The organism is Litorimonas haliclonae, assembly GCF_965138505.1.
In the GTDB taxonomy this organism is placed as follows: Bacteria; Pseudomonadota; Alphaproteobacteria; order Caulobacterales; family Maricaulaceae; genus Litorimonas; species Litorimonas haliclonae.
The window spans coordinates 1-57,204 of record NZ_CBCSCO010000005.1; the positions used below are offsets into that span (position 1 = coordinate 1).

Here is a 57,204-nt window from a genome sequence, read left to right on the forward strand (position 1 = left end):
CCCTCCGCCGCCGCCGGAAAATCCACCCCCACCGCCCGAACTAGACGTGCTGACCGGCCGAGCGGACTGCACCCCGGTGGAAAGACTTTTAACCATAGAGCGATTGAGCGCGTTCAAAGAGTTTCCTCCAAATCCGCCTTTCAGAGCATTTCCATGCGCGTAACTTGGTTGATAGTCTTTAGCGATATCCGGCAAAGTCTTTTCAAAATATTTTGTCCAAGGTTTTTCCACGTTCAATGCAACTGCATAAGGTAAGAACATCTCATAGCGCTCTTTCGTCATGGGCGGCGCTTGACCAGATCCGACTTCCACGGCGTTTAGGCGGCCTTTTTCTGCCGTTTCCATATAAAGTTTGAAGCCCTCTATCTCTGCCCGGACCGATTGGCCTAGCTTTGTCGGCGCCGGCAAGAGAATGAGAAAAACAACATTCATCACAACAATTACCAGAATGGCCAGAACTACATAAGACGACGCGGTGTTAAGCTGGGTTAAGGTCATCACAATTCCGATGACACTCAGAAGGATACCCAAAATGATCCACCCGGCATTCACGCGGTGATAATCTTTGGAATAACATTCGTTCAGGTGCTTTTCGAATTTCGAGCGCATAGAGTCGAAATGAGTGTTAGGGGACTTGTCCAACTTCAAATAATCTTTCCCGGGTTTGAACAGATTGTCGAAAACCACCTTCTCGTCCTCCATCAGGGGGGCTTTGGGTTTCGCTCCGCCGGCTTTTGTAAAGGTCGTGGACTTTTTATTTATTTTCATTTCTATCCAGCCCTTCACCGACAAGTTTATCAAAGTCGCGATCAGGGCCGTATTGCCAGACAATCCTCGTCTTAGAATACGATGTGACGCAGCTGCGGAGTAGTTTTTTCCGCGGTGGCTTGGAGGTTCATATCGGGCAAAGACGGGTTGCTTTGCCGGATCGCGGCCAACCCTGTCCCATTGCCAGAAATAAAACGCGAAGATTCCGAGCGAAAAGAGCGTAATAATCAATAAGGCTCCGTTTTTAAGCCACCAATAGCGTCTCAAGTCACTGCCCGTCAGGCCGTCTATCTGTCCCTTTGGAACTGTCACTGATACGGTGAGACCTTCGCCGGCAGATAAAGGGCGGCGGGTTTCAAAAATTAACTCTCCCTCCGCGCGTCGGGATGTAAAGTTATTTCCATCGGCCCCAATACGCCCTGTATTCGCAGTATAATTTAGCACATCCGCTTCAGCCGGAACTTTGACACGGACTCGAGCCTTTGCGACCGGATAATTCCAGTAATTGCCGGTAACGTTCCAGAGCAACTCATCAAAATCTTCGCGGTATCGAATCTCATTTTCGACCGTATAGACAAGTTGATAAGTGTGTTGGCCGTTCGGGAGATAAATGTCCGCATCCCCTATACGCCATTGCCAAGCATTATTTATTTTATTTTCCTCGAAGGGCTCCGCTTCCCCGTCTCGGGAAATCGATTTCATATCGTATTGAACTTTATCGAGAACGTCATATTCGGCAACATATTTAGTTGCCGGTAGTTCCCGAAATATACCTCGTCGATTTTGTCCGGGCGCGTCTTGAATCGTGATGTTTTCCGTCACTTTGACATCACCAGATGTCAGTAACTCCAGTTGAACATCAAACTCACTTATATGCTCGCCGCTTAGATTTACCTGTTGGGCGTGACCGCTAACGCCCCAAAAGAGAGCAATAAGAAAAGAGAGTAAAAACTGTCTCATAGCTTAACCTCGGGCACGGCATAATCCGTTTCGTCAATTTCAAAATAATCACGCTTAGAAAACCCAAAAGGCTTTGCCACGAAATTGCTCGGAACAGATTCGACTTTGGTGTTCAGCCCGCGAACAGCTCCATTATAAAACCGCCGCGCCATCTCAATTTTGTCTTCCGTTTCTGAAAGCTCATTTTGTAAATCGAGGAAATTATCAGAGGCTTTTAAGTCAGGATAATCTTCGGCCAAGGCGATGAGGCGTCCAACAGGCCGCTGCAGAGCGCTTTCGGCCGAGGCGCGGGCCGTAGGTTTATCCCCCGCCGCCAGAGCAGCGTTGCGTTTTTCGATCACATCCGAAAATAATTTTCTCTCGTGTGCGGCATATCCTTTTACGGTTTCGACCAGCCGCGGAATAAGGTCTGCCCGCCGTTTAAGCTGCACCTCGATATCAGACCAACCATTATCAACAAGCTGCCGACTTTGAACTAGTTGGTTATATATAATAATAACCCCGATAAGGATAAGAGTAATGATCCCTAAAATTACCCAAAACATACTCGTCTCCTGTTTTAGAAAAGATACGGCTCCCGGTCCAATTGCTCAAGGGCGATTATTTCGTCGGGTTTTGTTTCTTGAATGGGAGCCACAAACTCCATCCCAAACGTTGAGTCGCGTTTGTCTGCGCGTCTTCTAACCCCAAAGTCATGCCCGTCTGGCCCTGGCTCGGACTAGACTGATACGTTCGAAACAGCCGATCCCAAAAGGAAAAATTAAAACCGTAATTCATTTGGCTTTCCCGCATAATAACCGAATGGTGAACGCGGTGCATGTCGGGCGTCACAATAATTTTACGCAAAGCCCTATCTAAGGAAAGCGGAAGTTTTAAGTTGGCGTGGCTGAAAATTGCTGTGGCGTTCAAAGCTATTTCAAAAATGAGAACGGCCACAACCATTGGCCCGAGCCAGAGAACCATTACACATTTGAAAAGCATGGACAGAAATATCTCAATAGGGTGAAACCGGACGCCCGAACTCGCGTCGAGATCACGATCCGCATGATGAACTTTATGAAGCCGCCAAAGGACCGGTATCTTATGCGTGGCCACATGTTGGAGCCATATGATAAAATCCAGCACGAGGAAGGCGAGGCCAAATTCCATCCAGGCAGGCCAGTCAACCAAATTCAATAACCCCCACCCATTCTGAGACGCCAAAGCGGCGACGCCAACCGCGATAAGCGGGCCTAAAACCATAAGACTCAGAGAGCCGGAAATCACCAGGGATAAATTAGTGAGCCAACGACGCAGTCGCCCCTGCACGCGGTTACGCCGCGGAAAGAGGGCTTCTAAAATCGAAAAAAGAAGCAGGGCACTGGCAAAAATGCCTAACCGAATAAGAGCCGTCTCATCCATCTTACAATGCCTAACGCTCTATTTACATTTTTTAGCCCGATACGCCGCCCGAACGGCGCGCGCTTCGTCATCATTTTTGGCAGATGCCGCTAACGTTTCCGTTTCAAGACCACTACGGTCTCCGACAAGACTTGCTTGTGGGTCCGGCCCGACCTGTTGAGAGGCAAAGGGGTCAATCGGTCTTGCCCTGTCTGACATCGCGCGTAATTGTTCACAATCAAACCCCATATAGGGTTCCGGGTCCGCCGTTGTGCCGCAAGCAGACAGTATCAAAAGCCCTGCCAGGCCAACTAAATATTTCAACATGAAAACGCTCCGCCCTTGAAAGTCTCGGCGTATAAGCTAACAGCTTAAGCGCATATTACCACTTACAAAACCGTGACCTCTATGACTCGTCCTACCATTCTAATTACTGGCGCTTCCGCAGGGTTGGGCGCCGCGCTCGCGCGTGAATATGCCTCTCGCGGATGGGACCTGATTCTCTGCGCGCGGCGCGTCGAGCCGATGAAAGCTCTGGCAGAGGAATTAAAGCAAAGCTTTGATGCTAAAAGCCATGTTTTCGAGACGGACCTCTTCGAAGAAAGCGCGGTGGATAAACTCCTCGCCGCCATAGATAAAAAGTCTCTCCGAATTGACGGCCTTATCAATAATGCGGGCTATGGCCATCCAGGACAGTATCTGGAAAGCGAGTGGGGCGCCCATAATAATTTCATCCAACTCATGGCAACAGCGCCTTGTGAGCTTGCCCGAAAACTCGCCCCGGCCATGGTCGAGCGCGGCTTTGGCCGTATTATGAATGTTGCGTCTCTGGCCGGACACATGCCGGGATCAAAGGGGCATACACTATACGCGGCCGTGAAAGCGTTTCTGATTAAATTCTCCGAAAGCCTGAATTCCGAGCTGGACGGGACTGGCGTTCATGTCAGTGCGCTCTGCCCGGGCTTCACTCTGACGGAGTTTCATGACGTCAATGGCACGCGGGAGGCCATAAATAACTTGCCCGATTATATGATAATGGACGCGGGGGAGTGCGCGGAGTTGGCCTATGAAGCGCTTGAGAAAAACCGGGCTGTTTTCATTTCCGGACGGGTCAATAAATTCATCGCTCTTCTTGCGCGGGTTCTGCCGGCGACCGTCACGCAAAAGTTAATGGCCAAGAATTCACAAAAATTCCGGAAGGTCTGACATGCTACACGCTGATCCCAGATTATATGTCGCTCTCGATTTGCCAAGCGTTTCCGAAGCGGAAAGCTTGGTGGAGACCCTGGGGGACACTGTTTCCAGCTATAAAATCGGGCTGCAATTATTGCCCATCGGCGGGGTTGAATTTGGCCAGCGTCTGAAAGCTCAGGGCAAGCAAGTATTCTATGATTTCAAACTCCATGATATCGGGGCAACGGTTGAAAAGGCCACGCGCTCCATTGCAGGATTAGGCGCGGACTTGCTGACCGTTCACGCGCGTCCTGATGTGATGCAGAGCGCCGTGAAAGGGCGAGGCGATAGCCCGCTTAAACTGCTCGGCGTCACTGTTCTGACCTCTCTCGATAAAAGTGCTCTCGAAGCGATTGGCTATGATGACGACGCCAAAACTCTGGTGATGCGCCGTGTGGAGCAAGCGGTTGAGGCGGGAATGGACGGCGTTGTGTCGTCCCCGCTCGAGGCCGCAGCCATTCGGGCGGTTGTCCCAAAAGATTTTCTCATCGTCACACCTGGCGTTCGTATGCCGGGCGGCGAAGCAGGTGATCAAAAACGGATAGCGACCCCAGGCGACGCGCTGAAAAACGGAGCGTCGCACCTCGTGGTTGGACGCCCGATTTCCGCGGAGGAAGACCCCCGCCAAGCTGCGTTGAATATCCTTCAAAACATGAGAGCCTAATTAGAAAGCCCTTCAGCGAAAAACTGAAGGGCATATATTTTCTTACCAGGCAGACCCGTAACGGCTTGCCCCGACATGGACGGGCATGCAACCGCTATAACAGGGCGGCGGGGGCGGCGGCGCGACGCAGCACGGCTTTGGAGCTGGAGGCGGCGGAGGCGGCGGCGCAAATGGCGCGCAGCAAACCGGATAGCGCACATAAATTATCGGGCGCACGATACGGTAATAAGTTGTCTTCGGAACGGGTTTGACCACATTGTAACACCCTAAAACGCGGCCCCCCTCAGGCTTATAAACGGCCGTCGGGCAGTTTGTTGCCTGAAGGCTTTCGTTTTGGCCGAGACCGGGTAAGGTTCCTGAAAACCCATAAGTCTGAACGTTACCGTCAGTGTAAGCCTCGCTGATAGAGCCGGAGCCGTAACGGGCGCTGGCCTCATATTGAGACATCTCGCCGCCATAGGTGGACTGGCTATAAGAAGACATTCCATAGGAAGAGTGACCATAACTCGACGAACCGTAGGATTGGCCGTAATGACCTGCATTAGCCGCCGTCGACAGTGCGAAGCCGGCGGCGCTCAAAACAGCATTTTTAAAAATTCGGGACATGATATCCACCTCTCATTTTACGTCATAGAAAGGGCTCAGGCTGAAATCTTTGCAGCCGGGTCGGCGTCCTGCCGAGCTCTCATTTTTGACTTGTAATTATCGCGCCAGCTTTAGCGCCGCGCAATTTGATTCTCTTTTTGCGGGTATCAGAGCCGGTTTTCCGGCTCTTCCCCCTGCCGAATTAATAGGTCCACCCAGGATATTGGGGTTGAGCCGGGACATGCCCTTGATGCGGGGCATGGGGTTGCGACGTCTGGCACGTCGGAACCGGAACGCCGACCACAGGATTGACGACTTGGGTTTCCACTTTGCGCTTGCAGATAACCTGCGTCGCTAATGTGTCGCCAAAAAAGGTCGGGCCAGATGTTTTCTCCCAATAGGTTCCGTCTGCGCCCACAGTCGAGCCGTAAGTTCCGTTGCTCTGCAGAACCGGGGCGCCGGCCAGTTGCGACGCGCCAAAGGCATAGGTTTCAGGAATGCCAACTTGTTGTAAATAAGCTGGGGCGGGCGCTTGAACGCCGCCCATAAAGCCCGAACTGCGCGCGCCATATGTGGTCGGGATAGAAACCTGACCTGTATATTCGCGGTTTTGCCTCGTCATCGAAGGGCGAGGCGCAACGCCGCCGCTGACATGCGGCTGCGGAATTGTCCGGCCTGAATTGAGAACACGGTCTGCATTTTCTGGGCTACGGTCGACCCTTGACGTTGGAATATGGGCAATTCCCGGCACGAATCCGGCGTCGCCATATTGGCGAGATTGAAACAAAGAATGATCCACGGTTTGCGAGCTATATGTTGTCGGGATTGAAACCTGGCCCGTGTAAGCAGGCGGCGGCGCAGGCGCAAAAAGCTCCACATTTACGGGAACGCCTGCGTCCTGGCGGCAATATTGCGTCGATTCCGGATGACATCCGCCTGTAAACGCGACGGGCGCATCTGAGAGACCGGGCCCGGCTTCCAGGCTGTGGACGCGCATAATCGAAATATGCGGCGCACGTTGGAAATTGACAGACCGTAAATATCCCATCGGGCGATTATTCTGAACCGTGACAGGGCCGAACTGAGCTGGCGGTCCCGGAATATAGCTAACGCCCAAACGGCAGTCCGGACCCGCGCAATTTCCGGCATTGGCAACGCCGGAAAGACTTAACAGACCGAGCACACTCACAGCGCCCATGATAGATTTAATTGGCATTTGCCACTCCCATTTCATTTCACCTGCGAATGGAAGGTCTCCTGCCTGCTCACCCGCTCTTTAATTCGTGCGGGGAGTGCAAACCTCTGACTTAAAAGTCATAGGCTATGCCCCCTCGTTCCCAATCGCCGTAGCGCGTGGGCTCCACACCTTTCGGGCCGGATGTCTCTTTTGGACGGTCTGTCTCCTCACGCGCTTTGCGGCGCGCTTCGGCTTCGGCCAGAGCCCGCTTTGCAGCAGGGCTCAGAACCTTTTTCTCCGGCTTAGGGTCTGGCGTCGTCTCGGGGGAAATATCTGTCATACCCGATATTACGCAAAAGCCGTACAGTCCGTCAAACCGAGAATACCGATCCAACTTGTAACGTCTCTACACAAAGAGCGATAAAATTTAATTAAACGCGTATTGGGGAGTTATTAAGCATAAGCTTTAGGATTTCGTTTTTAGGAACATACGTCTTGTCTTCTCATCCATTCTCTCTTTTCATTTCGCTATCTCTTTGATTTCAGTCTATTTGGAGAAGGTGGGCGTCCGTGTGGTACTTGGGCTACAGGGGGAAACCTGGGTTGCAATAAATGTAGTTTTCGTAGCCTAGCGGCCACACGGCAACATGTTTCTCCGCTGAGGGCCGAACCAGATAGTCGAGACGTGATCAGCTCTCCTCAGGCCAGCCGGACCACTCAAGGCGCGTTACCGCCTCAAGCCTCACTGACGCATGTCATCCTCTCTCCTAAACCAACGTACGCTTAAGCCCGTGAGAGCGGAACTTATCGCCGACCTGTTCAGCGGGGCCTTTAAGTCCGCCGTTCAAATCAACGATTATGAAATTAGCATGGAAAAGCAAGGTGAGGATCTATCTCTCATTTAATCTGTAAGGCATTGAAAGGGGTGAAGTTTCAAATCCGATAAATGTGGATCTTTTATTATTTAGACAGGGCGGCGACCCTAGATCGCTTTTTATTTGAAACGTCTAATCACCGCCTAACAATTACAACCAGTGTGAATAAGGTCTGAAATGAAACGAAGCCTACAAGACAGGTGAATTTATCTTGATAGAAGAGTGGGACAGGGAAATTCCCGGCAACGCACCGTAACCGCTCTTCCCGCATTTTCACATTCCCCTTTCGTCCTCCCTCTGCTAGGCGCTGTCAGGATGAGCGAACGTGATAAAAACTCCCGCCCTTCGGGCGACAAAAAACCTTTCAAAAATGGAGGCAAGCCGCGTTTCAAAAAAGGCGGTCGCCCCGATGGACGCCGAGACACGCGGCCACGAGATGCGCGGCCAATGGACTCGCGCCCGCGCGACTCTCGGCCTGGAAAAGATATTCCTCTGACCTCGGCGCAAATGACGCGCCAGCTCGCTGCCTCTGCCGTTCGAAATGTACGAATAGATGGATTGCCTTTGGAAACGGTTTTGTCGGCCCTGCCCGGCTATAATGAGCTTGATCCCAGAGACCGGGCTTTTGTTCGCCTGATCGCCGCGACGACATTCCGGCGCGACGGTCAATTAAAAGCCGTGTTCAAACCGCTCATCCGGAAAGAGCCTCCGGCCTTTATTCGCGCCGCACTGGAAACCGCCGCCGCGCAAATCCTGTTTTTAGGCACCCCGCCTCACGCCGCTGTGGGCGAAACTGTCGGTATGTTGAAATCGACCAAGGCGACCCGCGGCTTTGCCAATCTGGCCAATGCCGTGCTTCGGAAAGTGGTCGAAGAGGGTTCGAAACTGGCCGGGATGGAAGCCCCGCGCGCCAATATTCCCGGATGGATACGCGGCGCCTGGGAGCGGAGTTATGGCCGCGCTGCCGTGCGGAAATCCTCGCTTCAGTTGATTAAAGATCCGCCTCTGGATTTGACTTTAAAAGACAGCACAGACGACAACACAAAAAAGTGGGCCGAAACGCTCGGGGCCGCTGTCATTATGCCCGGTACGGTTCGCCTGTCTTCTATCGGGAATGTCGCCGAGTTGGAGGGTTACACCGCAGGAGATTGGTGGGCACAGGACGTGGCAGCAACGCTCCCTGTCAGGGCATTGGAAACGGCTCTGGGCGATCTGGCCGGGAAAACGGCGCTGGATCTCTGCGCAGCGCCGGGCGGAAAAACCATGCAATTGGCCGCCCAAGGCGCAAAGGTCACGGCCGTCGATAAATCCGAAAGCCGCCTTGCCCGCGTTCACGAAAATATGGCCCGCGTGAAACTTGACGCTGAAATCATTTGTGCGGATGCACTGGAATGGGAAACCGATAAGACGTTTGATGTTGTTTTACTCGACGCGCCTTGTACCGCAACCGGGACCTTCCGGCGGCATCCGGATGTGCTCCATAACCGAACACCCAAAACTTTGTCGCAGCTTGTGAAACTGCAGGACAAGCTCCTCCCGAAAGCCGCAAGCCTTGTGGCGCCGGGCGGGTATTTGGTCTTCGCGACCTGCTCCCTCCAGCCCGAAGAGGGGGAGCCGCGCATCGCCAAGTTTTTGGAAAATGCGCCCGAATTCCGCCGCATTCCGGGATTAGCGCTACCTGGTCTGGACGCGCCAGATATCGTCAATGAAAACGGAAGTCTGCGAACTCTGCCGTATTATCTGGAAGAGGAAGGCGGAATGGATGGTTTCTTTATTTCGGTGATGCAGAGAAAAGAGAAGGAATAACTACGGCACAATATGATTTTAAGGGGCGTTTATCGCCCGTTAACGTAAATTGGTCTACTCTTTGCAAGTAATTGACACAATGTTTCATAATGGGAGGCTCAGATGAGCACGCATTTATATCTCCGCGCATCGGCCATTGCCGCAATCAGCGTGGTTACTTTTGCCGCGACAGCCGCGTCAGCCAATCCGCAAAGCAGCCGTTACGGCGATATCTATGACTATGAAAGTGGTCATAATTGCGGTCAATCTTGCGCGGCGCCTGCGCCGACCCAAGTCCTCCGCGCTCCGGCTTATGTCCCGCCTCAGCCTGTTTCCGGCCCGCCAATCTATGTGGATTGCTCGGTTATGGGTAGCTGCGCGCCGCAGCCAACCACAGTTTATACAGCTCCACAAACCACGCATTCTAATACGTATTCCCAAGGCACGAGCTATTCTCAGGGCACGACTTACAGCTCTGCGCCTCTTAACTGCCCGGCTGGTACAACAGCTCAAGCCGACGGCACGTGCCTGCAAGGGTCAAGCTATAGCCACTCTATGAGCACCACAACGCACACGGAAACAACGCCTTATCAGGGCACTATGTCTTATAGCGACCCTGTGAACTGCCCCGGCGGCACGATGGCTCAGCCTGACGGCACTTGCTTGCAAATGTCTGATTATTCCGTCGAAATTTATCAGGGTGATGCCCAGACTAATTATGGCTATCAGTCCAGCGGCGCATCGACAGATTACCGTCCTATCCGGAAATAACGGTTCTGTTTTACACTGGTTATAACAGCTATCAAAACCCGCTTTTACAGCGGGTTTTTTCTTGCCTATTTATCCCTCCGAGACTCGGCTCTAACGCGCCCTGCGCCTTGCGCGGTTTTCCTGTGACTGATAGAAGACAGTCCAATTAGAAAAAGAGCCGTCCCCATGCCTGCTTTAATCTCGCCTTCCATACTGTCTGCTGACTTTGCCGCCCTTGGCCCGGCCGTGCGCGATATCGACAAAGCTGGGGCCGATATGATCCATATCGATGTCATGGACGGGCATTATGTGCCCAACCTGACCATCGGACCGATGGTGGTGAAAGCGCTTCGCCCGCACAGCGACAAGCCTTTCGACGTGCATTTGATGATCTCTCCGGCGGATCCGTATATTCCGGCTTTCATTGATGCAGGCGCTGATATTATTTCCATCCACCCAGATGCCGGCCCGCATCTGCACCGTTCTTTGCAAAGCATTAAAGATGCAGGCGTAAAAGCGGGTATCGTTCTCAACCCCGGGACGCCGGTGGAAGTTGTCGATCCTGTTATCGACCTGCTCGACATGATTTTGGTCATGAGCGTCAATCCCGGATATGGCGGGCAAAGTTTCATTCCGTCGCAACTCGATAAGATCAAACTCTTGAGAGAAAAAATAGACGCAACAGGCCGCGATATTATCTTGGAAGTTGATGGCGGCGTAAATCCTGAAACCGCTAAAGACTGCCTCGCCGCCGGGGCAACTTCTTTGGTCGCGGGCAGCGCGGTCTTTAACGGCGCAGGGGATTACGCGGAAAATATTGCGGCGCTGAGAGGCGGCGCCTCTTCCGCCCCTGCAGCTAAGGTCGCTTAGGGCCTCCGGTCCCGAAGTCCCCATGTCCTCCGCGCGTCTTTCCACCTCTTCCCTTCTGCTGGCGGCGTTGTCCGCCAAGGGCAGCGCTGTCGCCGACAGTCTGGGTGAACCCTTTCGGATGATGCGCCTGCGCGCCGGACGGCCGGGACCTTTTCATCCTGCGAGTCCCGCCTATCACATCGGCGATAAAGACAAGGGGCAAGACCTCCTTTCGGGCAAATTTACCTATGGCGGACAATCCGTCGATGTCGGACTGCAAGGTGATCCTTGGACAATTACTGTGCCCTCCACCCGCTACGCAGCATGGCTGCATAGCTTTGAGTGGATGAATGACCTGCTTGCCGTGGGGCCGAAAGCCAAAGGCAAAGTTGAGGAAAAGGCAGCTGCCTTACGCGCGCGGTCACTCGTGGACAATTGGATCACCCATTACGGCGTGTGGAATCATTTCAACTGGGAGCCGGAGATTTTAACGTCGCGCCTCTGGCATTGGCTCATTCACTGGACGCCGGTTCTCTCCTCCGACGGAGCAGGCCCAAAAGCGGCCCAGCGCCGGGGATCTGTCATGCGGCAGATGAAATACCTCCGCCGCCAATATAAGTCCATTCCCCCTTCTGTTCTTCGTCTTCAGGCGGCGGCCGTGCTGACGCTAGGCGGAGCGCGCCTGACGGAAAAGTCAGAGGGATATTTTGCCCGCGGTCTGGACTGGCTGGACGATGAAATTGACGCGCAAATTCTTCCGGACGGGGGCCATATTTCGCGCAGCCCCGAAGACACTCTCAATTGCCTGGACATTCTGCTGTCCTTGGACACCTGCTTGGCCGATCGCGGCGTAGAAGGCTCGCGCACGCTGAGCCGGGCGATAGACCGTATGGTGCCTATGGTTGCGTTTTTCCTGCATAGCGACGGGCGGCTTGGCAGTTTCAATGGCGGCGGACCGAGCGATGCAGCAAATATCAGAACAATTCTGGACGCTGCGCCCGGAGAGGCTCGTCCTTTCGCCTATTGCCCGCACACACAATATCAACGCCTCGCCGCTGGCGAGTCCGTCCTGTTGATTGACACAGGCGAAACGCCGCCGCGCCCCTTCGATTTAAACGCCCATTTGGCGCCGCTCGCCTTCGAGCTGTCCACGGATTTGGGACGCCTGGTTGTTAATTGCGGGTGGAATGACGCTCAACCTCCGGGATGGCGCCGTCCCATGCGGTCGTCCGCCGCTCATTCGACCTTGAGCCTCGGCGCGGAGTCTCCCGGCGAGCTCCTACCAAAGGGCTGGAAAACGCGAATTGCCGGAGAGGCCGTGTTAGAAAATGCTGGCCCAACCAAGGGAACACGCAAAGAACAAGAAGGCGGCATGTGGCTGGAATCAAACCATCAAGGCTATCTGTCCCGCACCGGTCTAGGACATAGACGTCGCCTATTCATGTCGACGGACGGTGTGGATATTCGCGGCGAAGATAGTCTTTACGTTCCCCTAGGCCGCTCTCCGCAATCGCGCGAGGAACGTCCGTTCGAAATCAGATTTCATTTCCACCCTGATGTCAGGGTAAGCCTCTCCCAGGATCAGGCCAGCGCCCTACTAGTTCAGCGCGGACAAGCAGGATGGCGTTTCCGCACAGATGGCGGGCCATTGCGTCTGGAAGATTCTGTTTATTTGGCAGAAGGCGTAAAACCTGTCCGCTGCCAGCAATTGGTCATTCCGGGTCGCGCCCTGTCTGATAATGACGGCGAAGGCCGAACCAACCGTGTGCGGTGGTCATTCCGCAAACTTGAAAGCCGCCGCAGAGATGGATGACTCCCACATAGAGGTTGAAACAGACTTGGCGCGAGACAGTGAAAGCCAGGTCGACGTAACGCCTTCAAAACATCGCCGGCTGCGCCGGCTCCCAAGCCCGCTCAGCCTGCTTATCCGGCTTTTGATGATTGCCTTTGACGCCTTTTTAGGCGGCGTCGCCATGCTATTTGTTATTCGCTGGCGCTATGATTTTTTAAATAAGCCTATCCCGACGGAAATCGACTGGCAGGCATCGATTGTGATGATGTTTAGCGTGGTCATCATCTGGGCGGCAATGCGCCAGGACAGGGCCATTTGGCGGTTCACGTCACTCAAGGACTTTCAGAGGCTTTTCATTGGCGTTGTTTTGGCCTGCGCCGCGGTACCATTAGTCTTGTTTTTCTTCGTAGGTCGCGGGGAACATTTCCCGCGCTCGGCCCCGGTTTTGAGCGGATTGTTCTTTTTTGGCATGCTACTTCTGAGCCGGCTCTTGTCGATGATCGTTCAAAATGGGGACATACGGGCTTTATTCCGCCGGCAGTCTCAATTTGCAAATGATGCCATTTTAATTGGGCCGAGCTCAAAGCTTTATACTTATCTCAGGGATATGTCCCGGCGCGATCACGTCGGGGCTGTTAATCCGGTGGGCTTAATTGAAACTTCGGGCGTGAATGTCGGGCGCTCCATTCGGAGCATTCCAGTGCTGGGCGGCGTCGAGGACCTTTCGCAAATTTATGCGAGGCTGGCGTCCCGGCGAGATAAACCCTTGCAGCTAATATCGATTGACCCACTTCTCTCCAGACCAGACACGGAAATTCTGGTCAAGTCTGCGGCGGAACTCGGAGCGCCGCTTGCCCGGTTGCAATCTGACGGGGTGAATACAGGGCTCACGACGTTCGAAGCCGCCGATTTGATTGGACGGGATGTCAGAGCACTTGACCTTGCGCCCGTGCGCCGCCTGATTAAAAATCGACGCGTTCTTGTCACCGGGGCAGGCGGGTCCATTGGCTCTGAAATTTCCGCCCAGCTTGCGGCTCTTAATCCCGCCAGCCTCGCTTTGTATGATTGCTCTGAATATAACCTTTATAAACTGGAAAAACGACTTCTTCCGTTTCGTCCGTTATCGCGTGATCCGGATTGGACAACGTATATTGGCGATGTGTGGGACGCCGGACGGCTGAACGAAGTTTTTGAATGGGAAAGACCTGAAATTGTGATCCATGCGGCGGCATTGAAACATGTGCCGCTTGGCGAGACCAATCCGATAGAGACTCTTCGTACGAACGTCATGGGAACAAAAAAGGTTATTGAGACCTGCATCCATCACAGCACAGAAAATTTCATCCTGATCTCTACCGACAAGGCCGTCAATCCGATCAACATTATGGGCGCCAGCAAACGCATTGTTGAAATGCTAATGGTCGCAATGGCCTCTAAAGAGCCGAAACTCAATAGCTCCGCCGTGCGGTTCGGGAATGTGCTGGCTTCAACCGGGTCTGTCGTGCCCTTATTTGAGGATCAAATTGCGGCGGGAGGGCCCGTCACCGTGACCCACAAAGAAGTCTGCCGATATTTCATGACGACCTCCGAAGCCGCCGCGCTGGTCCTTCAAGCCGCCGCGCTGGAAGACCCTAGCGAGAGGAAAAAAGCCGAGTCCCAAGCAGATATTTATGTGCTCGAAATGGGCGACCCGGTTAATATTTCCCAACTCGCCAAACAACTTATTCGACTTCGCGGTAAGGTGCCGGGAAAGGATATTGAAATTCAATATACGGGTTTACGTCCCGGAGAGAAACTGTCCGAGCTTTTAACCGGCTCCTCCGAAAATTTAGAGCCGACCACCGTTGACGGGATCCAGCGGTTTACTGGAGAGGTTGCCGACGTCGAAGACATTATGGTCCAGATCGACAAATTGCTCCGCGCTATAAATAAGAGAGACCGGAAAGCCATTATGCGCGTGTTGAAAACATTGCTCCCCGAATTTGAACCTAATGGCGCCCTGGTCGCCAAAACCCGGCCGACCAATTAACCCCAACCCTAGCAAACCCGTCACTTCCCATAGTCTGGAGCCCGTGATAAAGGCAGGACCGAAAAATGACTTCTCCCTTATTTAGGTTTGACTATGCCCGCTCCCAATCCCGACCTTCCGGCTTTTGATCCTGCCCGCTTGGCACCTGTTAAACGCGCGCTTATTTCAGTTTCAGATAAGTCCAGATTAATAGATCAAGCGACGGCGTTGCATGAGCGCGGCGTTAAACTGGTCTCTACGGGCGGCACCCACCGCGCCATTGCCGCCGCCGGTATTCCGGTCAAAGACGTGGCAGAGCTGACGCATTTTCCGGAAATGATGGATGGCCGGGTCAAGACGCTCCACCCTATGGTCCATGGCGGACTTTTGGGCGACCGCGATCTCGCCTCTCACAAAGACGCCATGCACACCCACGGCATTCTCTCTATCGACTTGTTGATTGTGAATCTTTATCCGTTTGAGAATGCCGTAGCCTCCGGCGGATCTTACGAAATGTGTGTCGAGAATATTGACATTGGAGGTCCGGCCATGATCCGCGCTGCTGCCAAGAACCATGCCCATGTCGCCGTTTGTACTGATTCTGATGATGTTGACGCAGTCCTCGCCGATATGGACGCGCATGATAGGCAAACGACAGGAACATTGCGCCAAAAGCTCGCGGCAAAAACCTACGCCAGATCCGCGACCTATGACGCGGCGATTGCCAATTGGTTTGCGGCGCAGCTGGACGAGACGCCGAAATATCGCTCGCAAGGCGGTACGTTGAAACAAGAGCTTCGCTACGGGGAAAATCCGCATCAGACCGCCGCGTTTTATTCTGACGGATCGAACCGACCGGGCGTATCCACCGCCGAGCAATTACAAGGCAAGGCCCTGTCCTATAATAATATCAACGACACGGACGCCGCTTATGAACTTGTGGCCGAATTTGGCGCGGTGGCTGACGGAGCGAAACCTGCCGTCGCTATTATCAAACACGCCAATCCCTGCGGCGTAGCCGTGGCCGATGATTTTATCACAGCGTATAAAAACGCCCGGGCCTGTGACCCTGTTTCAGCCTTTGGCGGCATTGTCGCGCTGAACGGAAATTTGGACGCAAAGACGGCCAAAGAGATAGTCAAAGTCTTTACCGAAGTCGTGATTGCGCCGAGCGCTGATGAAGACGCCGTTGAGGTTTTTGCCAAGAAGAAAAATTTACGTCTTTTGATCGCAGGCGGCCTGCCCGATGTGAACGCGCCGTCCCTGACCCAGCGCAATGTTGCCGGAGGCGTGCTTGTGCAAGACCGCGACAACGGCGCTGTCGCCGAAGACGATTTAAAAGTCGTGACCAAGCGCAAACCAACGGACGCGGAAATGGCTGACCTTCGTATGGCGTGGAAAGTGGCTAAACACGTTAAATCCAACGCAATTATCTATGTTAAGGACGGATCAACCGCCGGGATCGGCGCGGGCCAAATGAGCCGCATCGATTCTGCACGTATTGCGGCCCGTAAAGCCGAAGACGCCCAAGAGGCGGCCGGTTGGGACGCGCCGAGAACGCAAGGCTGCGCCTGCGCCTCTGACGCCTTTTTCCCTTTCGCTGACGGAATGCTTGCCGCCGCCAGCGCCGGCGCAACCGCCATTATCCAGCCAGGCGGCTCAATTCGCGACGAAGAAGTCATCGCCGCCGCCGACGAGAAAGATATTGCGATGGTGTTTACAGGAATGCGGCACTTTAGGCACTAACCATCGCCGTGACCCGGTAGGGTCTGCCTCGCAAAGCGAGGAACGCGGCGATGCTCGTGAATTCCTACCCGACATCGGATGGCTGGGTGTGACTGCACCCCCATCCGCCTTTCCGCGTCGCCGCTCGCAGTACTAAATAAAGCACCAGTCCCACCGGTCCCGCCATTAAGGTCAAAAGCAAACACGGCACCAACATCCAGTGGCTAAAACCGCGTTTTTGCGCGTCTCGCGCTTCCCAGGCTCCGACGAACAGATCAAAGACCAGATAATGTGCCCAGCCAATGATGATGCCGACATCGGAGGAGAATAATTCTCTGATACCTTCTATCGACGTGAAACTGCCGCCTGCGCCCTGCCCACTTAGCGCCAAAGCGAAACAGACGATATAAATTCCGCCTAAGAAGAGGGGGTATAGCGCGGAGTGAACAATGAATTTAGTCCCTTTCCATCGCGGTAAGAATATCAATAGCGCCCAGGCCGGAAGGACGCTCAAGTTAATTATGCTGAAGAGAAGCGGGTAGGTCATAAGCCCTCTTACCGCCCTCGGCCTCCCGCGGCTATGGGATTCTGAGCGACTCGCCGTCGTCAAACCTCTCTAAATTGTTAACGATTATTAAGCTTTCGTAAACATGCGGAACGATTGCGCTTGGCCGGAATTATTTATGTGTAATTCTCAGGAAAGGGGATCAATTATGGCTAAGTTTAAAACAATGACAGGAATCGCTGTTACGGCGCTACTTTTCGCAGGCTCCAACGCCTTTGCTGGGGACGAAATCAAGTCCAATGAAGTTAAGTCTGAAACGGTGGTTGAAACCACGACTGACACCGAAGCCCGCGAAGAAACCACGTCCGCAGTTGTGACCTTTACCAAAACAGAAGAAGACCCCCGCGTCATGGGCGCAATTGCCCGCGGCGACATGGTCCGCGTTCAAAATAATAATGGAAATATCTATTTGAACCGTTTTGTGCCCATCACTGAACTTCCCGATCCGGAACTCGACGTCGATACGGTCGAAACTTACAGTTATGAGTATAATGGTCGGACCTACACGAACAAGGTCGTAAACGAGAAATAGCTCTCTATTGCCTTTGCTTGAGAAAAAGCTTGGCCCCGTAAAATTACGGAAAACTCATCTCTCATTCAGGAACCCGACAGGTTACCACGCGTAAAGCTGGCCATGGTTGGGATTGAATTTAACAGGTTCCACACGGAATAAAGAAGGAAGAAGACAATGAAGTATTTAACAACGACAATCGCCACAGTCTCTATACTTGGCCTCGCCGCTTGTACAACAACAGGTAATGTTGAGAAAAACGCAGCGCTCGGCGCAGCCGGCGGCGCTCTTGCGGGTGCTGTTATCGGTAACAATGTCGGGTCGGGCGATGCCAAAACTGGCGCCGCTATCGGCGCGGTAGTTGGCGGCGCAGGCGGCGCTTATGCTGGTAATCAGAAAGACAAAGCTATTGGCGAAGGCACACGTGTCCGTCAACGCGCCAACGGCCAGCCGCTCTATTATGATCAATCAGCAGGGCGTTATTACTATTTCGACGAAGCGCGTGGTCGCACCTATTTTGAAAATGGTGAGCTTCGCGGCTAAGCCGAACGCGTATATATTTGAAAAGGCGGTTTTTCGAAGCCGCCTTTTTTATTGTCTGGAATTAGCCTATAAACCCTTATGACCGATTTTCCTTTCGAACGCACCGCCACCGTTTATCCCGCCGGAACCATTTTGCAGGTAAAAGCCTTTGGCTTTGTCACGCATTACGGAATCTCTACGGGCTACGGCACGGTTATTCACACGTCTGCCCGTTTTGGCCGTGTGGAAGAAACCGATATGGCCGATTTTTCCCAAGGAAAGCCCGTCCAAGCGATACAGCTTGCCTCCGGGGTATCCGGCTCTGAGCTTGTCGCCCGCGCCCGAAGCCGAAAAGGTGACCGATATAATGTGCTCGTCAATAATTGCGAACATTTCGTTACTTGGGTGATGGAAGGCAAAGGCCGCTCCTCGCAGCTTGGCTTGCTCGACGCCCGCCGCCTGTCACGCGATTAACCCCTTACCCTATGCCGCCGCGCCTACGACATGCCTTTGATCGCGAGCTGAGCCTGTCGCAAACGGCAAGACAGGCAAACGAACAAAACCTCGCTTTTCATCATTTAGAACGCGCGCATGTGTTAGGGCAGGCCTATTTCACACCGCACCTTCAAACGCATTGGAAAATGCTGGCATGGGGACTGAGACAAGGACAGCTCAGAGAGGTCCTAGGCCAAATTTTGCGACTGATAGCGGTATTCCCGGCGAGTGCGTTCGGTTGGGTTCCTGTTGGAAATACAGGCGGCGCCAATGTTTCGGCCTTTCAAAAAATGGAAATAAGCGAAGATCTTCAAGAAATCCTTCAGGACGCACGCGATGACTAAGCGACAAGACCCTCCGACAGAAGGGGAGAAAAAGAATGAGGCGGATGCAGGGAAAGCTTCGACTCCGGTCGCTGCTGCATCCCCCTCAAAACCACGTCCAATCAAACAAGCTTTCAAATGGTCTCTTGTGGCGGGTCTAATTCTGTTTTTGGTCGTCCACATATATTTGCTGGCTCTTACCGTTTTCCCGGTCCCCACGACAATAAATATGATTTTAAATGACGAGCCCGTTCGGCGTCAGAATATGCTTTTATCGGATATCTCACCCAATCTCGTTTACGCCGTTATTGCCGCCGAGGATTCCCGGTTCTGTGAGCATGACGGCATCGATTTCGAAGCGGTGCAGAAGGCTTTCGAGAACAATCAATCGGGCGGCAAGCGCCGCGGCGGCTCTACCATTTCCCAGCAAACAGCTAAGAATGTCGTATTCTGGAATGGCGGGGGATATCTCCGCAAAGCCGGGGAAGCCTATGTCACCTTTACGATAGAAACTTTCTGGTCAAAACGGCGCATTATGGAAGTTTATCTCAACGTGGCAGAGTGGGGCGACGGGATTTACGGCGCGGAAGGCGCGGCCCGCGTGCGGTTTCGCAAACACGCCAGAGACTTGTCAACGCGCGAAGCCGCTTTACTGGCGGCCGTCTTGCCAAATCCGCAAAAATGGCGGGTCGATCCGCCCGGACCCTATGTCAGCGGCCGAGCCGGAACACTGCAATCACGAATAGGCGAGGTTCGCCGCAGCGGCTACGCCGCCTGTGTCCTAGACTAAAAAACGCCCTTCTTTTGCAAGAAGGGCGAGTTTCGGGAATAGATCGAGGTTTCGCTCTGTAACAGAGCGAAAGTTATTTCTTGTCGTTGGAGGCAAGCAAAGAGATCTCTTTCGTTCCATCATTTACAGCCAAAACTTTTGAGCGTTTAATCGTGCACGTCACATTCAGGTTTTCACCGCCATCATTTGAAACGGCTGTGAAATAAATTGTCTTAGTGCGGTTACCTTCTTCGCGGTCATAGCTGAGGCGATAATTGGACATATCTGTTTCAGATTGTTCCGTCAGGGCGACGCGGCATTTTTCAACGTCTCCATTGGATGTCGCATTTGCCGGGAAGGATGCAAAAAGACCTGCGCCGATCAAGCAAAGGGCAGCAGTTTTTAGGGGGGTGTGTGACCGTGTCATCGAAAATTTCCTCTAAGAATGGGTGAGCCATATATGTGGCGTCTATCCCGGACTTATTAGAAAATACTCAGTTAAAAAGTCCCATCGATTACAAAAAAGGCCAGTCGATTTTGAAATCAATCGGATGTTTTTAGTATCAACCAGCGGCGCATCAGCCTCTGCGGTCTTTTAGGTTTTGGCGGTAAGCCGTCGGGGTCATGCCTTCAATTTCGCGAAAAGCGCGGTTGAACGGCGCGAGGGAGTTATAGCCGACATCCATCGCCAAAGTCAGCACAGGAATGCGCGATTTCTCTGGATCCTGAAGGTCAGCTTTGACGGCATTGATTCGGTAAGTATTCAGGAACGCGGAAAAATTACGGTATCCAAGACCCTGATTTATAAGAGCCCGCAGACGGTGCTCTGGCGTCTCAAGATGCTCCGCCAGTCTGCGGATTGTCATCCCGGTTTCCCGGTAAATCTTATCCTTCTCCATCGCAGCTCTCAGGTTTTCTAACAAAAGCCCGTCTCGCGGATCAATCGCGGAGCCGCCTTCGGCAATTTCGCTCGGGTCGGGCTCAAACGCCATATTGTCGAGGTCAATTCGGGTGAGCCAAAGCGTGAACCAAAGCGCCAGAGGAAAGACCACCAAGGGCTTTATGAATGTCAGTTGCCCCTGATAAAACGGATTCCAGACATTTTCCGTCAGGATAGAGAATGTAACAGAGGCAACAACGCCAGCGACAAAATAAGCCCGATAAAGACGCCGGGTCGCGACGAGGTCGTCCCTGCCCTCCCGCGTGATAGTAAAAATAAGGTGCCCCATCAGACACAAAGCCAACACATAAAATAACACCAGCAAATAACCTGGATATATAAAATCACCGGTAATTTGCGCGTAACTCCGCGGGAGCGTTATCGAGACGAATATGACCAAAATAGCCCAATGGGGCCATTTGAGCTCGAAATCATCCCGAAAGATAGCCAACCCAAACCACCAGGCAAATACGATGGACCCTGTCTCAGATAGGCTCGCGACTACATATATTGGCATAGGCGGCCTTAAGGCTTCCGGGGCGGTTGCAATCAACATTCCCACGGTCCCGAATGCCGTCAAAACAACAAAGATCGCGGGCCGCCAACAGCGTTTATCCCGAAGCGCCAAGGTTGCCGATAGCAACAATAACGTCACGGTCGAAAGACGGAGGAAAGCATCTAACCAGAGCATAGGTTCAACAGACAGGGTTTTAGCGAAAGTCACAAGTTACAAGCGCGTCTTTGACGTGCAGGCCCGATATACAGATATTTAAAGCGGGCGGTGAATTCTTTCTATTTTATATTTTTGACCACACGTTGCGGGAAAGGTATTTCGATATTATTGGCCTTGAGCGTCCGCCAAATAATCATGCCGACATCGGACGTGAATTTATTTGGCCCATCATCAATGCCTTCGGCCCAGAACTCGACGCACATATTAATGGCGCTATCCCCGAAGGATCGAAATTCGACGCTTGGTACATCCGGGTCGCTCAGAACATCCTCATGCTCCAAGACTGCATCGCGAATAAGCGGCACCAGCGCGTCCAAATCGGTGTCATAGGCCACGCCGAAATCTACTTCGTAACGCTGCAACGGATTGTCATGCGTCCAGTTTTCATAGGCATCTTCGGTAAATTTCGTATTCGGAACGATTATGTCTTTTCCGTCCGCCGTTGCGACCGTCGTAGAGCGAATATTGATCGCTTTGACACGGCCAAACCTATCCCCTTCCATATTAACGTAATCTCCGATTTTCACCGAACGATCAAAAAGAATGATGAGCCCGGAAATAAAATTCGCGGCGATCGGCTGCAGTCCAAACCCAATGCCGAGACCCAGCGCAGAGAAAACGACTACCAGCCCGGAGAGCGGAATTCCCGCTGCCCCGACGACAAGGAAAAAAATGATAGCGAACAGAACTATTTGAAAGAGTTTAGCGACAATTTCGCGAACACCGGCATCCAGATTCTCTTGGGAACGAATTGCCGATTGGCCCTTTACATTCGAAAGATTACCGACCCAGAAAAACAAGAAGCCAAACACAACGAGTTTCACGACCGTCATCGCCGTAATTGGACTGTTCCCCATAGGGAGCAAAACAGTCCCGCTTAATAAAGCTTTGAATTCATCGAAATACCCAAGAACGATAATTAGGCTGAGCGGGACGAGCACCCACAGAGCCAGCTTTCGGTAAAAAGCCTCTTGCAGGAAAACTTTGATGACACGGTAAACCAGAAAAACAGCTGCGAGGCTCTGGGCCAGCTTTACCAGCCAATCTTCTGAAAAAGCCGGAACCGCCAACAAAATATTGGAGGAGAGTCCGAGCAATAGGACAAGCAAAACAGCCCGAAGTAATCCCCCAACTTTAAAGAGTATCTGTCTGACTTTCAGATATTTTACGGATTCGGCAGGCTCTTTTTTGAAAAACGGGATCGCCCGTTGCAGTATTTTCGCCAAAAGCGGCGCTATCAGGATCGATAACACTATTGCACTCAGTTGCGCTAGAAAGGACGGCGTCTGCATCCAGAGCCAAATCTGGTCTCGCCAATTTTCCAGCTGACTCTGTACTGTGGCCAGATCAAAATCCATGACGCGTCCTCCCAAAAAATCAATTTGCTTTAAAAGGGGGGCTATCTTTTGTAAACGGTTATGCGCTAGGAACGCGCCGTATTTAAGGAGCCCAGCCTATGTCATCCCCCAAGAAAGTCGTTCTCGCCTATTCCGGAGGCCTCGACACCTCAATCATCCTGAAATGGTTGCAGGAGGAAAAAGGCTGCGAGGTTGTGACTTTTACCGCTGATCTGGGTCAAGGCGAAGAGTTGGAGCCCGCGCGCCGCAAAGCCGAGGCCCAAGGCGTCAAAGAAATTTTCATAGATGACCTTCGCGAGGAATTTGTTCGCGATTTCGTTTTTCCGATGATGCGCGCCAATGCGGTTTATGAAGGGCTTTACCTTCTCGGCACCTCGATCGCCCGTCCGTTGATTTCCAAACGCCAGATCGAAATTGCGCATCAGGTCGGCGCGGACGCCGTCTGTCACGGCGCGACAGGCAAAGGAAATGATCAGGTCCGCTTCGAGCTTGGCTATTACGCGCTTGACCCGGACATCAAAGTTATTGCGCCTTGGCGGGAATGGGATCTGAACTCCCGTACAAAGCTTATCGAATATGCAGAGAAGCACGGCATTGAAATTGCCAAGGACAAACGCGGCGAAGCGCCTTTCTCGGTTGATGCTAATTTGCTGCATACCTCTTCCGAAGGCAAAGCCTTGGAGGATCCAAATGAAGAAGCACCGGAGTTTGTTTATCAGCGCACAGTCGCGCCGGAAGACGCGCCAGACAAGCCCACCTACATCACCATCGGTTTTGAACGCGGGGATGCGGTTAGTATTGACGGCGAAGACTTGTCTCCCGCGGCGCTCTTAACCAAACTTAACGAACTCGGCGGCGCCAATGGCATTGGCCGTCTCGATTTGCTGGAAAACCGCTTTGTCGGCATGAAGTCGCGCGGCATTTATGAGACGCCCGGCGGCACTATCCTCCTGATGGCGCATCGCGGCATTGAACAGATTACGCTCGACAAAGGCGCAGCGCATTTGAAAGACGAGCTCATGCCGAAATATGCCGAGTTGGTTTATAATGGCTATTGGTATTCGCCTGAGCGCGAAATGCTCCAGGCCGCTATCGACACGTCCCAGGAATTGGTGACGGGCACAGTTCGTTTGAAGCTCTATAAAGGCAGCGTCGACATTGTCGGCCGGGAAAGCCCTTATTCGCTTTATTCTCAAGAACACGTCACGTTCGAAGAAGACGATGTTTATGATCAGGCCGATGCTGGCGGGTTTATCAAGATCAACGCCTTGCGCCTTCGCCTGCTGAAAGCGCGGGATCGTAAAGCCGGAAAGAACAGTTAACGACCTCATATACTATGCCGCGGCAATCACCGTGTTACCTGAATAGGGTGATCGCCCGCATGAATATTGTGCTATTTGCTTAAATTAGGTCTGTTTGTTTGCTTCGAAATGGCGTAGCGCAGAAGAATAATTTTAAGCGAACTGAAAGTCTTAAAAAGGTAGGGTTATGGTTAAGTCATCCTCCAAGGAACTGAATTTCCGCCAAAGCGTCGATGTGATGTTCAATCGCGCCGCCAGTTTTGTTGATCTGTCCCCGAAAATGATTGAGAAAATCCGCGTCTGTAACGCGACCTATACGGTCCGTTTCGGCGTGAAGCTGCGGGGCGAAGTTCATACATTTGTCGGCTACCGCGCCGTTCATTCCGAGCATAAAGAGCCTGTAAAAGGCGGCATCCGATACTCTCTTGATGTGAATCAGGACGAGGTCGAAGCGCTTGCCGCGCTGATGACCTATAAAACCGCGCTTGTAGAAGTGCCGTTTGGCGGATCGAAAGGCGGCTTGTGCATTAACCCCAAAGACTGGACCGAAGAAGAACTGGAGCGCATCACCCGCCGCTTTACCTTCGAGCTGTCCCGCCGCGACCTAATCCATCCCTCTCTAAATGTTCCCGCTCCCGATATGGGCACGGGCGAGCGAGAAATGGCCTGGATGATGGATGAATATCGCCGGCTACATAATGAAAATATTGACGCCATTGCCTGCGTTACCGGTAAACCCGTCCACTTGGGCGGTATTGAAGGCCGCGTCGAAGCCACCGGACGCGGTGTGCAATATGCTCTGCGCGAATTTTTCCGTCACCCTGACGATATTAAAAAAGCAGGATTACGCGGGGATCTTGATGGGAAGAAAATCGTCGTTCAAGGCCTCGGTAATGTGGGCTATCACGCCGCGCTCTTCCTCTCCGAAGAAGACGGCTCAAAGATTGTCAGCGTGATTGAACGCGCCGGCACTATACGCAATCCGAAAGGCATCGATATCCGGGCGCTCAAGGAACATATTTCCAGCGGCGAAGATCTGTCAAAGTTTGAAGGGGGAGTTTTTGAAGAACCCAATGCTAACGCAATCTGTGAGGCGTGCGACATCTTGATTCCGGCGGCGCTGGAAGGCGTCATCAATGTCGATAACGCCCACGCCGTCAAAGCCAATCTCGTGATTGAAGCAGCGAACGGCCCCATTACGGCTATGGCGGATAAAATTCTCCGCGATAAAGGCGTGTTTATTATCCCCGACATGTATGCCAATGCGGGCGGCGTGACCGTGTCCTATTTCGAGTGGGTGAAAAACGTAAACCATATCCGCTTTGGCCGCCTTCAGCGCCGAAATGAAGAACGTAAATATCACATCCTGATTGACGCGCTTGAAAGCCAAGGCATGAATTTTAAGAAAAGCTTCAAGAAAGAATATCTTGAAGGCGCTGGAGAACTGGCGCTCGTTCGCGCTGGTTTGGACGACACGATGCGGGCGGCCTATATGAATATAAAAACAGCGCTGGAAAATAATCCGGAGCTGGAAGATATGCGTACAGCCGCCTTCTTTAGTGTGATCGAAGACATCGCGCTTCATTACCGGAGTATCGGGCTTTAAAGTTTTCCCGCCTTCGGCGGGACATTCGCCGCAATAAATGAAACCCTTTCGAGGTTTCCATCGTAAGGTTTAGGAAGACCCTAACTTGGGAGAAACTGCCTTATGACGACCTATTTGATTGCATACTTTTCGACGCTTATTGCTTTTTTTGCTTTGGACATGCTTTGGCTCGGCCTCATCGCTCGAAAGTTTTACGCCAATCAACTTGGGAGCCTTATGGCGGATAGTCCCAACTGGCTCGTCGCGGTTGTTTTCTACGCCATGTATATTGTTGGAATCGTCTTTTTCGCCATCCGGCCCGCGATTGAAGCAGAGCAAGTTCTGAAAGCGACGCTCTATGGCGCCCTTTTTGGATTCTTTTGTTACGCCACTTATGATTTGACCAATTTGGCAACCTTGCGCGACTGGCCAACAAAAATGGTGGTCGTCGATATTATTTGGGGAATTATCCTGACCGGAAGCTGCGCGACCGTCGGCGCTTGGGCCACGCTCAAATTCGCGGCTTAGCTTAAGCCATAAAAAAGCCCCGAAAAAATCGGGGCTTTATTTATTATCTGAGGTGGACGCTACAGATCGACGGTTTTCATTTCGCCTAGCTCCGGCTCTTCATGTTTAATATTGGCCTTCGCCATTTCATACATAAAGGTCAGTGGGTTGGCGTCTGACGCCCAAATCGCGGCGTCATGCGGGACAAATTTGAGCATCATTAGCTCCTTATCGTCTTTACCTTCAGGATACCAAGCGGCCACCTTCTGATCCCAAAACTTATCGATTGTCGCTTTGTCGTGATGCGCGGTCAGACGCCCTTTGACGCAAGCCTGATAATCTTTCGAGATATGGCACAGATGAACCGTGCCGGGATTGACCGCAATTGTCTTTCCCAATTCCGAAAAGCGGTCAGAATAGAAATAGATCACATTTTCATCTGTATCTATTTGAGGCGTCATGGGCTGCATATGCTCTTCCTCGTCGGTTGAGCCGAGCATGACGCACATGGCGTCTTGAAGTTCTTCCAGTAATTGCTTTTGCGGATTTTCGTGAAATTTTTCGAGGTTTGCCATGTGTTCTCTCCTTTAAGTTATCTGGAAAGAAAACGGGGCTGGGTAGGGATAGTTCCCATTTGCGTTCGTTAAACTCCGTTCAGTTCTTTGTCTTTTAGCCAAGCCTTATAGCGCTTTGTCTGACCTATTGTGCGTAATTGTTGTGCCAAAGTTGCCAGCAAAGGACGCTGGTTCTTTTTTACGGATTTGCCTGCGCCCAGCCGATTGAGTTGTTCTTTGGCCAGCGCCATATTGGCCAGAGACAACAGGGCTTTATTTTTCCAGTTTACCGTAGCAATATTTGTGTTGAGATTGCGTCCCTCCTGCCAGTCATTCGGCAAGTTTGGGTTATACGCCATGGCGCGGGCAAGGCCGATGATATCGACACCTTCGGACAAAGCGGCTTCCGCCGTGTCTTTGCGTGTTACACCGCCGGTCACCATGATCGGCATGGTTGCCGCGGCGGCTATGTCTTTAGCAAAATCGAGAAAGAACATTTCGCGCTCTTTGGTGCTCTGGGCGCGGCCATCGGCCGCCAGACCCATCATCGCGGCGCTTTCGTAATTGCCGCCGGACAGCTCGACAAAATCCAATGCTTCGCCGCCAAGCCAATCCACGACCAGTTTGGCGTCGCCGACATCAAATCCGCCGCGCTGGAAGTCAGCGGAATTTAGTTTCACCGCGACGATGAAATTTGACTCGACACGCGCCCGTACGGCACGGACCGTCTCTAACAAAAACCTGGCACGGTTTTCCAGAGACCCGCCCCACTCATCCTCCCGCTTATTCGTTAAAGGCGATAAAAATTGCGCGATCAAATAACCGTGAGCCCCGTGAATCTGTACGCCGTCAAAACCAGCGCGTTCCGCCTGATGAGCCGTGTCAGCAAACCGTTTAATTAATCCCAAAATTTCATCGGAGGACAATGCCCGGGCCGGCGCAAACATATTATCCGCCGGGCCGTCGAGCGTCACCTTGGTCTCAGAGGCAGAGACTGCCTCGGTTCCCATGCTGGCATAGACCTGCCGCCCGGGGTGAGAGATTTGCATAACCATTTTGGCGCCGCCGGATTTGCCGATCTCGGCCCATTTTTGGAAACGCTCTCGCGCGTTGTCTTCGGCAAGAGAGCCTTGTTCCAATACAACTCCGCCCGGCCCGGTCATCGCCGTTGGGTCAATCATCACATTGCCGGTCAATATCATTCCCGGCCCGCCCTTTGTCCAGGCCGAGTAAAGATTGAACAAAGCCTCGCCGGGGGTTTGTCCGGCCTCCGCCAGATTTTCTTCCATCGCCGCCTTGCACAGACGGTTTGAGAGGGTTTGGCCGCTCTGTAGCGTGAGGGAGTCATAAATATCTGTCATGACGCGGGTGTTACCTGAAAGACGCCCGAGAGAGAACAGTCATTATTGAATTGAAAAACAGGTTTTCTGTACACAACCGCATAGCGGCGGGAACCTCTCGCCTCTTCAGTTCTTGATAAAGGGCAATCACTAAGGAGATTCAAATGGCTAGATTTTCAAATAAAAATGTTCTTATCACCGGCGGCAGTTCAGGCATCGGCCTGGCCACAGCCAGGCGCGTGACAGAAGAAGGCGGCCGGGTGATGGTGACAGGACGCAGTGAAGACCACCTCAACGACGCCAAAAAGGTTTTGCCGGATTCTGCAGTCGTTTTGAAAAATGATGCGTCGGATGTTGACGCCGCAGATGAGCTCGCGCAGTCCGCAAAAGATTTCGGAAAACTCGACGCTGTCTTTCTAAATGCAGGGTACGGGGATTTCAGACCTGTTGAAAAAAGTGACGCAGATTTTTTCGATGCGATGAACAACGTTAATGTGCGCGGTCCCGTGCTCCATCTGAAAGCGCTTAAAGATAATATTGCGAATCCCTCCTCTGTTCTAGTGACGGCAAGCGTCTCGTCCTATATCGGACAGGCTAATGGCGCTGTTTACGCCGGCACAAAAGGCGCCGTCACTGGCATGGCTCGGGCTTGGGCCGCAGAGCTAGCCGACAAAAATATTCGTGTAAATACGATTGCCCCCGGACCGATTGAAACCAACTTCTTCAACAGCATTGATATGCCGGATGACGAAGTCGAGAAAATGGTAGAAAATATTAAAAGTAACGTGGCCCTTGGCCGCCTTGGCACCGCCGAAGAAGTCGCCGCCGTCGCGACCTTTCTCCTATCGGATGATAGCAGCTATGTCACCGGAAGCCAGTATATGGTCGATGGCGGCATGACCTATCGTTAGGTCGAAATACTAGTGCTTATTGGCGGGCCCCTCCGCGGGTCCGCCAAGCCTTGAACAAACCATACACACTGATCGCCAGCCAAGCACATTCAATGATAAATGACGCAAGGTTAAAGGTGAAATAGAGCGACACCATAATCAGAAGCGCGCCCACAGCATTGAGCGCGGAATAGCGCCAGCCTCTCGAGTCAATTTTTTCGACTTGCAACAGGCCGTAAGCCAAAAGGACGAAGGCCACGCCTGTAATTCCAATCGCATCGTAAATTGTCATAAGGGAGTCACCCGTCTCATAGTTAGATTAATTCTGCCGCCCTTTGGCACGAGCGCGCTCTCTCCGTAAGAGACTTTACTCACCCCGTGGTGACACAGTCGGGCCTCGCCCGCCAGAACGACAACGTCCCCGGAAAAGAGCCTTACCCCCTTTGTCGGTCCGCCGCGTTTGGGCCCGCCGATACGAAACATGGCCGGGTCGCCGAGGCTCACGCTGACGACGGGGGCTTGAATATTCTGCTCGTCATTGTCGACATGCATCCCCATTTTTGCGCCGTCCCGATACCAGTTAATCAGACAGGCTTCGGGCGGAGCAGGATAGCCGCTGACGTCATCCCATAGCCTCCGCAAAACCGGCGGCAAGTCAGGCCAAGGCTTTCCGGTTTTGGGGTGGAGCGCCTCATAGCGATAGCCGCCTTTATCCGTAACCCAGCCTAGCGGTCCGAAATTGCTCATGACGACCGAAAGCGGCGCGCCGGTTCGCGGCATGGTCGGCTGAAAAAATGGAGCTTGCGAGACGCCGTCCCTCACCGCTTCGATTAACCCGGCCTGTTCCTCGAGCGAGAAATAAAGCGGATAATGTGCAAAGCCTTTCGGGAAGTCGGACATGAGGTTTCAATGGCAAAGCATTCAGGAACTGACAATGGATTTATTGTTTATTCCGGAGCGTCAGAATTCTATGAAGACGCATGAAAAGACATTTCCTTCTCGTATTACTCTCCTTCAGCGTTTTCCTAATTTCATTTTGTGAAACGGCAATTGCGCAAAGTAATGAAAAAAGTGAGGCGGATTCTTTGACGGACGCCAAGTTTGAGGCTTCTTCCGCCTGGGATGAATTTGAAAACACATTTCGGCTTTTTTATGCCTATCTGGATCGACGGGATGTGGATGTAGAGCAATGGTTTTCGGTCACCAAATCAAGCGCTCTGCGGTCCCAAACTGCCGCCGACTTTCGAGATATTATCAGGCGCGCCACTTATCTGTTTACTGACCCACACATTATCGTCGGGCCATTAGAGCCAGATAGTTTTAATGTCTTTCCTTCCGCATCTGATCTAATCGTTCACAAAGAAGAAGACGGATTTGTTATCCAACATGTGCGACTCGGCTCGCCTGCAGCAGAGCTAGGCATACGTCCGAACTGGAAAGTCCTGACAATTGACGGGCTGAGTCCGAAATCTGTACTTTCAAATATAATGAAAGGTCTGCCGTTTTCCCTGAGCCAAGAGCAGGAAAGCTATCTGATTACATTGGCCCTCAATGGTCGCAGGACAGGCGAAAGAGAACTCGAGCTGCAAGAGGGGCCAACAAGAAGCCACAGACTAACTCTCAGGTCACCTCGGGCTTTTGCCGCAGACCTTCAAAGTGAGCCGGCTCTGACGACTGAGTTTATTGATAATTTGGCGGTCATAAAAATAAACAACTCTCTCGGAAACAACGACCTGATATCTCTTTTTGACAATGCGATAAAAAATGCGTGGGACAAGGACGGAGTTATTCTCGATTTGCGAAATACTCCCAGCGGCGGGAATACCGAGGTCGGGCGTAGCCTTATTGGGCATTTTATTTCCGAAGAACGACCCTACCAAATTCACGAAATCCCCTCCCTTGAACGAGAATTCTCTGTCCCGCGAAAATTCATAGAGCTCGTCCAACCTCGGGCGCCTTATATCTCTCCTGACAAAGTCGTTGTTTTATCCGGGCCTTGGACCGGCAGTATGGGCGAGGGCATTACGATTGGGTTGAACGGCGCAGCAGACGTAACCGTCATTGCATCAGATATGGGCGACCTGTTAGGCGGGCTTTCCAATCGCTACCTTGAACGCTCCGATTTGAAGCTGGATCTTGGTACGGAGTATCTTACCCATATTGACGGAACGCCTCGGGAAGATTTTGTCGCCGATATTTCACCCGACCGCGTTGATGTCGGACAAAGCGGTCAAGACATTGGTCTTGCTTTGGCAATTAAAGAGCTGAAATCTCGCTAAGGGGCTGCCTCACATCTCACACACACAAAAATGTGAGCCCTACCCTTGCATGGAACGTATCGTCCCCCATATCGGGGCAGACGGTGCGTTTCTCTGCATAAAACCGCAGAAAAACTCAGGTTTCACACAGAGTGGACACACCCCATTATTAACGTCGTGGCCTTTGAAGGGGCCGCATAAAAGGAGCAAACCATGTCTAAAGTGATTGGTATTGACCTGGGTACGACAAATTCATGTGTTGCCGTGATGGACGGTGACAAGCCCCGGGTTATCGAAAATGCAGAGGGTCAACGCACGACCCCATCCGTCGTCGCCTTTACGGAAGACGGCGAACGCCTTATCGGCACACCGGCACGTCGCCAGGCGGTGACAAACCCGGAACACACTTATTACGCCATTAAGCGTCTGATTGGCCGCGCCATGACAGACCCGGCCGTCAAAAAAGACGCCAAAATGGTTCCGTATAAAATCGTCAAAGGCAAAGGCGGAGACGCTTATGTCGAAAATCGCGACGGAAAAGCGCTAAGCCCGTCCGAAGTTTCTGCGATGATCCTGACAAAAATGAAGGAAACCGCTGAAGACTATTTGGGCTCCGGCGTGACACAAGCCGTTATCACGGTTCCAGCTTACTTTAACGACGCTCAGCGCCAGGCGACGAAAGACGCCGGTAAAATTGCCGGTCTCGAAGTTCTGCGGATCATCAACGAGCCGACAGCCGCGGCGCTTGCTTATGGTATGGACAAAGAAGACGGCAAAACAATTGCGGTTTACGATTTGGGCGGCGGTACATTCGACGTCTCCATCCTCGAAATCGGAGACGGCGTCTTTGAAGTGAAATCCACAAATGGGGATACATTCCTCGGCGGTGAAGATTTTGACATGGCCATCGTTGAATATTTCAATTCGGAATTCAAAAAAGACACAGGCATTGACCTCTCAGGCGACAAGCTCGCACTGCAACGTCTTCGCGAAGAAGCCGAGAAGGCCAAGAAAGAGCTGTCATCCGCCTCTTCTTACGAAGTGAACCTGCCCTTCATTACGGCAGACTCTTCCGGCCCGAAACATTTGAACATGAAGCTGTCCCGCGCTAAGTTGGAAACACTTGTCGGCGATCTTATTAAACGTTCAATTGCGCCGTGTAAAAAGGCTCTTTCCGATGCGGGTCTTAAAGCCGGCGATATTGATGATGTCGTTCTGGTCGGCGGGATGACCCGTATGCCAGCCGTTCAAAAAGCGGTGGCCGATTTCTTTGGTAAAGAACCTCATAAAGGGGTGAATCCGGATGAAGTGGTTGCCATGGGCGCCGCTATTCAGGCTGGTGTTTTGCAAGGCGACGTCAAAGACGTTCTCCTGCTTGACGTAACGCCTCTGTCTCTCGGTATTGAAACCGAGGGCGGCGTGTTTACCCGCATGATCGACCGGAACACGACGATTCCGACGAAGAAGTCTCAGGTTTACTCAACCGCTGCCGACAACCAGTCAGCTGTGACTATTCGGGTCTCACAAGGTGAGCGTGAAATGGCTGCGGATAACAAATTGCTCGGTCAGTTTGATCTGGTGGGTATTCCCCCGGCGCCTCGCGGTATGCCGCAAATCGAAGTCACCTTTGACATCGACGCCAACGGCATTGTGAACGTCTCGGCCAAAGACAAAGCCACAGGTAAGGAACAGCAAATCCGTATCCAGGCCAGTGGCGGTTTGTCCGAGGACGACATCGAGGCCATGGTTAAAGACGCCGAAGCTAATGCGGATGAGGATAAAGCCCGCCGCGAGCTTGCCGAAGCCAAAAACCAGGCCGAAGCTCTGACGCACAAAGCCGAGTCAGACGTGAAAGAGCATGGTGAAAGCCTCTCTGACGAAGACAAGGAAGCGATTGAAGATGCGGTCAAGGAACTCCGCGAAGTTGCGGAAACTGATGACACGGCTCTGATCACAGATAAAATTCAGGTGCTGACGGCGGCCGTTATGAAAATGGGCGAAGCAATATACGCTAACTCCCAAGAAGATGATGACGGCCCGGCCTCTGCTGCGGCTGACGCAGCAGACGATGACGACGAAGACGTTGTCGACGCTGAGTTTGAAGACGTAGACGAAAATAAGTCTTAAGTTTTCTAAAAGTTTCAGAATTTTCACCCTCTGCGTCTAGGCGCAGGGGGTTTTTTATTGGATAGATAATTTATGATTTTGATGTCCGCACAGGCTTTCCCGCCCCGCTCCGGAGGTATTCAAACCTTGATGGACGGGTTTGCGCGCGCCGCCGCCAAAAAGAATGAGGTGGTCGTCTATGCCGACGGAGATCGACGCGCCGCAGCTTATGACCAGGAGGCCACCGCCCCCTATACCGTCCGCCGGTTCAGCGGGCTGAAACAATGGCGCAGACGAAACAAAGCCTCGGCCATTAAACGATTTTGTCAGGAAAATACTGTCAGCCATATCGTATGTGATAGCTGGAAAAGCGCAGAGCTTCTCTCTACCGATATTGACGTTCCGATTCTCATCTACGCCCATGGAAACGAGTTTCCCAAAGACCCCAATAGTTCGAAAACGGCGCGCATCATGCGCTCTTTGGAAAAAGCAGATCACATTATCAGCGTCTCGTCGCAAACCGCGCTCCGCGTCCAGGCCTACCTGCCCCATAGCGGTGGCCCGAAATTACATGTGCGACCAAACCCCGTGTCCGAGCCCGACCCAGCTACAGATGCCGACAAGGCCTTTGCCGACGCCCTCTGGCCCGCGACCGGGATCCGTCTACTCGCGCTTTGCCGCCTGATTGACTGGAAAGGCATCGATACGGCGGTGACGGCGTTGCGCCAGCTCCACCTGAAAGATGTAGAAGCTCAAATGGTAATTGCCGGGGCGGGGCCGGACTTGGAAAGGCTCAAAGAAATTGTCGAAAGTTCTGGTCTATCAGGCCATGTTGAATTTGCCGGGCGGATCGAGGGAGGGCGTAAAACCGCTTTGTTCGACAGTGCTGACATCTACATGCAGCCCGGGCGGCAAATTGGCGATCAATGTGAAGGCTTCGGAATTACTTACATCGAGGCAGGCCTGCACCGCCTCCCCAGCATATCCGGCAAAGCAGGCGGCGCACCCGACGCGGTTCAAGACGGCGAGACCGGCCTCGTGGTGGATGGAGAAAATCTGAATGAAGTTGTCATTGCCCTGCAAGGGCTTATTGACGAACCGGACCGTGCTTCCCACATGGGAAACGCTGCTTATGCACAGGCGCAAACGCTCCTCTGGGACCGCCAGATTGGAGAGGTTCTCGCGCTTACCTGATATGGGCGGCGGTATGGGACTATCCAGACGAGAAGCAAGGAATCTAAGCCGTGGCAAAACGCGACTATTACGAAATTTTAGGCGTCGCAAAAGGCGCCGATGCCAAATCCCTTAAATCCGCATTCCGGAAGAAGGCGATGGAATGTCACCCGGACAGACACCCAGACGATCCCGCAGCTGAAGCGCGTTTTAAAGAACTGAACGAAGCGTATGGTGTATTGTCCGACGACCAAAAACGCGCGGCCTATGACCGAATGGGTCATGCAGCCTTTGAACAAGGCGGCGGTATGGGCGGCGCAGGCTTCCAGGACTTTGGCGATATATTCAGCCAGATCTTTGGCGGCGGAGCCGCCGGCGGCGGATTTGCAGATATGTTTGGCGGCGGCCGCGGACGGCAAACCGTACAGCGCGGATCCGACCTTCGTTATGAAATGGAAATTTCGTTAGAAGATGCCTTTAACGGCAAAGATATAGATATCGAAGTTCCGATTGCCGAAGACTGCGAACGATGCGACGGCGTCGGAGCCGAACCGGGCGCTTCTATCGAGACTTGCTCCACTTGCGGCGGCGCCGGGCGCGTCCGCACCCAACAAGGATTTTTCACCATGGAACGCCCCTGCACCACCTGCGGCGGGCAAGGCGAATATGTCTCTGACCCCTGCCGGTCTTGCGACGGACAAGGTCAGGTCCGTCAACAAACGGCCTTGGATGTGTCCATTCCAGCAGGCGTCGAGGACGGTACCCGTATCCGGCTTTCAGGCCAAGGCGACGCCGCCCCGAAACGCGGCGGCCCGGGCCAGCGCGGTGACCTCTATATTTTTGTTTCTGTTAAGCCTCATGATTTGTTTGAACGCGAGGGCGCGAACCTCTTCTGCCGAACGCCTGTTCCCATGACAACGGCGGCGCTCGGCGGGGAAATTGAAATCCCGACAATTGACCGCGGGCGCTCCAAACTCAAAATTCCCGAGGGCAGCCAGTCCGGCCGCCGCATGCGCTTGCGCGGAAAAGGCATGAGTACGCTTCGGTCTTCTCAGCGCGGGGACATGTATGTCGAGCTGGGCGTCGAAACGCCGTCCAAGCTGAATAAGCGCCAACGAGAAATCCTAGAAGAGTTCGCGAAAGAAGGTGGGGATGACATCAGCCCAGAAAGCAAAAACTTCTTTGATAAAGCCAGAGCTTTTTGGGACGAACTAGTGGACTAAGGACGGCTTGCCGTCCTTTCACTTTCCGACTTCCATAGGCCGAAAGTCGCTTGCGCCTGATGTGATGGAATTCCACATATCATCGGCTTCGTTCTCGTCCTCAACATCTCGCGTGAGGTTCCAAAGCGTGCGGATATAGGGGCCCTTTGCATCTTCACTCATTTGGCCCGTCCAGCTAGTCATTGAGCCATAGCCTTTGAAGTTAACGGTAAAGGTAATTTGGTCACCCTCGACAAACCCTGTCAGAGGGAAGCGTTTGGATTTATCTGGCTGACCTAAGGCGGTTTGGTAATAACCCGACAATACCCCGTCTGTTTCAATGAGCCTGACGGCAGAGTTTCGGTCATTTATCCATTGGCCCTCGAATAATTTTATGGGCTCAGCTTTGGCCTCGTCAATTTGGGCTTCCGCAGGCGTCCAAAGACTTAGGGCCAGCGCAAAAGCAAAACCGATGATAAATTTGTTAAACACCAGCAAATCCCAACGCTAAATAAATAATTGTCGCACCCGCTCCAGCCAGAAGGGCGTAAGGAAGCTGCGTCCTAACATGGTCAATATGGTCATTCGCGGTCGCCATGGAGGTGATGATAGAAGTGTCAGAGGTCGGACTGCAATGGTCGCCAAAGACCCCGCCTCCAAGCGCGGCGGCGACCGCCAAAGTCACATTTGTTTCCAATCCTTGCGCGAGCGGAACGGCAATCGCGATCATGATCGCAAATGTCCCCCAGCTCGTTCCGGTAGAAAACGCGATAAATCCGCTAATGATGAAAATCAGCGCAGGGACAAGGGCGGGCGAGAGAAATGGCTTGGCTTGTTCGGCGACATATATGCCCGTACCTAGGTCGCCGCAAAGCGTACCGAGGGCAAAAGCAAATACCATCAACAAGGCCAAAGGCACCATGCCGGACATGCCCTTCAATATGACGTCCACCATTTCGCGTATGCCCATTATGCCCTGCGATTTGTTCAGGGCCATAGAAACGAGTATCGCGCCGCAAACAGAATAGAGAACCGATTTGGACCCAGACGCCCGGTTGATGATATCAAAGAAAGCGTTGGGCGCGTCCGCCGTGGAGTCCCACCCCGTAAAGATAAGAAAAACCGGCATGAGCAAGACCAGCGTTATAATCGGGATGAGCATATTGCGCGCTTTGGGGGCGGCGCCCTCTTTGGCCTCCATCATCGTGATGTCGCCCGCAATCATAGGGACGGCCCCGTCACGAAGAATTTTACCTTCGGTCTTGGCCCGGGTTTCCGCTTTTTTCATTTCGCCAAAATCACGGCCCGACAGAATGACGAGAATTAAAAGCGCAATAGCGAGCATCGGATAAAAATTAAAGGCTACAGCGCCGACCAACATTGAAACAGGTTCTTGCACATTTTGTTCAGCGAGCAGGCCCATAACATAGGCTCCCCAAGCATTGAGCGGTATCAAAATACAAGCGGGCGCGCAGGTGCTGTCGGCAATATAGGCGAGTTTTTCGCGCGGGATGTTGAGCTTATCTGTGACGGGGCGATAGAGCGTGCCGACCGTCAGAGTGGAAATATTGCTCTCGACGAAAATCAGCATGCCAGTCAGAACGGCGAGAAGTTCGACCTTTTTACGCTGCCCTTTCCCGTCGGCTCTAGCCGCCCTGGCTTGCAGCCAATTTAGGACACGATTGACGAATCCTTCGACGCCTCCAGCGCGCTGTATCAACGCAATCAAAGCTCCGATAAGCAGGGTGAAGATAATTATTTCGGCATTATAATTGCTCTCAAAAACGGCGACGAAACCGCCGAGCGTATCGAGCGTACCTTGCAGCGGATTCCCGCCTGCAAGGATAAGAAAGCCGGAGGCAATCCCCAAGAGAAGCGACAGAAAAACCTGACGTGTCCAAAGCGCAAGGACAATTGCCAAGACAGGCGGCAGAAGAGAAAGAAGGCCGTAAGTTTCCATCTCTCCGCGTTAAGCTAAATTAAAGCGCCTGGGAAGGGAGGTGCGTTAATTAGATTTATCCTTCCAGCGTAAATGTCAGGCCGGCATGATCCTGCAAACGATCAATCAGAGCCGCGCCTAAAGCAGGCGCCGTCGTGTAAACGCCTCCGCCCGGTTTATCCCGGTCGACGTCTTTGACCAATGTCAGCGCGCTTTCGGAAATCATTTTCGACGTTGAGCCATAGCCGGGGTCTTTGTCGCCTTTGACGCTCGCCATCATTTGTTTCCCGTCTTCGGTGTTGCCAATGAACAGAATATCATAGAATCCGTTTTCGCGCTCGTCCTTAGACGGACCTTCGCCGGGCTTGGGCGGATTTTTGCCGAAAGTATCGGTTGCAGCAACATGTTTCGCGGCCGCCTCGCCTTTATCGCCCGGCCCGGTCAAAATCATTTCGTCATAGGTAAAACCTTCGCCGTAAGCGTGGCCCATGAGAGCGTTGGAGCGGTGAACGTTTTTGGTGTTGATCGACGCCATAACGAAAGGCGCGGACCAGCTATCAATATCTTTTTCGTGAATTGGTTTATGACCAGTCGGCTGAGCCGGGCCGGTGAAATTCGGCACGAGAGAAAACGGGTCTTTCAGCCAGTCCAGAATTTCTGGCTGTTCCTTCGCGCGCTTCATCGTCTCTGCAAAGCTCGCCGCCGTCCCGCCTGAAAATGTGCCTTTCATTTTGCGGACACGCCCTCGGATTTTTGGCAAGGGTTTACCTATGGCTTCATTGGCATGTCGCTGGAGGAAATAAACGCCCATATCAAAAGGAATGGAGTCAAAACCGCAAGACAGCACAACGCGAGATCCGCTTTCTTTCGCCGGGGCGTTATATTTTTCAATAATGTCATGCATCCACGCCGGTTCCCCGCAAAGATCGACATAATCCGTGCCAGCTTCGACGCAGGCTTTAACCAAGGGCTCGCCATAGAGCTGGTAAGGACCGACCGTGGTGATAACGGCTTTGCTGCGCTTGGCCATGTCTGAGAGTGTCTCAGGCTTATCGGAATTAGCCACGATCAGAGCGACGTCTTTAGAAATGCCCATTTCTTCTCGGACCTTTTCAAGCTTGCCCTGAGAGCGTCCGGCCATGGCCCATTTCAAGTCGCTGCCATATTCGCTGTTCAGATATTCGGCGACCAATCGCCCTGTAAATCCAGTGGCTCCGTAAATGACAATTTCAAATTCGCGGTCTGACATATTTCTTTCCTCTTTTATTTCGTGCTACCTTATAGATTAAGGGTAAGGCCGATAACCCAAAGTTTCCGACCCCAGGCTAGACACATATAAACGGCCCTCGTCCACTATTCCGCCTGTGGTCAGCGGATAGGCTCCTTTTGAATCTTGCCACGTCCTTACAACCCCGCCGCCGCTATCAAGTTGCACGACAAAACCGTAATTCTCTGCGGCAGGTTTAAGAAACTCCGGCAAGCGCCAAATAATTTTACGCAAAAAGGGCTTGGATGATAGGTCATCCAGAGGTTTAGCGCGCTTGGATACAAGTCCCAAAAGATATGTCCCGTCAGGCCCACGGTTTATATTGTCGGGAAATCCGGGTAGGCTATCAATTACCACACGGCGGTCGCCCTCTGGCGAGATTTCCAAGACGCGGTACTCTCCCGTTTCATTGACCCAGACCGAGTTTCCATCGGGCGCTATGGCCACGCCATTTGAAAAGGAAATGCCTTCCGCAACACTTTTGGTTTTTTGAGTGGTCAGGTCGTAGGTTAGCAGGCGCCCCGTACGGCCATGCTCCATAATTTCTAGGAGCGATCCGTCCATTGTCGACCCAGCCGATTTTGCTCCAAACTTTGTGCTGGCGTCAGAAAAATAAATTAGGCCTTCATCGGTAACGTCGAGATCGTCGGCGTAGAGAATCGGCGTCCCGTTCACTGTGTCCGTCAGGGAGTTTATCTCTCCATCCGCAGTGATCTCTAAGAGCCCTTTATAGGCATTGGCAACATAAAGACGGCCCTCATACACTTCGAGGCCCAAAGGCTTTCCGCCTGTTTTAGCAAACTCTACCATTGCTCCGGTGGCTGGGTCGAAGGAGAGTATCCAGCCCGTCTGGGTCGACATGTAAATTAAGCCCTCCATTTCTACGATATCTTCGGGTCCATAATGCCCGTTCGGCAGATCAATTTCGGTCAAGCCAGCAAGAGCCTCATTAGGCGCAAACGCGCCAACATACCCCTCATCCGCAGGGGCGTCCCAACTCTGCGGATTTATCGGAACAGGCCACAGCAATAGATAAGCCGAGAGGGCAATCAATGCCGCGCCTAAGATATACAGAAACAGTTTCATAATTTCCCCTAGCCAAATTAATTTCAGCTTTATCTCACGCTAAACAAAGCGCGGCGTGTGAACAAGCGGGCTTATCAATGACTGTCTTGTGTGTTTACGGTTAGCCCGCCTTGGGATAGGAAGGTGGTTTCACGAATTTGCACAGGATGACACTAAGGTTTGGATACGCACAAAGATATTTTCAGGCTGGCCCAAAAAGCGGATATTGACGCTATTCTTGAGTTCACCTCAACCGCCCGCGAGGGACTGACGAATGTTCCGAACACGCGGGAGCTCGTAAAAGCGCAGGTCGAAGAATCGCTCGAAACGCTGAACGAGAAAGAGGGCGCGAACCGCCTCTTATTTGTTGTAGAGCGCGACGGCGTCATTTTAGGAATTTCGGCGATTATCATGAAATTGGGCGGCGAGGTTCCGTTTTATAATTTTAAACGGTCCCGCCACTCTGGCCGCGCAACCAACCCGAAACTCGCTATTGATTATGATACGCTGCAACTGACCACCGACTTTTATTCTTATTCAGAAGTCGCGTCTTTGTTTATGGCCCAGGCCGGGCGCGGGACCGGACTTGCGCGTCTTCTGTCAGCGGGTAGGTTTGGTTATATCCAGAACAATCGGGACAGTTTTCAAGACGGGCTAATGGCAGAAATCCTCGGCTGGACGGATGAGCAAGGCGTCTCGCCTTTCTGGAAACACTTGGCCTCCCGCTTTATCCAGATGGATTTCGATAACGCGGACAAGCTGTCGACTGTGGATAAACGTTTTATCGTCGACCTCCTTCCCGCCCTTCCAATTATGCTAAACCTCCTGCCGTCCATTGTTTCGGAATGCACCGGACGGCCGCATGACAACTCCCGCCCTGCCATGAATATGCTGAAAAGTATCGGATTTGAAGAAACCGATATGTGTGACGTTTTTGACGGCGGCCCAGCCGTAAGGTGCCAGACCGACAAGACTTGGATCGCAAGAACGACAACAGAAATTGAGAGCTACGGCGATGTCGCCGGTCAGGAAAGGTGCCTTTACTCCTGCGGGAGCGGGATGAATTTCCGCGCCACAGTAGGGCCGGCTAATCTTGTCAAAAAAATTGGCGACAAACAAACGGCCGATAAAATCCGACATGGCGCAGACCCGGTGTTTATCGCGCAAATGAAAGAGCCCCAGATCGTCAGAAACGAGGCAATATGAGTGTGGAGTTAAATATCGATGGCCTTGTCGGGCCAACGCATAATTATGCGGGACTGAGCTTCGGTAATGTGGCCTCTGCCGGGAATAAGGGTAATATCTCCAACCCCAAAGAAGCGGCTTTGCAGGGTCTGGAGAAAATGCGCACTCTCGTCAAAATGGGATTGCCGCAAGCCGTAATGCCGCCTCACGCTCGGCCGCTGACCCATTACCTCAAACAGATCGGGTTTACGGGATCTGACAGCGCGGTTCATGAGAGCGCTTGGAAAGCCAATCCGTCGCTCGTCGCAAACCTGATGAGCGCCTCGCCTATGTGGACGGCAAATGCGGCAACTGTGTCCCCCTCGGCTGACACAGCGGACGGACAGGTTCACCTGACCACAGCCAACCTCGTCGCCATGCCGCACCGTTCTGTCGAAGCGCCGCAAACGGAACGCCTGTTAAAAGCCATCCTGCCCAAAGCGGCCGTTCATTCTGCCCTACCCTCCAACACTGTTTTCGGAGACGAAGGCGCGGCTAACCACAACCGCATGTGCGCCAGCCACGACCAAAAAGCGCTGGAAATTTTTGTCTATGGACGGGAAGCCTTTCGCGATACGCAGCAAACGCGCTTTCCCGGCCGCCAGACTCTGGAAGCCTCAAAGGCGGTCGCCCGCCTTCACAAATTGGATGAGGACAAAACGCTTTATCTTCGTCAGTCCGCCGAAGCGATTGATGCCGGGGCGTTTCACAATGACGTTGTCTGCGTCACCAATGGCACCGTCATGTTCTATCACAAGGACGCCTTTGACGATATCGACGCTATGCAAAAGGCCGTTCGCGCCAAGGCAGCGCCTCTCGGTTTCGAGCCAGAGTTCCTGATGGCGGATATGCCGCTCCAGGACGCTATCAGCTCCTACCTCTTTAATTCGCAGCTTTTGAGCTTACCTGATGGGACTATGGCCTTGATTTTGCCAAAAGACGCGGAGGAGACCCCAACGGCCAAAGCCTTTGTTGATTATTGCCTGTCCGGAAACAATCCGATTTCCGAAGCGCATTATCTCGATCTGCGTCAATCCATGCGCAATGGCGGCGGCCCCGCCTGTTTGCGCCTTCGCGTGCAGCTGACCGATGAAGAGCTCGCGCAGGTCCACTCTCCAATGTTGATGGATGATGGTAAAATTTCGGAACTGGAAGCCTGGGTTAAACGTCATTACCGTGACCGCCTCACAAAAGACGATTTGGGCGATCCGGCTCTTATGACGGAATGCCGCGCCGCTCTGGATGAGCTAACGCAAATGCTGTCTCTTGGCGCGGTTTATGATTTCCAAATGGAAGGAGGCATCGCATGAATGCCGTCACAGATTTGATTTCCCTCTCCTCGCTGAGCGAAGAGGATAAAGCCGTTCTTGAAACTGTGAAGTCCCGCCAGGACTTTATGCTGGAGCGCGTTAAAAGCTGGTCGCTTATCAATACGGGCAGTTTGAACGCCGAGGGACTCAACGAGTTATACCCCCTCATCTTAGAAGCCTTGTCCGAGCTCGACGCCAAAGTTGAAGCTCTGCCGACAGATCCTATCGAAGAGATAAATAATAAGGGCGAAAAAGAATATTTTCAGACCGGGCCCGTACTTCGCGCGCAGGCGCGCCTCGACGCCCCTCTGCGGGTTGTCATGACAGGTCATTACGATACGGTTTTTCCGCCCGGCACCTTTACCGAGATCAAGGATTTGGGCGACGGAAAATTAAACGGCCCAGGCTTGGCCGATATGAAAGGCGGGTTGACTGTCATGATCGACGCCATGCGCGCGTTCGAAGCCGGCCCATTTAAAGATAAACTCGGCTATGAAATAATTCTGACGCCAGATGAAGAAACAGGGAATTTCGCCTCATCGCCTCTCCTGCACGCCGCGGCCAAAGACGCTCATATCGGGCTGACTTTCGAACCTGCAATGGATTGCGACAGTCTGGCCGGCGCCCGTAAGGGCTCCGGTATCTGGGATATCGTTTTCCACGGCAAAGCCTCACACGCAGGCCGCGCGCCGGAAGCTGGACGCTCCGCTATTTGGGCGGCCGCTGACTTGTCGCTGCGTATCGAAGCCCTGAACGGACAACGTGAAGGCGTGACCTTCAACGTGGGCAAAATAGACGGCGGTAATGCGGTCAACATTGTGCCTGATCTCGGCATTCTCCGATTGGGCGCCCGCGCGCCGACACCCGAAGACGCCGACTGGGCCGAGAGCGCCGTTAAGGCAGCATTAAAAGACGCGCTGGATAGCCGCGACGGCATAAAAGCCCATTCCCATGGCGGGTTTTATCGTCCGCCGAAACCGCGCAATGCGGCGCAGGATCAACTCCTATCAGATGTTCAAGCAACAGGCAAAGCTCTGGGGCTAGACCTGCAATTCAAAGATACGGGCGGTGTGTGTGAGGGCAATAACGTCTTTGCTGCCGGAACGCCGAATGTTGATACATTGGGCGTTAGGGGCGGACGCATTCATTCAGACGAAGAATTTTTCGTTGTAGAGAGCCTGTCCGAACGGGCAGGTTTGGCCGCACTCTTGCTGAACCGCATTGCGGACGGACGTATTGATGCCCCCGAAATTAAAAAGTTAATGAGTCAATCATGAGTAAGACAGAAGATATTTATTCCGGCGGAAAATGGTCGGAGGGGCACGGCGAGGCTTTCGAAAGCTTTTGTCCCGCTACCGGTGAGAGCGTGTGGCAGGGCCATGCGGTAAGCGCGGAACAGGTAAACGCCGCCATCGCCAAAGCCCATGCCGCCCAACCGAAATGGGCAGCGACGCAGCGCGAAGCCCGTATTCGTATATTAGAAAAATATGCGGACGCCTTGAAATCTAAAACAGAAGAGATCGCTTACGCTATCTCGCGCGATATGGGAAAACCCCTTTGGGAAGCGCGCACTGAGGTCGGCGCTATGGCCGGAAAAATTGGTCATTCTATTCGGGCGCAGGCAGAACGCGCCGGCGATAAATCCGATGGCGGCCTAAGCCTGACCCATCGCCCACACGGCGTGATGGCGGTCTTTGGCCCGTTTAACTTTCCCGGGCATCTCCCCAATGGCCACATTATTCCCGCCCTACTGGCCGGGAATACATGTGTGTTTAAACCGTCAGAGCTTACGCCTTCAGTCGCGGCCCTTATGGTCGCGGCGTTTGAAGAGGCAGGATTGCCCGACGGATGTTTAAACGTCATTCAGGGCGGGCGGGAAACGGGGCAGGCTTTGCTCAACGCCGATATCAATGGCCTCTTATTTACTGGCTCCGCCACCACCGGGACGGCTTTTCACAAACATTTCGCCGGACGGCCCAATATAATCCTGGCGCTCGAGATGGGCGGGAATAACCCGCTGATCGTTTGGGACGGGGACATTCAAGCCGCGGCCGATATTGCCTTTTTCAGCGCCTATATCACGGCAGGTCAGCGCTGCACTTGTGCGCGCCGTCTCATCTTGCCGGAAGGCGCATTTGGCGATGATATTCTCAGCGCGATAAAAGCCCGGATTGGCCAAGCAACGATCGGAAAATGGGATGAAGATGTCTTTATGGGGCCTGTCGCTTCACGGCGTTCTGCGCAAATGGCAGAGGAGTTTGAAGCCGAACTTCTGAAGTCCGGAGGGGAAGCTATCATTCCCGTCAAAACAGATGGCGCCTTTGTTCACCCCGCCTTGATCGATATGTCGGGCGCGTCAAATGTCGCCGACGAGGAACTCTTTGGTCCGCTCATGCAAGTTTACCGCGTAAAAGATTTCGACGACGCGATTACCAAAGCCAATGATACAAGATTTGGTTTGTCTGGCGGATTAGTCAGCGAAGATGCAAACCTCTGGGAGCAAGCCAGCTTGCGCATGAAAGCCGGAATCTTGAATTGGAACAAACCCACCACGGGCGCGGCGTCTTCGTTGCCCTTTGGCGGACCTGGCCTCTCCGGGAATTTCCGCCCCGGCGCCTATTACGCGGCGGATTATTGCGCTTGGCCGCAAGCAGGACAAGTCGCAGAAACACCTGCTTCTCCGCCTATGGTTGGGATGAAATAAGCCGAAGGATTTCATAATGGAATATTTACACACCATGGTGCGCGTCAAAGATTTGGACGCGAGCCTTAAGTTTTATCGGGATGCGCTTGGTCTGGTCGAGACACGGCGGTTTGACGTCGAGGCCGGGAAATTTACGCTTGTTTATCTGGCGGCCCCCGGAAATGTGGAAGCCGCACATAAAGATAAATCCCCGGAGCTCGAGCTGACCTATAATTGGCCTGACGAAAATGGGGAGCAAGAAAGTTATTCCGGCGGGCGAAATTTCGGTCATCTCGCCTATCGCGTGGATGATATTTATGCCGCGTGTGAACGCCTGCAGAAACACGGCGTCACAATTAACCGTCCGCCCCGCGATGGCCACATGGCGTTTGTCCGATCTCCTGACAATATTTCGATCGAGCTATTGCAAAAAGGGGAGAGCCTGGAGCCGCAAGAACCCTGGGCAAAAATGGAAAACACCGGCGAGTGGTAGGCCAGCTTTAAGAGACTGTTAAGCGCCTCTTTTAAATTCAATTTAATCGCTTTCTGAAAAAAGCCTCCCATTAATTTGGGCAATAAAGGCTTTGGACAAGCGTGGTGGATTTCTCTGCAAGAGACAGACTGAGACTGCTCGGCGGCGCGAGCGCCCTGATGCTTTCCGCTTGCGGCGGAGGCGGAGGTAGCATCGCGCCTGTTGCAGTGGCTCCACCGCCACCTCCTCTCCCGCCGCCACCACCGCAACCGAGCGGAAGTGGGAAACTCGCAGAAGGCTTTCTTCGAAATAGATTCCGGAATGATTTTGAGATCGGGACGGCCTTGTCGAGCTTGCAAATCAACAGAGGAGATATGTCCTCTGAATTAGCGCTGTCGCAATTCAATAGCGTGACGCCCGAATATCAGATGAAGCCGGACATTCTCGCGCCGACGGAAGGGGCGTATGAATTTGACGGGGCCGATCGGGTTATTGATTGGGCGCTGGAAAATAATATGAGCGTTCGGGGCCACGCGCTGCTTTGGCACGAAGCAACACCCGACTATTTCCTCCAAGGGTCCCGGGATGATATTCGCGCGCGTTTAGAAGATTATATCCAAACAGTTGTCTCGCATTTCAAAGACAGGGTAAAAATCTGGGACGTTGCCAATGAAGTCATCTCGACTGATATCTATAATGGGAGCAATGGTGTGGGGCCCGACCGCCGCACCAATTGGTTCAATGCCGTTGGGAATGGAGATTACCTTGATTGGGCCTTTCTCGCCGCTCGGGCTGCGGACCCGTCAGCACAGCTCTTCTTAAGTGATTATAATACCGAAGACCCCATTAAACAGGGATATATGGTCGAGATTCTCCGTCGCTTTCGGGAACGCAATGTCCCGATTGATGGGGTGGGACATCAATTCCATCTTCGACTCAATGCATCACCGACCGCGGCTCTCTCAGCGATTGAGGCAGTCGATAATGAATTTGCCGGTCTAATTAATCATATCACAGAGTTGGATGTCAGTTTTTATCAAGACCCCGGCACCTGCTATGAAACCGGAACAAATTGTCAGCCCGATTTGGGGCCGAACCCTCCGGAGAACCTTCTGGCCGATCAAGCCCGTTTGCTCAGAAACATCTTTGACCGCCTGGTCACAAAGCCGAGCGTGGAATCCGTAACGTTCTGGGGCGTGCGGGACGGAGATAGTTGGCTGAACAGCAATCCTGCCGAGAGATTTAATTACCCACTTCTTTTTGATCGAGACGGCGAACCAAAATCCGCTTTCCACGCCATCACCGACCCGGCTTACGAAATTTGAAGTCTTCAATTAGCGGCGAATATATTTATTCCGCCGCTTTATAGATCACGCCGCCCTTCATAACAAAGTCAACGTCCTCGAGTTCGCTCACATCAGCGATGGGATCGCCGTCAACGGCAATAATGTCAGCATATTTTCCAGCCTCTAGCGACCCTGACATATCCTCAACGCCGAACAATTTGGCGTTATTAATTGTTGCGGCCTGAAGCGCTTGCATCGGGGTCAGACCCCATTTCACCATATATTTCATCTGGCGGCCATTATCGCCATGGGGATAGACTCCGGCGTCCGTGCCGAAAGCGATATTTGCGCCCGCCTCAACGGCGGCTTGAAAGCGCTCGCGTTGTTTCTTGCCGACAGTGCGTTCCTTGGCGAGGCTCTCTTCCAATATGCCCGCTTCTTCGCCTTCGGAGAGGATATAGTCGGAGACATAGATATCCATGGAGAGATAGGTCCCGCGCGTTTTGGCCTCGGCAATGCCCTCATCTGAAATAAAGCTCGCATGTTCAACCGAATCCACTCCGGCGCGGATGGCCGTATTGATGCCCTCTTCCCCATGGGCGTGAACCGCCACTTTAAGGCCGAGCAGATGCGCTTCATCGACGATGGCCTTCATTTCCTCGAACGAAAATTGCTGCGCCCCGATTTTCGTGCCTTTGGACAGGACGCCGCCCGTGCCGCAAAACTTTATAACCTTGGCGCCGTATTTGTTATTCTCGCGCACCTTGGCGCGCACGGCCCACGGGCCGTCCGCGACGCCGCCGCTGGTTTTCTGGTCTTCGTATGGCAAAAGATTATTATCGCAATGGCCGCCCGTAATTCCGATTGACCGCCCCGCGGGAATCATGCGCGGGCCCGTGATGACGCCCTCGTCAATCGCGTTCATTAAATCAATATCGGCAAATCCCGGCGCGCCGACATTTCGAACCGTGGTAAACCCGGCCATGAGCGTTTTTCTTGCATTCACCGTGCCGTAAATCGCGGCGCTGGGTGTCGACTCCGACAGGCTTTTATATCCATGCAAGTTCGAATTGCCGATAAGGTGGACATGGCTATCCGTAAGTCCTGGAAGAACGGTATAGCCGGAGAGATCAATACGTTTTACGCCGTCGGGTAAAGTCATTCCTTCAATCTCTGATTTGGCTCCAATAGCCGCAATCTTTCCGTTTTCAACCAGAATCATTTGATTTTCCAGCACACGGCCCGAAACCGTATCCACCAGTTTTCCAGCTTCAATCAAGGTGGCTTCCGGTTCAGAAGAGGCTTTGGCGGGTTCATTAGCAAAAGCCAAGGGGCTCATAAACATGGCCGCCCCGAAAGCCGTCAGAAAATATTTGATGCGCATGGTCACGTCCTTCTATTTTCTGCCGTGATAGGGCGGACATAGAGCAGACGCAAAGAAAAGCCCCTCTCAAGGGAAATAATTTTGAAAAAGTCTAATCAGAGCAAAAGCGAGAGTTCCTGCGCAGGGGGTGGGGCCTGCGCAGGAAAAGATTACTTCGCCGCCTGGGTGACAATGTTCTCAAGCAGCTCCTGGCGGCCTGATACAGGCTTTGGTGATTTGTTTTCTTGCAGACAGGCAGCTGCCATGTCTTCCAGTGATGTTGTTCCCGCGAGCATGTCAGCGCCCAGTCCGGATTTCCATCCAGCGTAACGCTCATCCTTCATTTTTTGCAATTGATCATTTTCAATCATCGCAACCGCATTTTCCAGACTGCGCGCCAAGAGATCCATCGCGCCGATATGGCCGTGGAACAGATCCACAGCTTCGATGGATTGACGGCGGACTTTCGCGTCAAAATTCGCGCCGCCTTTTTTGAAGCCGCCGCCTTTTAAAATGTAATAAAGCGCCATCGTCGTTTCGCGAAGGTCGTTCGGGAATTGATCCGTGTCCCATCCATTTTGCGGGTCGCCGCGGTTAAAATCGATAGAGCCAAACATTCCAAATGCATTGGCCATTTCAATTTCATGCTCGAAACTATTTCCGGCCAGAGTGGCGTGGTTGGGTTCAATATTGACGCCGACTTCGTTTTCCAGACCATATTCCTTAAGGAAGCCGTAAATCGTCCCGACATCGCGGTCATATTGGTGTTTAGTGGGCTCATGCGGTTTCGGCTCGACCCAAATGTCGCCGTCAAACCCGATCTTGTGTTTGTGCTCTACCACCATAGTCAGGAAGCGGCCCAATTGCTGCATTTCCTGTTTCACATTTGTGTTCAGAATGGTGTCATACCCTTCGCGGCCGCCCCAGAGAACATAGCCCTGTCCGCCCAGACGCTTGGTCGCTTCAAGACATTCCTTGACCTGCAGCGCAGCAAAAGCAGCGACATCCGGATTCGGATTTGTCGACGCGCCGGCCATATAACGCGGATGGGAAAACATGTTCGCGGTTCCCCAGAGAAGCTTGACGTCCGAGGCGTCCATTTTGTTTTCGATTTTATCGACAATTTTATGGAAGTTTTCAACATGCTCCTTGGGCGTTTCGGACGCCGCCATGACATCAATATCGTGGAAACAGAAAAAAGGATTTCCAAGTCTGTCAAAGAAATCAAAGGCCGCGTCTAGCTTGGCTTCTGCTGCGGCTTGATTGTTTTCTCCGCCGTGCCAAGGGCGGTTAAAGGTTCCACCGCCGAAAACATCAAATCCATCCCAGCAGAAATTATGCCAATAGCAAACCGCAAAACGGAGGTGCTCCGCCATGGTTTTGCCCATAAGCTTTTTAGTCGCGTCGTAATATTTGAAAGCCAACGGGTTCTGGCTGTCTTTCCCCTCATATTTAATCGGGTCGATATGATCGAAATAACCGCTCATGACTGTATCCTTCAATTTAATTCTTTTGTCGCGTGATAGAGTTTGGAAAATGTTTCACGGCGCCCCGCATAGAGGTCGCACATATCTGAATCCGGCTCGATGACGTGGTCAATTTTTGGCGGCGCGCAAACTTCGGTAAAGTCTTCGCCTCTGACGCATAGACGGGCGAGGCGCGCGGCGCCGAAGGCCGGCCCAACAGCGGACGCCTTGCGATAAGTCAGCGGCAGGTTCATGGCGCTGGCCATAACCGCGCCCCACCAATGTGACCGCGATCCGCCGCCAATGACAGATAGGGACTCTATTTTTGCGCCCGTCGCTTTCAAGACATCCACCCCGTCTGCAAGAGCGAAAGCCACCCCTTCCAGCGCGGCTTGCGCCATGGAAAGCGGCGTATCTTCATGTGTCAGTCCAAAAAAGGCCCCCGTCGCTTTTGGATCATTATGCGGTGTGCGTTCGCCGGATAGATACGGCAGAAAAATAGCGCCTTTCCCGGGCGTTTTCGCATCTGCCGTTTGGTCGTAAAGTTCGCTTTCGGTTTCGAAACCGGCAATGCGCGCGACAAAATCGACCGCGCTCGCCGCCGCCAAGATCACGCTCATTTGGTGCCACAGGCCCGGCAAAGCGTGACAGAATGTGTGCACCGCTCCGTCTGTATTCGGGCGATAATGATTATCCGCCAGAAAGACGACGCCGGACGTGCCGAGGGAAATAAAACCTTCTCCCGGATTCACAACACCCGCCCCAACGGCCCCGGCCGCATTGTCTCCGCCGCCTGCCGCTACAGGCACTTGCGCCACCCCCCAATCATCAGCGGTTTTCGCGCTGAGTTTCGCAGTGGGCTCTGACCCCTCAAAAAGCTCCGGCATATTTTTAGTTGTCAGACCGGTCAAAGCCAGAACTTCCTCTGACCATTCTCTGCGTTCGACATTCATCCAGAGCGTTCCCGCGCTGTCGGACATATCCGAAGCAAATGCGCCAGTCAGGCGGTAACGGACATAATCCTTGGGCAGGAGAACCTTCGCAATACGTTTGAAATTTTCGGGTTCCTGCTGACGCATCCAACGGATTTTAGGGGCCGTAAAACCCGGCATAGCAAGATTGCCTGTTATCTCTGTCAAAGACGGCATCTCGTTCATCATCTCCGCGCAATTGGCGCTGCTGCGGCCATCATTCCAAAGAATAGCCGGGCGGATAATTCTATTTTGGTCGTCAAGACAGGTCGCGCCATGCATCTGTCCGGACAGTCCCACGGCTTTCACAGCGCGGCGGGCCCGTGTGTCGAGCTTATGCACCGCTTCATGCGTGGCGCGCACCCAGTCTTCGGGGTTTTGTTCCGACCAAAGCGGTTTAGGGCGCGACACGGGCAAAGGTGAGGATGCCTGATCAATGACGGTCTGAGAGTCATCCACCAAAACCGCCTTGACGCCAGACGTGCCGATATCGAGACCCAAATACATTTATTTTACCGTCAGGGTCGTTGTTTTCACATTCTGCGAACTATTGCCGACCATGATGTCAAATTCGCCGGGCTCAACCACGCGGTTCATATCCCGATTGTAGAATTGCAAAGCCTCTCTGGTAATCGGAAATTCCACCGTTTTGGTTTCGCCGGGCTGAAGGCTAACGCGTTCGAACCCTTTCAGTTCTTTGACCGGACGGGTGACCGAGCTTATCCTGTCCCGAATATACATCTGCACGATTTCATCTCCGGCCATATCTCCGGAATTCGTTACATTCACAGAAACGCTTGCCTCTCCATTTGGAGCTATTGTTGCAACAGACAGGCTAGGCTCGGAAATGTCAAAAGTGGTATAGCTCATGCCCTCTCCGAAAACATAAAGCGGGCTGGCATCATCAAAGGCATAACCCCGGCGGGCGGTAGGTTTGTGATTATAAAAGGCCGGAATTTGCCCGACAGTGCGCGGGACAGATACGGGCATTTTACCAGACGGATTGGCATCGCCAAATAACAGATCGGCCACGGCCGTTCCCGTTTCCTGCCCCAATATCCAGCCATAGAGAATCGCGTCGAGATTGTCATCGACATTGGCGAGGGATAGAGGGCGGCCCGAAATAATGACGGAAACTATCGGCTTGCCCGTTTCCGCAACGGCTTCAACCAATTCTTTCTGCTGTCCAATCAGAGTAATGTCATTGCGGTCGCCCATATGGGTTTCTGACCAGGCTTCGCGGGAGGTCGATTCGTCTCCGCCAATTGCCAGAATCACCAAATCGGCGTTTTTAGCAACTGATACCGCCTTTTCAATGTCGCGGCGATTCAGAGCCTCGTCAATCAGATTGACCTCATCATCCCACCAGGACCGGTTATCCGTGAGAGTCACGCCCTGCGCATTAAGAACATTCGATTTATCACCGACTTTGTTTTTAATGCCGTCCAGAATAGACACAGTCTGGCGCGGTTCGTCCGAATAGCCGCCAAGAACGGTTATCGCCGCGTTAGGCCCGATGACCGCTATTGTTTTATAGTCTGCAACATCTAGCGGAAGGATATTTTCTTTATTTTTCAAGAGAACCGGCGCTTTCCGGGCAGCCTCTTCGGCCAGGTCGCGCGCCTCTTGATTCCCCGTCAGAGCATCTGCCGCCTCGGGGTCGGCGTAAGGCGTGGCAAACAGATTTGCGCGCTCTTTCAATTCGAGCACGCGGCGCACGGCTTGATCAACCAAGGCCTCGTCAAATTCACCCGCTTCTATCTTTTCCTTTAGCTCATAAAAGGCCACGCCGTCCGGAAGTTCGAGATCGACACCGGACCGCAGAGACAGCGCGCCCGCCTCGCCTATTGAATCGACAATTTTATGTCGGCCCTGAAGTTCATTAATGGCAAAATAATCAGCGACAACAGCGCCGTCAAAGCCCCATTCATCGCGCAGCACATCATTTAAAAGCCAGCTATTGGCGTGGGACGGGATGCCGTCGATTTCATTGTATGAGGCCATAACCGAGGCGGCATTAGCTTCTTTGACTGCCGCCTCGAAAGGCGGGAAGAACCGTTCGTAAAGTTCGCGGTCTGAGACCTGACTCGGTCCAACATTCATGCCGCCTTCGGGCTGACCATGACCTGTCATATGCTTGAGAGTAGCGACGACTTTGTCGTCTGCAATCGGAAAGCTGTCGCCCTGAAACCCTTTAACCGCCGCAACGCCCATACGCGAGACGAGGTAGGGGTCTTCCCCGTAAGTTTCTTCGATCCGGCCCCAACGGGGGTCCAGTGCAATATCCACCACCGGAGAGAGCACATGATGCGCGCCGCGAACGCGAATTTCTCGCGCCGTTACGGAATAAACCTGCTCTACCAGATCTGTATCAAACGTCGCCGCCAAAGCGATGGACTGCGGAAAACTGGTCGCTTGATAGCCTTGGAAGCCATGCAGTCCTTCTTCATGGAACAGGATCGGTATGCCGAGACGCGTTTCTTCGATCTGCCATTTCTGAATGGTGTTGATAAGGTTGGCCGTATTGGACGGCGTGCGGCCATTCAGGCTGCGGACCACAGTTGAATCGTTCAGGCCTGAACGTTCAATGTCTTCTTCCATCCCCTGCGTATCTTGTGGTCGGGCAAAGCAACCAATGCCTTCGGGAAATTCTTTCTTCATTTTTTCCGGATTGAAGGAGCCGTCTTTTTCGATGACTTTCTTCTTATCAAACCAGATACAGGAAATCTGAGCCAGCTTTTCATCCAATGTCATTTGGGCCAGCAATTCATTTACCCGGTCGTAAGAAGACAGCGTTTTAACTGGAAAGCCCGATTTGGTTGTTCGCGCGTCGGAGGCTGGTGTCTGCGCCTGGCCTTTCATCGCGGCGCCCGCCGATGTGATCAGCAAAACCGTGGTAATAGCTGAAGTGATAAGATGACGTGTCGACATGAAGTCCCCTTGAAATGCTGCTTCCGCTTAAAACGGATTATCTATTGGCAATTGATTTGCCTTGACCGAAAACCTCGACTAAGACAGAATGACAACGCTGTCAAATTTATCGAAGAGCAGTGCCATATTGGCGAGTTAGTAAATCTATCGGCTCAAAGTCTGGAATTGACAGCGTTGACATTTTAAAAGAATGTCCAGATCAAGAAGGACAGGTCAACTGTATAAAACCAAAGTGTATCTAGGGGAACACAATGAAAGAGAATGCGCAAACGGGAAGCCCCGGCTTCATATTTCTGATCGTTATTGTCGCCACGTTAGGCGGTTTTCTGTTTGGATATGATAGCGGCGTTATCAACGGCACCGTTGATGGTCTTCAACAAGCTTTCAACTCAGACAGTGTCGGCACAGGTCTTTCCGTTTCTTCTATGTTGCTCGGCTCGGCGGTTGGAGCTTTTTTTGCAGGATGGATGGCAGACAAATTTGGTCGCCGGAACATGCTCATAGTTGCCGCCGTGTTTTTCATAATTAGTGCCTGGGGATCCGGTGTTTCCGGCGCGCCGTTGGAATTTATTCTTTACCGTATTTTGGGCGGCCTTGCCGTTGGCGCTGCCTCTGTCATGGCGCCCGCCTATATCTCTGAGATTGCCCCTGCCGAGACACGCGGGCGACTAACGTCTATTCAGCAAGTTGCGATTATCGCCGGTTTGTTCCTCTCCTTTTTGTCCAATTATATTCTCGCGAATATGGCTGGCGGATCGACGGAGGTTTTCTGGGGCGGATTTCAAACTTGGCGCTGGATGTTTTGGATGGAATTAATTCCGGCCTCTCTGTTCCTGATATTATTGTTCTTCATCCCCAAAAGCCCGCGCTTTTCCATGTTTAAAAATGATGAGGCGGCGGCGAAATCTACTTTGCTGAAACTGTTTGGAGAGGCGAAAGCCTCGCGGAAGGTCGAGGAAATTCGCGCGTCCCTTCTAAATGATCACAAGCCCGCTTTGCGCGATACGCTCGTAAAGTCTGGACAAAAAGGTTTCGTGTTCCGAACAATTGTCTGGGTTGGTATTGGTTTGGCCATGTTCCAGCAACTCGTCGGAATTAACGTTGTTTTTTATTATGGCGCCGTGCTGTGGCAGGCTGTCGGATTTACGGAGAATGACGCTCTTCTCATAAATGTTTTGTCCGGTGGACTCTCCATTGCGGCCGTACTGATTACTCTAGCAACGATTGATAAGGTCGGTCGCAAGCCATTCTTAGTTTGGGGGTCGACAGGCATGTTTGTTAGTTTGGCCGTTGTCGCCTTTGCTTTCTCACGAGGCCAACTGGTCGATGGGTCTTTACAGCTTCCGGGGCAGATGGGACTTGTCGCACTGATCGCGGCCAATGCTTATGTGGTCTGTTTCAACATGAGCTGGGGGCCGGTCATGTGGGTTATGCTCGGCGAAATGTTTCCGAACCAGATCCGCGGCTCAGGTTTGGCGGTCGCTGGATTTGCACAGTGGATAACGAACTTTGTAATCACCTGGTCTTTCCCGGTCTTTTTGGCAGGCATCGGCCTCGCCGCGGCTTACAGCATCTACGCCTTCTTCGCCTTTGTCTCTATTTTCTTTGTCCTTTGGATGGTGAATGAAACCAAAGGCAAAGAATTGGAGGATATGCAAGGCTAATCCCTGCCAGGCATATCTTTCACAAAAGCCCCGTTCCAGGACGGGGCTTTTCTATTTCTTATCCATAAACTTTGGCGGTTATCAGGAATGGCGCTCTACGACCGAATCAAATTCCGTCAGAATATGACCCCTTCTATCCTCTGAGAGATAGGCCCCTTCTATTCCGTTGCGAACCAAAGTCAGAATGTCATCTTTGGTAAGTTTAAGCGCTTCGGCAGCCGCAATGTAATTATCATTTAGGTAGCCCCCAAAATATGATGGATCGTCAGAATTTACCGTCACTTTCAATCCCGCTTCCAACATAATTTTCAGCGGCGAGTCTTTTAAATCATCAATCACACAGAGCTTCAGGTTTGAAAGAGGGCAGCTCGTCAGAACTATTTTTTCATCATGCAGTCGTTTGACGAGGCGTTCATCCTCCAAGGCCCTGTTGCCGTGATCCAGCCGATCAATTTTTAAAAGATCGAGGGCTTCGCGCACATATTCGGGCGGCCCCTCTTCTCCGGCATGTGCAAATGACTTTAGCCCCATCTCGCGCGCCTTGGCAAAAACGCGTTCAAACTTTGACGGAGGGTGGCCAACTTCAGACGAATCCAGTCCAACGCCGAGAATCCTATCAAGATAGGGCTCAGCCTGTTCCAGAGTCTTAAACGCGTCTTCTTCTGATAAATGCCGGAGGAAGGAAAGAATAAGGTGAGAGGTAATCCCGAAGGCTTTGCCACCTTCTTCTAGCCCGCTCAATATGCCCTCAATGACGTCATTAAAAGGAACGCCGCGCTCTGTATGACCTTGCGGGTCGAAAAATATTTCAACATGGCGGCAATTATCAACTTTTACGCGTTCCAGATACGCAAAGGTAAGGTCGTGAAAATCCTGCTTTGTCTGCAAGACCGACATGCCCTGATAATAGAGATCCAGAAATTCTTGAAGGTTATTGAACTCATAGGCCGCCCGGATGTCCTCAACACTGTCAAAGGCAAGGTCGACGCCGTTACGTTCCGCAAACTCAAACATTTGCTCCGGCTCCAGACTGCCCTCGATATGAAGGTGAAGTTCTGTTTTCGGGAGAGCGCGGATGAGGGTTTCAATATCTGACATAGTCGTCTTTAGACAGATTACACCGCGAATTTAAAGAGGTTTCCTTAGATTTCATAACGTGAGTGAAGGGGTGTGGTTTTTAATATGGAAAACGGAACGGTTTCTGATTTCGCTTGTTGTTTGAGTCCGAACCCAATCTGAAAGGAGATTATTATGCCAACCCCAACTGGTCACACCCGCGCTATTCGTGCCTCACGCGCTATCGGCACCGATGTTTATAATTCCGATCATGACAAAATCGGCGAGATTGAGGACATCATGTTAGACAAGATGGACAATGCCATCATGTTCGCCGTCGTCAGCTTTGGCGGATTTCTGGGAATTGGTGAAAAATACCATTCCATCCCGTGGGCCTCACTGGACTACTCAAAGGAGGTCAAAGGCTATATTGTCCCCTTCAGCAAAGAAAAGCTGAAAGACGGCCCCGTTTCCTCCTTACACGACCTTACAAAAGATGATGGCCTGGCGGCCCGGGATAGTTCCTACACCTATTACGGCGTTGATCCTTACTGGTCCTAAGCTGCTGATTAAGATAACCCGCCTTCCAAGGCGGGTTTTTTAGTGAGAATACGGTTCGTTAAATTTCGCCGAACACCGAAAAGCTGAACTAATGAAAAATTCGGGCCCTTATCCCTGCAAAAACGTTATGGCGTCACCGTTTCGAACCTCTTTCCTTATGGAAAAGAGAGCACTCTGCAGTGTGGGCTTAAGCCGAAGTATATTGCTCTCAAGTGGTTAAAAATGTTCACGATGAACGTTATTGGCAGTTGGAAACTGGAGAT

Annotated in this window: 54 protein-coding genes; 30 read left to right on the forward strand and 24 right to left on the reverse strand. The window is 52.6% G+C overall.

What is annotated here, in order from left to right:
- The 4 genes from ACNA05_RS11055 to ACNA05_RS11070 all read right to left on the reverse strand — a co-directional run.
- The coding region (locus ACNA05_RS11055) for a DUF2207 domain-containing protein (protein WP_415811553.1) at positions 1–1,728 on the reverse strand (1,728 nt) is incomplete at its 3' end.
- The gene (locus ACNA05_RS11060; protein WP_415811554.1) at positions 1,725–2,273 is read right to left on the reverse strand and encodes a LemA family protein; all 549 of its coding nucleotides are present in this window, start codon (positions 2,271–2,273) and stop codon (positions 1,725–1,727) included. The genes ACNA05_RS11060 and ACNA05_RS11055, both read right to left, overlap by 4 nt.
- 55 nt (positions 2,274–2,328) lie before the next feature.
- Complete coding sequence (locus tag ACNA05_RS11065; protein WP_415811555.1) at positions 2,329–3,129, reverse strand: sterol desaturase family protein; 801 nt, start codon at positions 3,127–3,129, stop codon at positions 2,329–2,331.
- An 18-nt stretch (positions 3,130–3,147) separates the two neighbouring features.
- Positions 3,148–3,435, reverse strand: a complete 288-nt coding sequence (locus tag ACNA05_RS11070) for a hypothetical protein (protein WP_415811556.1) — start codon at positions 3,433–3,435, stop codon at positions 3,148–3,150.
- Between the two features lie 81 nt (positions 3,436–3,516).
- Between ACNA05_RS11070 and ACNA05_RS11075 the strand changes: the two genes are divergently transcribed.
- Both ACNA05_RS11075 and pyrF read left to right on the forward strand, forming a co-directional pair.
- Positions 3,517–4,314 carry an SDR family NAD(P)-dependent oxidoreductase gene (locus ACNA05_RS11075; RefSeq protein ID WP_415811557.1) on the forward strand — a complete coding sequence of 266 codons (798 nt, stop codon included), beginning with the start codon at positions 3,517–3,519 and terminating at the stop codon, positions 4,312–4,314.
- Position 4,315: 1 nt separating this feature from the next.
- Positions 4,316–5,005 (forward strand): orotidine-5'-phosphate decarboxylase, encoded by a 690-nt coding sequence (gene pyrF, locus ACNA05_RS11080; RefSeq protein ID WP_415811558.1) that lies wholly within the window; start codon positions 4,316–4,318, stop codon positions 5,003–5,005.
- 42 nt (positions 5,006–5,047) lie between these two features.
- On the opposite strand, the gene ACNA05_RS11085 is transcribed toward pyrF, so the two are convergent.
- The 3 genes from ACNA05_RS11085 to ACNA05_RS11095 all read right to left on the reverse strand — a co-directional run bounded on the left by ACNA05_RS11085 (position 5,048) and on the right by ACNA05_RS11095 (position 7,107).
- A complete protein-coding gene (locus tag ACNA05_RS11085) occupies positions 5,048–5,611 on the reverse strand; it encodes a hypothetical protein (protein ID WP_415811559.1) in 564 nt (187 codons plus the stop codon).
- 181 nt (positions 5,612–5,792) lie between these two features.
- Positions 5,793–6,806 carry a hypothetical protein gene (locus ACNA05_RS11090; RefSeq protein ID WP_415811560.1) on the reverse strand — a complete coding sequence of 338 codons (1,014 nt, stop codon included), beginning with the start codon at positions 6,804–6,806 and terminating at the stop codon, positions 5,793–5,795.
- Between the two features lie 91 nt (positions 6,807–6,897).
- Complete coding sequence (locus ACNA05_RS11095) at positions 6,898–7,107, reverse strand: DUF1674 domain-containing protein (RefSeq protein ID WP_415811561.1); 210 nt, start codon at positions 7,105–7,107, stop codon at positions 6,898–6,900.
- A 412-nt stretch (positions 7,108–7,519) separates the two neighbouring features.
- On the opposite strand from ACNA05_RS11095, the gene ACNA05_RS11100 reads away from it, so the two are divergent.
- The 7 genes from ACNA05_RS11100 to purH all read left to right on the forward strand — a co-directional run bounded on the left by ACNA05_RS11100 (position 7,520) and on the right by purH (position 16,572).
- Entirely contained in the window at positions 7,520–7,672 is a 153-nt protein-coding gene (locus ACNA05_RS11100) for a hypothetical protein (protein ID WP_415811562.1), read from the forward strand.
- 285 nt (positions 7,673–7,957) lie between these two features.
- Positions 7,958–9,448, forward strand: a complete 1,491-nt coding sequence (locus ACNA05_RS11105; protein ID WP_415811563.1) for an RsmB/NOP family class I SAM-dependent RNA methyltransferase — start codon at positions 7,958–7,960, stop codon at positions 9,446–9,448.
- Between the two features lie 102 nt (positions 9,449–9,550).
- A complete protein-coding gene (locus ACNA05_RS11110; protein ID WP_415811564.1) occupies positions 9,551–10,198 on the forward strand; it encodes a hypothetical protein in 648 nt (215 codons plus the stop codon).
- A gap of 165 nt (positions 10,199–10,363) precedes the next feature.
- The gene (gene rpe / locus ACNA05_RS11115; protein ID WP_415811565.1) at positions 10,364–11,047 is read left to right on the forward strand and encodes a ribulose-phosphate 3-epimerase; all 684 of its coding nucleotides are present in this window, start codon (positions 10,364–10,366) and stop codon (positions 11,045–11,047) included.
- Between the two features lie 22 nt (positions 11,048–11,069).
- The gene (locus ACNA05_RS11120) at positions 11,070–12,839 is read left to right on the forward strand and encodes a heparinase II/III family protein (RefSeq protein WP_415811566.1); all 1,770 of its coding nucleotides are present in this window, start codon (positions 11,070–11,072) and stop codon (positions 12,837–12,839) included.
- Complete coding sequence (locus tag ACNA05_RS11125; RefSeq protein WP_415811567.1) at positions 12,766–14,847, forward strand: polysaccharide biosynthesis protein; 2,082 nt, start codon at positions 12,766–12,768, stop codon at positions 14,845–14,847. The genes ACNA05_RS11120 and ACNA05_RS11125 overlap by 74 nt, the downstream gene beginning before the upstream one ends.
- 93 nt (positions 14,848–14,940) lie before the next feature.
- On the forward strand, positions 14,941–16,572 hold the full coding sequence (gene purH / locus ACNA05_RS11130) for a bifunctional phosphoribosylaminoimidazolecarboxamide formyltransferase/IMP cyclohydrolase (RefSeq protein ID WP_415811568.1): 1,632 nt from the start codon (positions 14,941–14,943) through the stop codon (positions 16,570–16,572).
- A 64-nt stretch (positions 16,573–16,636) separates the two neighbouring features.
- On the opposite strand, the gene ACNA05_RS11135 is transcribed toward purH, so the two are convergent.
- Positions 16,637–17,098, reverse strand: a complete 462-nt coding sequence (locus ACNA05_RS11135) for an ABA4-like family protein (protein ID WP_415811569.1) — start codon at positions 17,096–17,098, stop codon at positions 16,637–16,639.
- Between the two features lie 166 nt (positions 17,099–17,264).
- Here ACNA05_RS11135 and ACNA05_RS11140 point away from each other — a divergent pair, with 166 nt between their 5' ends.
- From ACNA05_RS11140 to mtgA, 5 genes are all read left to right on the forward strand, one after another.
- Positions 17,265–17,648 (forward strand): hypothetical protein, encoded by a 384-nt coding sequence (locus ACNA05_RS11140; RefSeq protein ID WP_415811570.1) that lies wholly within the window; start codon positions 17,265–17,267, stop codon positions 17,646–17,648.
- 156 nt (positions 17,649–17,804) lie between these two features.
- Complete coding sequence (locus tag ACNA05_RS11145) at positions 17,805–18,170, forward strand: YMGG-like glycine zipper-containing protein (protein ID WP_415811571.1); 366 nt, start codon at positions 17,805–17,807, stop codon at positions 18,168–18,170.
- A 78-nt stretch (positions 18,171–18,248) separates the two neighbouring features.
- On the forward strand, positions 18,249–18,623 hold the full coding sequence (locus tag ACNA05_RS11150) for a lecithin retinol acyltransferase family protein (protein ID WP_415811572.1): 375 nt from the start codon (positions 18,249–18,251) through the stop codon (positions 18,621–18,623).
- 11 nt (positions 18,624–18,634) lie between these two features.
- Entirely contained in the window at positions 18,635–18,988 is a 354-nt protein-coding gene (locus tag ACNA05_RS11155) for a DUF3703 domain-containing protein (protein WP_415811573.1), read from the forward strand.
- A complete protein-coding gene (mtgA, locus tag ACNA05_RS11160; RefSeq protein ID WP_415811574.1) occupies positions 18,981–19,757 on the forward strand; it encodes a monofunctional biosynthetic peptidoglycan transglycosylase in 777 nt (258 codons plus the stop codon). Before ACNA05_RS11155 ends, mtgA begins: the two co-directional genes overlap by 8 nt.
- Before the next feature lie 73 nt (positions 19,758–19,830).
- Here mtgA and ACNA05_RS11165 read toward each other — a convergent pair whose 3' ends face one another.
- From ACNA05_RS11165 to ACNA05_RS11175, 3 genes are all read right to left on the reverse strand, one after another.
- Entirely contained in the window at positions 19,831–20,163 is a 333-nt protein-coding gene (locus tag ACNA05_RS11165; RefSeq protein WP_415811575.1) for a hypothetical protein, read from the reverse strand.
- 151 nt (positions 20,164–20,314) lie between these two features.
- Positions 20,315–21,400, reverse strand: coding sequence for a helix-turn-helix domain-containing protein (locus ACNA05_RS11170; protein WP_415811576.1), 1,086 nt, complete (start codon positions 21,398–21,400; stop codon positions 20,315–20,317).
- A gap of 68 nt (positions 21,401–21,468) precedes the next feature.
- Complete coding sequence (locus ACNA05_RS11175) at positions 21,469–22,767, reverse strand: mechanosensitive ion channel family protein (RefSeq protein ID WP_415811577.1); 1,299 nt, start codon at positions 22,765–22,767, stop codon at positions 21,469–21,471.
- A 98-nt stretch (positions 22,768–22,865) separates the two neighbouring features.
- Between ACNA05_RS11175 and ACNA05_RS11180 the strand changes: the two genes are divergently transcribed.
- The 3 genes from ACNA05_RS11180 (at position 22,866) to ACNA05_RS11190 (ending at position 26,181) form a co-directional block, all read left to right on the forward strand.
- Entirely contained in the window at positions 22,866–24,089 is a 1,224-nt protein-coding gene (locus ACNA05_RS11180; protein ID WP_415811578.1) for an argininosuccinate synthase, read from the forward strand.
- Between the two features lie 166 nt (positions 24,090–24,255).
- Positions 24,256–25,674, forward strand: coding sequence for a Glu/Leu/Phe/Val family dehydrogenase (locus tag ACNA05_RS11185; RefSeq protein WP_415811579.1), 1,419 nt, complete (start codon positions 24,256–24,258; stop codon positions 25,672–25,674).
- Positions 25,675–25,776: 102 nt separating this feature from the next.
- Entirely contained in the window at positions 25,777–26,181 is a 405-nt protein-coding gene (locus ACNA05_RS11190) for a DUF2177 family protein (protein ID WP_415811580.1), read from the forward strand.
- A gap of 59 nt (positions 26,182–26,240) precedes the next feature.
- Here the strand turns inward: ACNA05_RS11190 and ACNA05_RS11195 are convergent, their stop codons facing one another.
- Both ACNA05_RS11195 and ACNA05_RS11200 read right to left on the reverse strand, forming a co-directional pair.
- Positions 26,241–26,735, reverse strand: coding sequence for a pyridoxamine 5'-phosphate oxidase family protein (locus ACNA05_RS11195; RefSeq protein ID WP_415811581.1), 495 nt, complete (start codon positions 26,733–26,735; stop codon positions 26,241–26,243).
- 68 nt (positions 26,736–26,803) lie between these two features.
- Entirely contained in the window at positions 26,804–28,075 is a 1,272-nt protein-coding gene (locus ACNA05_RS11200) for an NADH:flavin oxidoreductase/NADH oxidase family protein (protein WP_415811582.1), read from the reverse strand.
- Between the two features lie 143 nt (positions 28,076–28,218).
- Here ACNA05_RS11200 and ACNA05_RS11205 point away from each other — a divergent pair, with 143 nt between their 5' ends.
- The gene (locus tag ACNA05_RS11205) at positions 28,219–28,965 is read left to right on the forward strand and encodes an SDR family oxidoreductase (protein WP_415811583.1); all 747 of its coding nucleotides are present in this window, start codon (positions 28,219–28,221) and stop codon (positions 28,963–28,965) included.
- 16 nt (positions 28,966–28,981) lie between these two features.
- Here ACNA05_RS11205 and ACNA05_RS11210 read toward each other — a convergent pair whose 3' ends face one another.
- Together ACNA05_RS11210 and ACNA05_RS11215 are read right to left on the reverse strand one after the other, a co-directional pair.
- Positions 28,982–29,236 (reverse strand): CBU_0592 family membrane protein, encoded by a 255-nt coding sequence (locus tag ACNA05_RS11210; protein ID WP_415811584.1) that lies wholly within the window; start codon positions 29,234–29,236, stop codon positions 28,982–28,984.
- On the reverse strand, positions 29,233–29,844 hold the full coding sequence (locus ACNA05_RS11215) for an alpha-ketoglutarate-dependent dioxygenase AlkB family protein (protein WP_415811585.1): 612 nt from the start codon (positions 29,842–29,844) through the stop codon (positions 29,233–29,235). Before ACNA05_RS11215 ends, ACNA05_RS11210 begins: the two co-directional genes overlap by 4 nt.
- 80 nt (positions 29,845–29,924) lie before the next feature.
- Between ACNA05_RS11215 and ACNA05_RS11220 the strand changes: the two genes are divergently transcribed.
- The 4 genes from ACNA05_RS11220 (at position 29,925) to dnaJ (ending at position 35,704) form a co-directional block, all read left to right on the forward strand.
- Positions 29,925–31,223, forward strand: coding sequence for a hypothetical protein (locus ACNA05_RS11220; protein WP_415811586.1), 1,299 nt, complete (start codon positions 29,925–29,927; stop codon positions 31,221–31,223).
- Between the two features lie 192 nt (positions 31,224–31,415).
- Positions 31,416–33,329: a molecular chaperone DnaK gene (gene dnaK, locus ACNA05_RS11225; RefSeq protein ID WP_415811587.1), complete on the forward strand. Its 1,914-nt coding sequence runs from the start codon at positions 31,416–31,418 to the stop codon at positions 33,327–33,329.
- Positions 33,330–33,401: 72 nt separating this feature from the next.
- Positions 33,402–34,502: a glycosyltransferase family 4 protein gene (locus ACNA05_RS11230; protein WP_415811588.1), complete on the forward strand. Its 1,101-nt coding sequence runs from the start codon at positions 33,402–33,404 to the stop codon at positions 34,500–34,502.
- A gap of 50 nt (positions 34,503–34,552) precedes the next feature.
- Positions 34,553–35,704 (forward strand): molecular chaperone DnaJ, encoded by a 1,152-nt coding sequence (gene dnaJ, locus ACNA05_RS11235; protein ID WP_415811589.1) that lies wholly within the window; start codon positions 34,553–34,555, stop codon positions 35,702–35,704.
- Between the two features lie 18 nt (positions 35,705–35,722).
- Here dnaJ and ACNA05_RS11240 read toward each other — a convergent pair whose 3' ends face one another.
- From ACNA05_RS11240 to ACNA05_RS11255, 4 genes are read right to left on the reverse strand one after another with little or no spacing between them, the layout of a single operon-like run.
- Positions 35,723–36,175, reverse strand: coding sequence for an avidin/streptavidin family protein (locus tag ACNA05_RS11240; protein WP_415811590.1), 453 nt, complete (start codon positions 36,173–36,175; stop codon positions 35,723–35,725).
- The gene (locus tag ACNA05_RS11245; RefSeq protein WP_415811591.1) at positions 36,168–37,643 is read right to left on the reverse strand and encodes a Na+/H+ antiporter NhaC family protein; all 1,476 of its coding nucleotides are present in this window, start codon (positions 37,641–37,643) and stop codon (positions 36,168–36,170) included. Before ACNA05_RS11245 ends, ACNA05_RS11240 begins: the two co-directional genes overlap by 8 nt.
- Before the next feature lie 55 nt (positions 37,644–37,698).
- On the reverse strand, positions 37,699–38,871 hold the full coding sequence (locus ACNA05_RS11250; protein WP_415811592.1) for a saccharopine dehydrogenase family protein: 1,173 nt from the start codon (positions 38,869–38,871) through the stop codon (positions 37,699–37,701).
- A gap of 36 nt (positions 38,872–38,907) precedes the next feature.
- Positions 38,908–39,975 (reverse strand): SMP-30/gluconolactonase/LRE family protein, encoded by a 1,068-nt coding sequence (locus ACNA05_RS11255; RefSeq protein WP_415811593.1) that lies wholly within the window; start codon positions 39,973–39,975, stop codon positions 38,908–38,910.
- A 159-nt stretch (positions 39,976–40,134) separates the two neighbouring features.
- Between ACNA05_RS11255 and ACNA05_RS11260 the strand changes: the two genes are divergently transcribed.
- The 6 genes from ACNA05_RS11260 (at position 40,135) to ACNA05_RS11285 (ending at position 46,968) form a co-directional block, all read left to right on the forward strand.
- Positions 40,135–41,160, forward strand: coding sequence for an arginine N-succinyltransferase (locus ACNA05_RS11260; RefSeq protein WP_415811594.1), 1,026 nt, complete (start codon positions 40,135–40,137; stop codon positions 41,158–41,160).
- A complete protein-coding gene (gene astB / locus ACNA05_RS11265; RefSeq protein ID WP_415811595.1) occupies positions 41,157–42,488 on the forward strand; it encodes an N-succinylarginine dihydrolase in 1,332 nt (443 codons plus the stop codon). Before ACNA05_RS11260 ends, astB begins: the two co-directional genes overlap by 4 nt.
- The gene (locus ACNA05_RS11270; RefSeq protein WP_415811596.1) at positions 42,485–43,765 is read left to right on the forward strand and encodes a hydrolase; all 1,281 of its coding nucleotides are present in this window, start codon (positions 42,485–42,487) and stop codon (positions 43,763–43,765) included. The genes astB and ACNA05_RS11270 overlap by 4 nt, the downstream gene beginning before the upstream one ends.
- Positions 43,762–45,192 (forward strand): succinylglutamate-semialdehyde dehydrogenase, encoded by a 1,431-nt coding sequence (astD, locus tag ACNA05_RS11275; RefSeq protein ID WP_415811597.1) that lies wholly within the window; start codon positions 43,762–43,764, stop codon positions 45,190–45,192. The genes ACNA05_RS11270 and astD overlap by 4 nt, the downstream gene beginning before the upstream one ends.
- A gap of 16 nt (positions 45,193–45,208) precedes the next feature.
- Positions 45,209–45,664 carry a lactoylglutathione lyase gene (gene gloA, locus ACNA05_RS11280; RefSeq protein WP_415811598.1) on the forward strand — a complete coding sequence of 152 codons (456 nt, stop codon included), beginning with the start codon at positions 45,209–45,211 and terminating at the stop codon, positions 45,662–45,664.
- Positions 45,665–45,822: 158 nt separating this feature from the next.
- The gene (locus ACNA05_RS11285; RefSeq protein ID WP_415811777.1) at positions 45,823–46,968 is read left to right on the forward strand and encodes an endo-1,4-beta-xylanase; all 1,146 of its coding nucleotides are present in this window, start codon (positions 45,823–45,825) and stop codon (positions 46,966–46,968) included.
- A gap of 25 nt (positions 46,969–46,993) precedes the next feature.
- On the opposite strand, the gene ACNA05_RS11290 is transcribed toward ACNA05_RS11285, so the two are convergent.
- The 4 genes from ACNA05_RS11290 to ACNA05_RS11305 all read right to left on the reverse strand — a co-directional run bounded on the left by ACNA05_RS11290 (position 46,994) and on the right by ACNA05_RS11305 (position 53,660).
- Positions 46,994–48,268, reverse strand: coding sequence for a Xaa-Pro dipeptidase (locus ACNA05_RS11290; protein ID WP_415811778.1), 1,275 nt, complete (start codon positions 48,266–48,268; stop codon positions 46,994–46,996).
- A 194-nt stretch (positions 48,269–48,462) separates the two neighbouring features.
- Entirely contained in the window at positions 48,463–49,779 is a 1,317-nt protein-coding gene (gene xylA, locus ACNA05_RS11295; protein ID WP_415811599.1) for a xylose isomerase, read from the reverse strand.
- Positions 49,780–49,790: 11 nt separating this feature from the next.
- Positions 49,791–51,236: a xylulokinase gene (gene xylB, locus ACNA05_RS11300; RefSeq protein ID WP_415811600.1), complete on the reverse strand. Its 1,446-nt coding sequence runs from the start codon at positions 51,234–51,236 to the stop codon at positions 49,791–49,793.
- A complete protein-coding gene (locus ACNA05_RS11305; RefSeq protein ID WP_415811601.1) occupies positions 51,237–53,660 on the reverse strand; it encodes a glycoside hydrolase family 3 N-terminal domain-containing protein in 2,424 nt (807 codons plus the stop codon).
- A gap of 251 nt (positions 53,661–53,911) precedes the next feature.
- Here ACNA05_RS11305 and ACNA05_RS11310 point away from each other — a divergent pair, with 251 nt between their 5' ends.
- On the forward strand, positions 53,912–55,324 hold the full coding sequence (locus tag ACNA05_RS11310; RefSeq protein WP_415811602.1) for a sugar porter family MFS transporter: 1,413 nt from the start codon (positions 53,912–53,914) through the stop codon (positions 55,322–55,324).
- Positions 55,325–55,405: 81 nt separating this feature from the next.
- Here the strand turns inward: ACNA05_RS11310 and ACNA05_RS11315 are convergent, their stop codons facing one another.
- Entirely contained in the window at positions 55,406–56,422 is a 1,017-nt protein-coding gene (locus ACNA05_RS11315; RefSeq protein ID WP_415811603.1) for an adenosine deaminase, read from the reverse strand.
- A 153-nt stretch (positions 56,423–56,575) separates the two neighbouring features.
- On the opposite strand from ACNA05_RS11315, the gene ACNA05_RS11320 reads away from it, so the two are divergent.
- Positions 56,576–56,941 carry a PRC-barrel domain-containing protein gene (locus ACNA05_RS11320; RefSeq protein WP_415811604.1) on the forward strand — a complete coding sequence of 122 codons (366 nt, stop codon included), beginning with the start codon at positions 56,576–56,578 and terminating at the stop codon, positions 56,939–56,941.
- The last annotated feature ends 263 nt before the right edge of the window (positions 56,942–57,204 follow it).

Coding starts and splice junctions, on each gene's coding strand:
- ACNA05_RS11210 (WP_415811584.1), bottom strand. CDS start 29,236: ATGACAATTTACGATGCGATTGGAATTACAGGCGTGGCCTTCGTCCTT.
- ACNA05_RS11320 (WP_415811604.1), top strand. CDS start 56,576: ATGCCAACCCCAACTGGTCACACCCGCGCTATTCGTGCCTCACGCGCT.
- ACNA05_RS11135 (WP_415811569.1), bottom strand. CDS start 17,098: ATGACCTACCCGCTTCTCTTCAGCATAATTAACTTGAGCGTCCTTCCG.
- ACNA05_RS11290 (WP_415811778.1), bottom strand. CDS start 48,268: ATGAGCCCCTTGGCTTTTGCTAATGAACCCGCCAAAGCCTCTTCTGAA.
- ACNA05_RS11090 (WP_415811560.1), bottom strand. CDS start 6,806: ATGCCAATTAAATCTATCATGGGCGCTGTGAGTGTGCTCGGTCTGTTA.
- ACNA05_RS11155 (WP_415811573.1), top strand. CDS start 18,635: ATGCCGCCGCGCCTACGACATGCCTTTGATCGCGAGCTGAGCCTGTCG.
- ACNA05_RS11145 (WP_415811571.1), top strand. CDS start 17,805: ATGAAGTATTTAACAACGACAATCGCCACAGTCTCTATACTTGGCCTC.
- gloA (WP_415811598.1), top strand. CDS start 45,209: ATGGAATATTTACACACCATGGTGCGCGTCAAAGATTTGGACGCGAGC.
- ACNA05_RS11285 (WP_415811777.1), top strand. CDS start 45,823: ATGCTTTCCGCTTGCGGCGGAGGCGGAGGTAGCATCGCGCCTGTTGCA.
- ACNA05_RS11200 (WP_415811582.1), bottom strand. CDS start 28,075: ATGACAGATATTTATGACTCCCTCACGCTACAGAGCGGCCAAACCCTC.
- ACNA05_RS11140 (WP_415811570.1), top strand. CDS start 17,265: ATGGCTAAGTTTAAAACAATGACAGGAATCGCTGTTACGGCGCTACTT.
- ACNA05_RS11315 (WP_415811603.1), bottom strand. CDS start 56,422: ATGTCAGATATTGAAACCCTCATCCGCGCTCTCCCGAAAACAGAACTT.
- ACNA05_RS11075 (WP_415811557.1), top strand. CDS start 3,517: ATGACTCGTCCTACCATTCTAATTACTGGCGCTTCCGCAGGGTTGGGC.
- ACNA05_RS11230 (WP_415811588.1), top strand. CDS start 33,402: ATGATTTTGATGTCCGCACAGGCTTTCCCGCCCCGCTCCGGAGGTATT.
- ACNA05_RS11100 (WP_415811562.1), top strand. CDS start 7,520: ATGTCATCCTCTCTCCTAAACCAACGTACGCTTAAGCCCGTGAGAGCG.
- ACNA05_RS11255 (WP_415811593.1), bottom strand. CDS start 39,975: ATGAAACTGTTTCTGTATATCTTAGGCGCGGCATTGATTGCCCTCTCG.
- astB (WP_415811595.1), top strand. CDS start 41,157: ATGAGTGTGGAGTTAAATATCGATGGCCTTGTCGGGCCAACGCATAAT.
- ACNA05_RS11220 (WP_415811586.1), top strand. CDS start 29,925: ATGAAAAGACATTTCCTTCTCGTATTACTCTCCTTCAGCGTTTTCCTA.
- ACNA05_RS11070 (WP_415811556.1), bottom strand. CDS start 3,435: ATGTTGAAATATTTAGTTGGCCTGGCAGGGCTTTTGATACTGTCTGCT.
- ACNA05_RS11110 (WP_415811564.1), top strand. CDS start 9,551: ATGAGCACGCATTTATATCTCCGCGCATCGGCCATTGCCGCAATCAGC.
- ACNA05_RS11165 (WP_415811575.1), bottom strand. CDS start 20,163: ATGACACGGTCACACACCCCCCTAAAAACTGCTGCCCTTTGCTTGATC.
- ACNA05_RS11125 (WP_415811567.1), top strand. CDS start 12,766: ATGACGGCGAAGGCCGAACCAACCGTGTGCGGTGGTCATTCCGCAAAC.
- ACNA05_RS11095 (WP_415811561.1), bottom strand. CDS start 7,107: ATGACAGATATTTCCCCCGAGACGACGCCAGACCCTAAGCCGGAGAAA.
- mtgA (WP_415811574.1), top strand. CDS start 18,981: ATGACTAAGCGACAAGACCCTCCGACAGAAGGGGAGAAAAAGAATGAG.
- ACNA05_RS11185 (WP_415811579.1), top strand. CDS start 24,256: ATGGTTAAGTCATCCTCCAAGGAACTGAATTTCCGCCAAAGCGTCGAT.
- ACNA05_RS11085 (WP_415811559.1), bottom strand. CDS start 5,611: ATGTCCCGAATTTTTAAAAATGCTGTTTTGAGCGCCGCCGGCTTCGCA.
- ACNA05_RS11150 (WP_415811572.1), top strand. CDS start 18,249: ATGACCGATTTTCCTTTCGAACGCACCGCCACCGTTTATCCCGCCGGA.
- ACNA05_RS11105 (WP_415811563.1), top strand. CDS start 7,958: ATGAGCGAACGTGATAAAAACTCCCGCCCTTCGGGCGACAAAAAACCT.
- rpe (WP_415811565.1), top strand. CDS start 10,364: ATGCCTGCTTTAATCTCGCCTTCCATACTGTCTGCTGACTTTGCCGCC.
- ACNA05_RS11180 (WP_415811578.1), top strand. CDS start 22,866: ATGTCATCCCCCAAGAAAGTCGTTCTCGCCTATTCCGGAGGCCTCGAC.
- ACNA05_RS11175 (WP_415811577.1), bottom strand. CDS start 22,767: ATGGATTTTGATCTGGCCACAGTACAGAGTCAGCTGGAAAATTGGCGA.
- ACNA05_RS11215 (WP_415811585.1), bottom strand. CDS start 29,844: ATGTCCGACTTCCCGAAAGGCTTTGCACATTATCCGCTTTATTTCTCG.
- xylA (WP_415811599.1), bottom strand. CDS start 49,779: ATGAGCGGTTATTTCGATCATATCGACCCGATTAAATATGAGGGGAAA.
- ACNA05_RS11250 (WP_415811592.1), bottom strand. CDS start 38,871: ATGTCAGACCGCGAATTTGAAATTGTCATTTACGGAGCCACTGGATTT.
- xylB (WP_415811600.1), bottom strand. CDS start 51,236: ATGTATTTGGGTCTCGATATCGGCACGTCTGGCGTCAAGGCGGTTTTG.
- ACNA05_RS11060 (WP_415811554.1), bottom strand. CDS start 2,273: ATGTTTTGGGTAATTTTAGGGATCATTACTCTTATCCTTATCGGGGTT.
- ACNA05_RS11190 (WP_415811580.1), top strand. CDS start 25,777: ATGACGACCTATTTGATTGCATACTTTTCGACGCTTATTGCTTTTTTT.
- pyrF (WP_415811558.1), top strand. CDS start 4,316: ATGCTACACGCTGATCCCAGATTATATGTCGCTCTCGATTTGCCAAGC.
- astD (WP_415811597.1), top strand. CDS start 43,762: ATGAGTAAGACAGAAGATATTTATTCCGGCGGAAAATGGTCGGAGGGG.
- dnaK (WP_415811587.1), top strand. CDS start 31,416: ATGTCTAAAGTGATTGGTATTGACCTGGGTACGACAAATTCATGTGTT.
- ACNA05_RS11270 (WP_415811596.1), top strand. CDS start 42,485: ATGAATGCCGTCACAGATTTGATTTCCCTCTCCTCGCTGAGCGAAGAG.
- ACNA05_RS11205 (WP_415811583.1), top strand. CDS start 28,219: ATGGCTAGATTTTCAAATAAAAATGTTCTTATCACCGGCGGCAGTTCA.
- ACNA05_RS11305 (WP_415811601.1), bottom strand. CDS start 53,660: ATGTCGACACGTCATCTTATCACTTCAGCTATTACCACGGTTTTGCTG.
- ACNA05_RS11195 (WP_415811581.1), bottom strand. CDS start 26,735: ATGGCAAACCTCGAAAAATTTCACGAAAATCCGCAAAAGCAATTACTG.
- ACNA05_RS11245 (WP_415811591.1), bottom strand. CDS start 37,643: ATGGAAACTTACGGCCTTCTTTCTCTTCTGCCGCCTGTCTTGGCAATT.
- purH (WP_415811568.1), top strand. CDS start 14,941: ATGCCCGCTCCCAATCCCGACCTTCCGGCTTTTGATCCTGCCCGCTTG.
- ACNA05_RS11120 (WP_415811566.1), top strand. CDS start 11,070: ATGTCCTCCGCGCGTCTTTCCACCTCTTCCCTTCTGCTGGCGGCGTTG.
- ACNA05_RS11065 (WP_415811555.1), bottom strand. CDS start 3,129: ATGGATGAGACGGCTCTTATTCGGTTAGGCATTTTTGCCAGTGCCCTG.
- ACNA05_RS11310 (WP_415811602.1), top strand. CDS start 53,912: ATGAAAGAGAATGCGCAAACGGGAAGCCCCGGCTTCATATTTCTGATC.